Annotated in this window: 52 protein-coding genes, 1 tRNA gene and 1 other annotated feature (1 of these 54 running past the window's edge); of the genes, 14 read left to right on the top strand and 39 right to left on the bottom strand. The window is 48.0% G+C overall.

All coding sequences use genetic code 11. The features are described from left to right. Window positions 1-701 carry the 3' end of a methyl-accepting chemotaxis protein gene (locus tag BN3772_RS09380; protein WP_042199058.1) on the top strand. The gene continues 988 nt to the left of window position 1, outside the view, so the window shows 701 of its 1,689 coding nt (coding positions 989-1,689); its start codon lies beyond the left edge, outside the window; its stop codon occupies window positions 699-701. Between the two features lie 32 nt (window positions 702-733). Here the strand turns inward: BN3772_RS09380 and BN3772_RS30590 are convergent, their stop codons facing one another. The 26 genes from BN3772_RS30590 to lonB form a co-directional block, all read right to left on the bottom strand. Further along, a complete protein-coding gene (locus BN3772_RS30590; protein WP_157643571.1) occupies window positions 734-889 on the bottom strand; it encodes a hypothetical protein in 156 nt (51 codons plus the stop codon). 117 nt (window positions 890-1,006) lie between these two features. Further along, window positions 1,007-1,651 (bottom strand): YdcF family protein, encoded by a 645-nt coding sequence (locus tag BN3772_RS09375; RefSeq protein ID WP_052380439.1) that lies wholly within the window; start codon window positions 1,649-1,651, stop codon window positions 1,007-1,009. A gap of 3 nt (window positions 1,652-1,654) precedes the next feature. Beyond that, entirely contained in the window at window positions 1,655-2,650 is a 996-nt protein-coding gene (gene rfbB, locus BN3772_RS09370) for a dTDP-glucose 4,6-dehydratase (protein ID WP_042199057.1), read from the bottom strand. Between the two features lie 39 nt (window positions 2,651-2,689). Next, entirely contained in the window at window positions 2,690-3,244 is a 555-nt protein-coding gene (gene rfbC / locus BN3772_RS09365) for a dTDP-4-dehydrorhamnose 3,5-epimerase (RefSeq protein ID WP_042199056.1), read from the bottom strand. Between the two features lie 18 nt (window positions 3,245-3,262). After that, window positions 3,263-4,141, bottom strand: a complete 879-nt coding sequence (rfbA, locus tag BN3772_RS09360) for a glucose-1-phosphate thymidylyltransferase RfbA (protein WP_042199055.1) — start codon at window positions 4,139-4,141, stop codon at window positions 3,263-3,265. 43 nt (window positions 4,142-4,184) lie between these two features. Continuing rightward, entirely contained in the window at window positions 4,185-5,612 is a 1,428-nt protein-coding gene (locus BN3772_RS09355) for a lipopolysaccharide biosynthesis protein (RefSeq protein ID WP_425280430.1), read from the bottom strand. Continuing rightward, a complete protein-coding gene (locus tag BN3772_RS09350; RefSeq protein WP_042199053.1) occupies window positions 5,596-6,711 on the bottom strand; it encodes a polysaccharide pyruvyl transferase family protein in 1,116 nt (371 codons plus the stop codon). The genes BN3772_RS09355 and BN3772_RS09350 overlap by 17 nt, the downstream gene beginning before the upstream one ends. Before the next feature lie 38 nt (window positions 6,712-6,749). Further along, window positions 6,750-7,736 (bottom strand): glycosyltransferase family 2 protein, encoded by a 987-nt coding sequence (locus BN3772_RS09345; RefSeq protein WP_042199052.1) that lies wholly within the window; start codon window positions 7,734-7,736, stop codon window positions 6,750-6,752. 50 nt (window positions 7,737-7,786) lie between these two features. Next, window positions 7,787-8,866, bottom strand: coding sequence for an EpsG family protein (locus tag BN3772_RS09340; protein WP_042199051.1), 1,080 nt, complete (start codon window positions 8,864-8,866; stop codon window positions 7,787-7,789). A 63-nt stretch (window positions 8,867-8,929) separates the two neighbouring features. Next, window positions 8,930-9,919, bottom strand: coding sequence for a glycosyltransferase family 2 protein (locus tag BN3772_RS09335; protein ID WP_042199050.1), 990 nt, complete (start codon window positions 9,917-9,919; stop codon window positions 8,930-8,932). Between the two features lie 45 nt (window positions 9,920-9,964). After that, on the bottom strand, window positions 9,965-10,558 hold the full coding sequence (locus BN3772_RS09330) for a DapH/DapD/GlmU-related protein (RefSeq protein WP_052380438.1): 594 nt from the start codon (window positions 10,556-10,558) through the stop codon (window positions 9,965-9,967). Further along, window positions 10,555-11,688, bottom strand: a complete 1,134-nt coding sequence (locus BN3772_RS09325; RefSeq protein ID WP_042199048.1) for a glycosyltransferase family protein — start codon at window positions 11,686-11,688, stop codon at window positions 10,555-10,557. The genes BN3772_RS09330 and BN3772_RS09325 overlap by 4 nt, the downstream gene beginning before the upstream one ends. Beyond that, window positions 11,685-12,560 (bottom strand): NAD-dependent epimerase/dehydratase family protein, encoded by an 876-nt coding sequence (locus BN3772_RS09320; RefSeq protein WP_042199047.1) that lies wholly within the window; start codon window positions 12,558-12,560, stop codon window positions 11,685-11,687. The genes BN3772_RS09325 and BN3772_RS09320 overlap by 4 nt, the downstream gene beginning before the upstream one ends. A 1-nt stretch (window position 12,561) precedes the next feature. Continuing rightward, complete coding sequence (locus BN3772_RS09315; protein ID WP_042199046.1) at window positions 12,562-13,191, bottom strand: sugar transferase; 630 nt, start codon at window positions 13,189-13,191, stop codon at window positions 12,562-12,564. A gap of 109 nt (window positions 13,192-13,300) precedes the next feature. Beyond that, a complete protein-coding gene (locus tag BN3772_RS09310) occupies window positions 13,301-14,323 on the bottom strand; it encodes a copper amine oxidase N-terminal domain-containing protein (RefSeq protein ID WP_042199045.1) in 1,023 nt (340 codons plus the stop codon). Window position 14,324: 1 nt separating this feature from the next. Beyond that, window positions 14,325-14,996, bottom strand: a complete 672-nt coding sequence (locus BN3772_RS09305) for a hypothetical protein (RefSeq protein WP_052380437.1) — start codon at window positions 14,994-14,996, stop codon at window positions 14,325-14,327. Between the two features lie 24 nt (window positions 14,997-15,020). Continuing rightward, window positions 15,021-16,853 carry a polysaccharide biosynthesis protein gene (locus tag BN3772_RS09300; protein ID WP_042199044.1) on the bottom strand — a complete coding sequence of 611 codons (1,833 nt, stop codon included), beginning with the start codon at window positions 16,851-16,853 and terminating at the stop codon, window positions 15,021-15,023. Window positions 16,854-16,896: 43 nt separating this feature from the next. Then, a complete protein-coding gene (locus BN3772_RS09295) occupies window positions 16,897-17,583 on the bottom strand; it encodes a CpsD/CapB family tyrosine-protein kinase (RefSeq protein WP_042199043.1) in 687 nt (228 codons plus the stop codon). Beyond that, window positions 17,564-18,343 (bottom strand): YveK family protein, encoded by a 780-nt coding sequence (locus tag BN3772_RS09290; protein ID WP_086074485.1) that lies wholly within the window; start codon window positions 18,341-18,343, stop codon window positions 17,564-17,566. Before BN3772_RS09290 ends, BN3772_RS09295 begins: the two co-directional genes overlap by 20 nt. 107 nt (window positions 18,344-18,450) lie before the next feature. After that, on the bottom strand, window positions 18,451-20,436 hold the full coding sequence (locus BN3772_RS09285) for an S-layer homology domain-containing protein (protein WP_042199042.1): 1,986 nt from the start codon (window positions 20,434-20,436) through the stop codon (window positions 18,451-18,453). Between the two features lie 139 nt (window positions 20,437-20,575). After that, entirely contained in the window at window positions 20,576-21,358 is a 783-nt protein-coding gene (locus BN3772_RS09280) for a tyrosine-protein phosphatase (RefSeq protein WP_042199041.1), read from the bottom strand. A gap of 102 nt (window positions 21,359-21,460) precedes the next feature. Next, window positions 21,461-22,048 (bottom strand): hypothetical protein, encoded by a 588-nt coding sequence (locus BN3772_RS09275; protein WP_042199040.1) that lies wholly within the window; start codon window positions 22,046-22,048, stop codon window positions 21,461-21,463. 208 nt (window positions 22,049-22,256) lie between these two features. Next, a complete protein-coding gene (gene yihA / locus BN3772_RS09270) occupies window positions 22,257-22,949 on the bottom strand; it encodes a ribosome biogenesis GTP-binding protein YihA/YsxC (protein WP_042199039.1) in 693 nt (230 codons plus the stop codon). A gap of 14 nt (window positions 22,950-22,963) precedes the next feature. After that, window positions 22,964-25,327, bottom strand: coding sequence for an endopeptidase La (gene lon / locus BN3772_RS09265; RefSeq protein WP_042199038.1), 2,364 nt, complete (start codon window positions 25,325-25,327; stop codon window positions 22,964-22,966). A 180-nt stretch (window positions 25,328-25,507) separates the two neighbouring features. After that, window positions 25,508-25,663, bottom strand: a complete 156-nt coding sequence (locus tag BN3772_RS30585; RefSeq protein ID WP_156131185.1) for a hypothetical protein — start codon at window positions 25,661-25,663, stop codon at window positions 25,508-25,510. 377 nt (window positions 25,664-26,040) lie between these two features. Beyond that, a complete protein-coding gene (lonB, locus tag BN3772_RS09260; RefSeq protein WP_042179907.1) occupies window positions 26,041-27,747 on the bottom strand; it encodes an ATP-dependent protease LonB in 1,707 nt (568 codons plus the stop codon). A gap of 170 nt (window positions 27,748-27,917) precedes the next feature. Between lonB and BN3772_RS09255 the strand changes: the two genes are divergently transcribed. From BN3772_RS09255 to BN3772_RS09240, 4 genes are read left to right on the top strand one after another with little or no spacing between them, the layout of a single operon-like run. Continuing rightward, a complete protein-coding gene (locus BN3772_RS09255; protein ID WP_042199037.1) occupies window positions 27,918-29,381 on the top strand; it encodes a spore germination protein in 1,464 nt (487 codons plus the stop codon). Window positions 29,382-29,408: 27 nt separating this feature from the next. Further along, window positions 29,409-30,617 (top strand): Ger(x)C family spore germination protein, encoded by a 1,209-nt coding sequence (locus tag BN3772_RS09250; RefSeq protein WP_042199036.1) that lies wholly within the window; start codon window positions 29,409-29,411, stop codon window positions 30,615-30,617. After that, on the top strand, window positions 30,614-30,826 hold the full coding sequence (locus tag BN3772_RS09245; protein WP_042199035.1) for a hypothetical protein: 213 nt from the start codon (window positions 30,614-30,616) through the stop codon (window positions 30,824-30,826). The genes BN3772_RS09250 and BN3772_RS09245 overlap by 4 nt, the downstream gene beginning before the upstream one ends. A 30-nt stretch (window positions 30,827-30,856) precedes the next feature. Beyond that, on the top strand, window positions 30,857-32,002 hold the full coding sequence (locus BN3772_RS09240) for a GerAB/ArcD/ProY family transporter (protein WP_042199034.1): 1,146 nt from the start codon (window positions 30,857-30,859) through the stop codon (window positions 32,000-32,002). Between the two features lie 94 nt (window positions 32,003-32,096). Here the strand turns inward: BN3772_RS09240 and ispG are convergent, their stop codons facing one another. From ispG to BN3772_RS09215, 5 genes are all read right to left on the bottom strand, one after another. Further along, on the bottom strand, window positions 32,097-33,230 hold the full coding sequence (gene ispG / locus BN3772_RS09235; protein ID WP_042199033.1) for a flavodoxin-dependent (E)-4-hydroxy-3-methylbut-2-enyl-diphosphate synthase: 1,134 nt from the start codon (window positions 33,228-33,230) through the stop codon (window positions 32,097-32,099). A 115-nt stretch (window positions 33,231-33,345) separates the two neighbouring features. After that, window positions 33,346-34,602: an ATP-dependent protease ATP-binding subunit ClpX gene (gene clpX / locus BN3772_RS09230; RefSeq protein ID WP_042179926.1), complete on the bottom strand. Its 1,257-nt coding sequence runs from the start codon at window positions 34,600-34,602 to the stop codon at window positions 33,346-33,348. A gap of 13 nt (window positions 34,603-34,615) precedes the next feature. Further along, window positions 34,616-35,206, bottom strand: a complete 591-nt coding sequence (clpP, locus tag BN3772_RS09225; protein ID WP_042179928.1) for an ATP-dependent Clp endopeptidase proteolytic subunit ClpP — start codon at window positions 35,204-35,206, stop codon at window positions 34,616-34,618. Between the two features lie 390 nt (window positions 35,207-35,596). Next, window positions 35,597-36,919, bottom strand: coding sequence for a trigger factor (tig, locus tag BN3772_RS09220; protein WP_042199032.1), 1,323 nt, complete (start codon window positions 36,917-36,919; stop codon window positions 35,597-35,599). A 95-nt stretch (window positions 36,920-37,014) separates the two neighbouring features. After that, window positions 37,015-37,860, bottom strand: a complete 846-nt coding sequence (locus BN3772_RS09215; RefSeq protein ID WP_042199071.1) for a hypothetical protein — start codon at window positions 37,858-37,860, stop codon at window positions 37,015-37,017. A gap of 218 nt (window positions 37,861-38,078) precedes the next feature. Between BN3772_RS09215 and BN3772_RS09210 the strand changes: the two genes are divergently transcribed. Beyond that, window positions 38,079-38,152: transfer RNA gene (locus tag BN3772_RS09210), tRNA-Arg, on the top strand. A 196-nt stretch (window positions 38,153-38,348) separates the two neighbouring features. Here BN3772_RS09210 and BN3772_RS09205 read toward each other — a convergent pair. The 6 genes from BN3772_RS09205 to BN3772_RS09180 all read right to left on the bottom strand — a co-directional run bounded on the left by BN3772_RS09205 (window position 38,349) and on the right by BN3772_RS09180 (window position 45,418). Beyond that, window positions 38,349-40,217 carry a FapA family protein gene (locus tag BN3772_RS09205; protein WP_042199031.1) on the bottom strand — a complete coding sequence of 623 codons (1,869 nt, stop codon included), beginning with the start codon at window positions 40,215-40,217 and terminating at the stop codon, window positions 38,349-38,351. A gap of 252 nt (window positions 40,218-40,469) precedes the next feature. After that, complete coding sequence (pstA, locus tag BN3772_RS09200) at window positions 40,470-41,348, bottom strand: phosphate ABC transporter permease PstA (protein ID WP_042199030.1); 879 nt, start codon at window positions 41,346-41,348, stop codon at window positions 40,470-40,472. Then, entirely contained in the window at window positions 41,348-42,292 is a 945-nt protein-coding gene (gene pstC, locus BN3772_RS09195) for a phosphate ABC transporter permease subunit PstC (protein WP_042199029.1), read from the bottom strand. Before pstC ends, pstA begins: the two co-directional genes overlap by 1 nt. A 79-nt stretch (window positions 42,293-42,371) precedes the next feature. Continuing rightward, window positions 42,372-43,235, bottom strand: a complete 864-nt coding sequence (locus tag BN3772_RS09190) for a phosphate ABC transporter substrate-binding protein (protein ID WP_042199028.1) — start codon at window positions 43,233-43,235, stop codon at window positions 42,372-42,374. A 60-nt stretch (window positions 43,236-43,295) separates the two neighbouring features. Beyond that, window positions 43,296-44,708 (bottom strand): stalk domain-containing protein, encoded by a 1,413-nt coding sequence (locus BN3772_RS09185; protein ID WP_042199027.1) that lies wholly within the window; start codon window positions 44,706-44,708, stop codon window positions 43,296-43,298. A gap of 260 nt (window positions 44,709-44,968) precedes the next feature. Further along, complete coding sequence (locus tag BN3772_RS09180; RefSeq protein WP_042199026.1) at window positions 44,969-45,418, bottom strand: hypothetical protein; 450 nt, start codon at window positions 45,416-45,418, stop codon at window positions 44,969-44,971. A gap of 387 nt (window positions 45,419-45,805) precedes the next feature. Here BN3772_RS09180 and BN3772_RS30580 point away from each other — a divergent pair, with 387 nt between their 5' ends. From BN3772_RS30580 to BN3772_RS09150, 6 genes are all read left to right on the top strand, one after another. Further along, the gene (locus tag BN3772_RS30580; protein WP_157643570.1) at window positions 45,806-46,108 is read left to right on the top strand and encodes a hypothetical protein; all 303 of its coding nucleotides are present in this window, start codon (window positions 45,806-45,808) and stop codon (window positions 46,106-46,108) included. 44 nt (window positions 46,109-46,152) lie between these two features. Beyond that, a complete protein-coding gene (locus BN3772_RS09170) occupies window positions 46,153-46,884 on the top strand; it encodes an ABC transporter ATP-binding protein (RefSeq protein ID WP_042199022.1) in 732 nt (243 codons plus the stop codon). Next, window positions 46,881-47,918, top strand: a complete 1,038-nt coding sequence (locus BN3772_RS09165) for an ABC transporter permease (RefSeq protein ID WP_042199020.1) — start codon at window positions 46,881-46,883, stop codon at window positions 47,916-47,918. The genes BN3772_RS09170 and BN3772_RS09165 overlap by 4 nt, the downstream gene beginning before the upstream one ends. A gap of 71 nt (window positions 47,919-47,989) precedes the next feature. Further along, window positions 47,990-48,679 (top strand): TetR/AcrR family transcriptional regulator, encoded by a 690-nt coding sequence (locus tag BN3772_RS09160; RefSeq protein ID WP_042199019.1) that lies wholly within the window; start codon window positions 47,990-47,992, stop codon window positions 48,677-48,679. A 235-nt stretch (window positions 48,680-48,914) separates the two neighbouring features. Then, a complete protein-coding gene (locus BN3772_RS09155; RefSeq protein ID WP_042199017.1) occupies window positions 48,915-52,268 on the top strand; it encodes a DEAD/DEAH box helicase in 3,354 nt (1,117 codons plus the stop codon). A gap of 137 nt (window positions 52,269-52,405) precedes the next feature. After that, window positions 52,406-52,987, top strand: coding sequence for a thioredoxin family protein (locus tag BN3772_RS09150; protein ID WP_042199015.1), 582 nt, complete (start codon window positions 52,406-52,408; stop codon window positions 52,985-52,987). Between the two features lie 229 nt (window positions 52,988-53,216). Here BN3772_RS09150 and BN3772_RS09145 read toward each other — a convergent pair whose 3' ends face one another. Further along, window positions 53,217-54,476, bottom strand: a complete 1,260-nt coding sequence (locus BN3772_RS09145; protein WP_042199013.1) for an exosporium glycoprotein BclB-related protein — start codon at window positions 54,474-54,476, stop codon at window positions 53,217-53,219. Window positions 54,477-54,509: 33 nt separating this feature from the next. Further along, window positions 54,510-54,860 (bottom strand): hypothetical protein, encoded by a 351-nt coding sequence (locus tag BN3772_RS09140; protein ID WP_042199011.1) that lies wholly within the window; start codon window positions 54,858-54,860, stop codon window positions 54,510-54,512. Window positions 54,861-55,075: 215 nt separating this feature from the next. Between BN3772_RS09140 and BN3772_RS31490 the strand changes: the two genes are divergently transcribed. Together BN3772_RS31490 and BN3772_RS09135 are read left to right on the top strand one after the other, a co-directional pair. Then, a complete protein-coding gene (locus tag BN3772_RS31490; RefSeq protein WP_280114381.1) occupies window positions 55,076-55,201 on the top strand; it encodes a hypothetical protein in 126 nt (41 codons plus the stop codon). Window positions 55,202-55,270: 69 nt separating this feature from the next. After that, window positions 55,271-55,491: a binding site (T-box leader), on the top strand. Between the two features lie 95 nt (window positions 55,492-55,586). Further along, window positions 55,587-57,617: an arginine--tRNA ligase gene (locus tag BN3772_RS09135; protein ID WP_042199009.1), complete on the top strand. Its 2,031-nt coding sequence runs from the start codon at window positions 55,587-55,589 to the stop codon at window positions 57,615-57,617. The last annotated feature ends 54 nt before the right edge of the window (window positions 57,618-57,671 follow it).

Genomic DNA, 57,671 nt, shown 5'->3' with positions numbered 1-57,671 from the left:
CCGAATCTGCCCATCATTCCAAGCTGCAGGCCGAAGCCGGCGCCGGCTACGTGCACAGCACCGTCCAGCAGATGAACCAGATCAGCCGCTCTGCGCAAGAGACAGACGGAGTCATCCGCCTGCTGGACGAGCAGTCCAGAGAGATCTCGGCTATACTGACTGACATTCAGCAGATTGCCGGCCAGACGAACCTCCTTGCCCTTAACGCTTCTATAGAAGCAGCACGTGCAGGTGAGCATGGCCGGGGCTTCGGCGTCGTAGCTACGGAAGTCCGGAAGCTGGCGGAACAATCCGGACAGTCCTCAGCCCGTATTGCCGAGCTGATTCACCAGATGGAGAACGGAATGCAGCAGTCCGTACAAGTTATGGCCCAGATGATCGATGAGGTCCAGTCCGGTCTGCAGATCGCGAATGACACCGAGAACAACTTCCGGGAGATCCTCGTGACCAACGGCCAGATCACTTCCCAGATCGAAGAGATGGCCGCAGCCTCCGAGCAAATGTCCGCCGGCATCCAGCAGATCACCGCCTCCGTCACCAGTATCACCGAAATCGCCCGCACCACCAGCACCAGCTCCCACCAGGTCGCAGCCGCTACAGCGGTCCAGCTCGAAGGGATCGACGAGATCAGCCGCTCTGCGGCGGGTCTGGTGAAGACTTCGGAGGAGCTGCGGGGGGCGTTGGGGCGGTTTCGGGTTTAAACACTAATGCACAGAAACGAAAACGGAGGCCCTTAGGCCTCCGTTTTCGTTTCTGCTTCCTGCCGACTCAGCAGCTGCCGTCTCCTTGATCCGAACTTAATCCAGACCCGGTCATCATCATCCCGGAAAAACCGGATCTGCACCCATTTCAGCGGTGTCCAGATTTCCTTGAAATAATAATTTGGCATAGGACTTCGCTCCCGGATAATAATCAGATTTGAATCTAATTATAGACCGGGATAACTGATTTGTTTGTCAGAACTTGTCCATGGGAATGTGAAATGTTTTATGTTTTTTTGTCAGAGCTAGTGAAACCAGCGCTTAATCTCCTGCCAGGTTTCTTTTGCCTCCGGGCCGTTATAACCAAAAACATTGCCGATCATTTTAACGTACTCGTTCAAGGTCGTTTCCCTGCTGTAGCGGTCACGCCACCACCACTTTGCATTGTAGCCGGAATCCGCACCTACGTAAGTTAGCTTAATACCGGAATTCTTATATACATGATCAAAGATAAACTTTACTCTCCGCATGTGAAAGTCCGAAGATACGACTATGGCAGAAGTGAAGCCATGCTGCTGCATAATGGGGAGCGTTAGTTCAGCGTTCTGGTAGGTGCTGAGGGCTTCATTTTCAGTGAGAATAGCGTTTTGTGGGATGCCTAAGGATAGTGCCGTTTGCAGCATGTCACCAGCAAGACTGGCATGCTCATTTGCATTACTTAACATGAAGTAGGGGGCAAACTTCTGAGAATATAGTGCTTCTCCCTGTTCCACACGTCCCCCGCCGCCGCTTAAAACAATAATGACGTCAGATTGTTCTGGCGACTGCGATAAATCTAGAAAACGGCCAGTAAAAGACATGACGATAAGGATTAGTAAAACAGGCAAACATAAAAAGAGTAATCTCATTCCATGTTTGCCTGGCTTTACATTTACAATTCTTATACTCATAGGCTACTTCCGGTAGTCGCCGCTTAGAATAAGCTCCCACCATGCAGTGTTATCTATGTACCATTGTATAGTCTGAGCTATACCTGTCTCGAAAGTATAAGTCGGTTTCCATCCTAGCTTCTCAAGCTTAGTCGGATCAATAGCATAACGCTTATCATGACCCAGACGGTCTGTAACAAACTCAATTAGGTCTTCCGACTTCTCCAAAGTCTCAATAATCGTTTTAACTACTTCAAGATTAGTACGCTCATTATGACCGCCGACGTTATAGACTTCACCACTGACCCCTTCATGGAGTACCAGATCAATTGCAGCACAGTGATCCCATACATGCAGCCAATCACGGATATTTTTGCCGTCTCCATACACTGGAACCTTCTGATCATTCATTATCTTAGAGATGGTCAGCGGAATCAGCTTTTCGGGAAAATGATAAGGTCCATAATTGTTAGAGCAGCGTGTAATATTCATCGGTAAGCCAAACGTCTCATGGTATGCACGTACGAGCAGGTCAGAAGAAGCTTTACTTGCACTATATGGGCTATTAGGCTGTAACGGGGTTTCTTCGGTAAAGAATACAGTTGGATCGAAATCTAATTCGCCATAAACCTCATCAGTAGAGACATGAACAAACTTAGAGATTCCAATCTTTCTGGCAGCATCAAGCAATACTTGAGTTCCCATTACATTCGTACGAACAAATACAGCAGGATCTGTAATGGAACGGTCTACATGGCTCTCTGCTGCAAAATGCACCACATAATCAAACTTCTCTTGTTCAAACAGAGACATAATAGTTTCGCGATCTGCAATATCAGCCTGCACAAAATGATAATTTGATTTATCTTTAATCTCAACATGCTTTGTTACTTCACCGGCATATGTAAGTAAATCCAGGTTTGTAATATCGTAATCAGCATATTTATTAACCACGTACTGTACGAAATTACCGCCAATAAAGCCAGCTCCGCCTGTAATCAATAGTTTCTTCTTGCTCATTTCATACACCTCAGAATTATCTATTTGTTTCACACAAGCTTAATATACAAAGTTCAGTTGAGCATCCTTAAGTAAAGGCGCCTTCTCATCTTTACCAGAAAGAATTGGTGTCACATCGATAGGCCATTCTATACCAATCGCAGGGTCGTTCCAGAGAATACCGCCATCGCAATCTGGGGCATAAAGCTCATCACATTTGTATTGAACTTCAACATCCTCTGTCAGGGTCATAAATCCATGTGCGAATCCTTTGGGAATAAACAGTTGCTTCTTATTTTCTGCGCTCAGTTCTATTCCGAACCACTTACTATAAGTAGGACTACCTTTTCTAATATCCACTGCTACATCGTAAATAACTCCACGTGTACAACGTACGAGCTTAGTTTGTGCTTTAGGATTTAATTGATAATGTAGTCCTCTAAGAGTGCCTTTTGAAGCTGAGTAGGATTGGTTATCCTGTACAAAAGTAATGTCAATCCCCTGCTCTTTGAATTTGGCATCACTGAATGTCTCCATGAACCATCCGCGATGATCCCCGAATACAGCGGGTTCAGCAATATACACTCCGGGTAGCGATGTTTCTGTCAATTTCATCTCTTCACACCTCAGTACCTAGTATTTAATTTTACCAGTAGCTACTTTAATTAAGTATTGACCGTAACCCGTTTTGCTGAGCTTCTGTCCGCACTCTAACAAATGCTCGTTAGTAATCCAGCCGTTGATATAGGCAATCTCTTCAAGTGCTGCAATTTTGATGCCTTGATGATCCTCAATAGTTCTAACGAAATTAGTCGCATCAACAAGACTCTGATGAGTCCCTGTATCAAGCCAAGTAAATCCACGGCCTAACAATTCCACATCTAACTCGCCAAGGTTAAGATAAGCTTCATTAATGGAGGTAATCTCAAGCTCCCCTCTTACGGAAGGCTTAACATTCTTCGCAATTTCAACGACACGGTTGTCATAGAAATAGAGTCCGGTGATAGCATAATTAGATTTAGGTTCATTTGGCTTTTCTTCAACACTTAATACTTTACCCTCTTCATTAAATTCAACTACACCAAAACGCTCTGGATCTTGTACATGGTACCCAAATACTGTGGCACCCTGTTCCTTCTCAGAAGCCCGCTTCAGCATTTTCCGGATTCCGTTACCGTAGTAAATATTATCACCGAGAATCATGGCAACAGAGTCATTTCCGATAAAGGATTCTCCTAAAATAAAAGCCTGAGCTAAACCATCAGGGCTTGGTTGAATTACATATTGGAGGGAAATTCCGAACTGTGACCCATCACCCAAGAGACTCTCAAATCTCGGCGTGTCTTCGGGAGTAGAAATAATTAAAATCTCTCTGATTCCAGCAAGCATTAAAGTGGAAAGTGGGTAATAAATCATTGGTTTGTCGTATATGGGTAATAGCTGTTTACTCGTTACCATTGTTAGTGGGTAGAGGCGGGTTCCGCTGCCGCCTGCTAGGATTATGCCTTTCATTTATATGTCCCTCCCATATTCCACATATTCACAATCAATTTTTTTAACGTTTATTTAGTTTAACTTTCATTTTAGAAAACAATAATTGACCAGTAATTTTCAGTAAATTTTTATTTACAATTAACACAAAAATCATCAGTATAAATTCTACAATAAACTCATAAATAGGGATTAGAGTAATATATAATATAGAAGTTTGAAAAGAAATGAGCAAACAATTAATAATTAAGCTTTTTTTATTTATATCTACCTTTATATATTTTCTTGTATCATAGACTCTAATTAACCAAATGATTAAAAAACTTATTAATGTAGAAAGACCTGCCCCATTTATCCCAAGTATCGGAATAAGAATAATATTTAATATTATGTTTACTCCTCCACCAAGAACAGATGTTTTAAATACACCTTTAGTTTCCTTGGCTGCAATATAATTAGTTCCCAAAAAACCAGAAAAGCTGGAAAAAATGATGCCAGCTAAGAGAAAAGGAACATATTCCCACACAGTATAAAACTCATTTGAAACAAGCATTGATACTATAAACTTTAAAAAGACCAGAATGATTGATGTTCCAATAAATAATGTCATGGATAAGTAATTAAATGTATTTGAATAAAACTTCGATTTTTCTGTATCTCCATATTCTTCAATGGCAGACAACTGCCAAGCTTGAAAGAATACGGTATTCAATAAAGATAATAGTGTGGGTATTTTATTAGCCACTGCAAATAATCCATTGGCACTAGCTCCAATATAAAATAAGATAAAATATCTATTAGATGCATTCATTGTCCACCAAATAAAAGCATTGGGAATCAGTGGAATACTGTAGGTAAGCATCTTTACTACTAATTGTTTATTGATTTTTGTTAAATCAATATATTTCGCAATATTTGTACGAATAAGCAGATAAAGTATGGAAATGATATTAGCTACTATGATTGAAATAAAATATCCTGGTATCCCCATTTTTAATTGCACTAAAAAATATATATTTAAAACAGCTGTGATTACTGTCATCATAATGCCATTTATTGAATAAATCATTATTTTTCCAATAGCTCTAATAAATTGAGTCAGTAACATTTGAATTGCTTGTAGAAATAAAATTATGTACATATACGGCAGTAACTCAGTTAAAATATTTAAATATCTAAGAAAAGGATAAATCAGTACCCCAAATAAAATACCAATAAATGTAACTACTAACGAATTTGTAAATACACTTTCATTATCATATTCATTATCCATTACGTATCTAAGCACTGCTTCATAAATACTTAGTGAAATTATAGGAAGTAACATACTGATTGTTGTAGTAACAATATCTACTCTGCCGTATTCTGAAGCAGTTAAATAATATGTATACAAAGGCACTAAAAAAATCAGTATAAGTTTGCTCCCTAAATTCCCCAATGCGAATATTGCAGAATTATTTATTAATTTTCTATATTTATTCAAACTGCTCACCTTTTATCTGTTCATTAATATATGCATCAATTTTTAAAAAATGGTTTTCAGCATTTTCCGAGATGGTAGTGTTCAAAGTACTTTTACGATCAAAATCGATTTCTAGCTGCTCTAAATTTAACATTTGGATATCTTCTATTTTCGTCATAATATTCGCTAGTTTATAATCCATGAGAGTATCGGATGTTTTTTTACTATAAATCAAAGGATAAAATTTATTTTGAAATACGTAAGATAAAATTGCCGAATGGAATCTACAGGCAATAATTTTTTCAAAAGAAGCAAATTGATTTAAAAAATTTTCGATTTCTGTAGCATCATAAAATAGTTTCCCTATTTTATTGCTATTACTTTTTTTAATGATTTCATTTATTGCCTCTTCATCCCCTTCTTCTTTACAAAACGAAATTAGCGTTACTTGATACTCTTTTTTTTCATAAAATTCAACTATTTCCACCATTTTATCAATATAATTGTTACTATGCTCGAATAAATGCATTCTATTTTTTAAGTTTATGACCGATATTCCTATTGTCCCTCTTTTTTTCTCTATATTGATTTTCTCTAAAGCCAAAATCATGTCAGGTTCCATTCTAACGTTATCTAACTTATTAAATAGAGAATATGAGTATAAATCTCTGAAACAGACATCATCTACATAACTAAATAATTCACTATATTTCTGAACAAATTCCTTTCCATTGTAGGGACCAAAATTAGAACCTATCACAAAACTTTTTTTGTCTTTGGACTTAAATTTCCTCCATATAAAACGTCTTCTGTTATATAGTTTTTCCCAACCTTTTATCTCCATGAAAATCGAACCGCCAATATTAATCACAGCGTCTAAATTAAGCTTTTTCAAGATAAAGTGATACTGATATTTTTCAAGTAAACTAGTCCGATATAAAAACATATATAAAAAGTGTGGCAACCGCAATAATCGTACATTTTTATATTTTTTTAAAAAATTTGTGTCATAGGCCTTTTTTTGACAAAAAATATACCAAGTAACTTTAGGATATCTTTCAAGTATCATTTTCAGGAAAAGATCATCTCCTAAATTTTCAGCCAAATATATCTCAAGTAAAATTTTCATAAATGCCTTCTCCCATCTAGCCTTATCACTCTTATTCTTTAATTCATAAAATCAACAGTTTTATTTTTATAAAAATTAATAATTAATATCCTATAAATTTTTTTATTAAATAAAAATAGATAGAAGGATAATAATTTGATTTTAGATATACTCGTCTCTGATATAAGTTTTCTTGTTGTAGATTTAAGATACGACACTACTTTTCGATACTGTTGGGAGTATTTATACTCCATTTTATGGTATACAATCACATTTAAAACACTATAATATGAAAAAAATGCATAAGCATGAGCCTTATTAATATTCTCTGGACAATAGTTACTTACTTTCTTTACGATTTCATCTGAAAAAGTCAAAATTTCAAAAACTTTTTCACTAAAAGAGGTTTTAGTAGCAGAACCTATTCGTACGTAATAATGATACTTTGCTTCGTTACAACTTATTATTTTCTTCGAATTCAAACAAGATTCAAAAAGAAAGATAGCATCTTCACCTATTGCTAAACTTTCATTAAAGTCGTGATTAATAACTTTTGTACTAAACAATTTATTACATACGGAATTACCGAAAATTTTCCTTTCGAGAAAAGAATTCATACAATTTTCAACGTTATTAAATAATTCAATATACTTTTCTTGGTTTTCTATTGTGTTCTCAGAGCTATCACTATTCATATAATAGTTACAACAACTTATATCAGCATTAAATTCAATTATATTTCTAATTAATATTTCATACATATCAGCTTCAATCCAATCATCACTATCAACAAAACCGACATATTCCCCTTTTGCAATTCTTAATCCCTCGTTTCTAGCAGAAGAAACCCCAAAGTTTTCTGTACGAATCAATTTAATTCTTTGATCTGTTTTTGAATATTTTCTACAAATTTCAAAAGAGTTATCATTAGATCCATCATCAACTAATATCAGTTCAAAATCAGAATACGTTTGATTTTGTATACTTTTGATACATCTATCTATGTAGTTCTCTGCATTATATACAGGTACTATAATACTGATCACAATCTTACACCCCTTCTAAATAATTTGAGACTTTATATACTAATTTATATTTATTTTGAAAAATTATATGGCACTACTCCCTCCGATCCACTTTTTAACATATAAAAATAGTATAATGTCAAAACTAAGTACAAGGGAATATATACAAGCATACCTACCTTATTTATTTTCGCTAATATATTTGGTATAAATATAATCATAAATACACCAAAATAATATGTCATTCTACTCAAAATAAAGAGTTTAGTTCCAATCAAACCCATAGAGACTGAAAAAACCATAAAAATTGATAAATAAAACATTTCAAACTTTGTAACATCATTATATTTTTTTTGATTTTTATTCAGGATAAATATAGATATAAATGCCAAAGCTAACTGTGCCACCCAAATCAAATATGTGCCTCTAACTGAATTCCCTGTAAAAAACCTAGTGTTTTGGTACACATCATAATAAGAGAATATATTTAATATAGCATCATTTGAAAACATTAGTATTAGCGTAACAACCAAAGAAAAGGTACATATAATAATAAAATTTTTCGCGTTTGGTTTTATAAATTTCAAAATTATCACCACTAGAAATACTATGGAAGATAAATGAAATAAAGATGCCAGAAGAATCATAAAAATAAATAATTTAGTTTTTTGCCTTTTCAAGAAATAAAATGAGTTACATATTAGAACGACAGAAATAAACTGCCTTGAAGCATTCATTGATATACAAAAATAGAATGTTGTTAAAAATAAAAAGGTAGAAACGTATACGTTTTGTGAGTTATTATATACAAAAATAGCCATAAGAAGGACTATTAATCCACTTGTTACTATTGTAATTGCCTGAGGTTCCAAAGTGAAAAAAGATAGTACTTTGTTAAGTAAAATATAGCCATATTCAGATCTGTAAATATCGAAAATATCAGAATAGTTAATATGAGCAAGGGTAGAATAAATAATTTGATATTGTTTAGTATCAGTTCCAACAGTTATATCTCTAAAAGCAGCTACTATAAAAATAGAAGTATAGGCTATTGTTATATATAATTTCTCTTTAGCTTTGTTATTTCCTTTTGTTTGAAAAAGTATGCCTAGCAAAATTATAAAGCCTAAATTAATAAAATAGATACCCATTAGATAGTTACTCCTTATAAAACCTTTGTTATTAATCGATCTCCCAACTACATAAATATAAAATCATCTTTTTAAAGCTCTATATATTGAAACAGGCATCTTAACAAGATTAATATTAATACAAATTAAAGTCATAATAATCTTCCGATTAATCGGCATAGGTGATTTTAGTAACAAGAAATATTTTTTTCTTAATTGAGAGTTAAGTCTATCAACCAATTCTTTCTTATTTTCAATTTCTTCCCCAATACCAAAGAAAGATATTTTAGATAATAATGAAAAGTAAGAACGAGCTAGTTTCATTTCTGTTAGTTTATTTATTTCGTCATCTTTATATTTCAGTGCCAATTCAAGCATTTGATTTGAGACTTCTAGTATTTCAAGGTCTTGTTGCTTAAAGCCGCGCCGTGTAATACCAGCACCATCCTGGTAATAATAGTAAGAAACTTTATTGCTTTTCACATATTTCTTTGCTTTTTCAAGTAGCAGAAAATTAGTGGCACCATCCTCATATAGTTGCCCTATTGGAAATCTAATATTGTTGAACAATTGCCGATTATACAATTTATTCCATACGGGATAATCAGCTACCCTTTTTGACATTCCCTCATATAAGTAATTACGCAAGCTATCAACACCTTCATAACAGTTAATATTAATAGGTGCCTGTCTAAATGCTTCATTTCCTTTTGTTAACATATAAGAGACAGAAGAAATATCACAATCATATTTTTCAATTAAATCAAGCAAATACTCATACATATCACTAGTGATCCAATCATCGCTGTCTACAAACCCGACATATTGACCAATAGCAATATCTAATCCTGCATTTCGAGCAGAACTTAATCCACCGTTTTTTTTATGTATTACTTTTATCCTATTGTCTTTTAATGCAAACTTATCGCAAAGAATTCCACAGTTATCAGGAGAACCATCATTTACTAGAATTAATTCAAAATTCTTATAAGTTTGATTAAGTATTGAATTGATACACCGATCTAAATATTTTTCAACCTTATATACAGGGACAATTATACTTATTTTCACCACTAACCTATTACCTCCATAAATCTTTTTAAGTCAGTTAAAATACTTTTAAAGTTTCATCCATTTATTCTCATCTTTATTAAAAATTTTCACAACTTTAGCAGGGCATCCTACCGCAATTGAGTTTGCTGGTATATTCTTGTTAACTACTGCGTTAGCTCCGATCACAACTCCATCTCCAATGTTTACTCCTGGCAATATAGTTACATTTTCTCCTATCCAGACATTTTTCCCAATGCTAACTTTTGATGTTTGTAGCGGTCTTTGATCAGGAGCAATATCAGGGGTTGAATTCATATCAAAATCTGTGTAATTCCCATGACTAATATCGGTAATAAATATTTTGGAGGCCAATAGACAATTACTACCTATTGTCACTTTTTCTCCGGCTGCTATGTGAACATAATCGCCAATTTTACAATTTTCCCCTATTAATATTTTTTCCAAACTCCCTTTGCCTGTATCAAACATTTCTAATCTGCACCCATAGCCAGTAGAAAACCCTTTTCCGTAAGTTAAATACCTTTTTCCTCTAACATATATTGGTCTCCTTATAAATCGCGCACCTTTATAAAAGACTTTTGTATAAACAAGAGATATTATATTAGAGAGTATTTCTCCTAATCCATAACTATTCTTCACGATTGTAATAACTCCTCCATAATATTGTCCATTTTACTTATGAATGATTTATGTGAAAACAATTCATTATAGACCTTTTTTGCATTTCTTCGCATGGAATAATATTCACTCTTATTAACAGTATCTATTTTTTTCACAATACTACGAAAGTCTTCATCATTATAATTGATTCCAACTTTATAAGTTTCTACAATTTTCGATGTATCTGATTTAATATTATTAATTATTGGAATTCCAGCTTGAAAATAATCTATTGATTTCATTGTTAACCCCACGCAGACGGAATCTTTCATAATATTCAGTCCAAAGTGGCAAATATCAAATATATTTTGTTTTTTATAGTTATCATAAACCTTCCCATAATATTCAACACTTACTCCAGCCTTTGTAAGTTCTTTAATAAGATCATCCCTATTTTCTCCATCACCAATAATATGAAGTGTAGTAGGTCTAACTTTATTAAAACAATTAGATATTCTTTTAATTTTCAGTATATCTATAATGTTGTTAATCGAACCTAAATAACATAAATGAAATTTATCTTCCGACAAGATTGGATCTGTTTCGCTAGATAATTCTTTTTTCGCCAAATATAAAGTTTTCACTTTTGAATCTATTAATTTATCTTTTAGAATAGTTCTGTATAAGTCACACTCTGATATTACAAAATCAGCATATTTCAAGCTATTGTCTCTCATAGATTTCCACGAAGTAAAGGGTGGTAAATTTTTTATAGATCCTATCGGCATTGTTTCAGGCCAAAGATCAATTAAATCAAATATTAATTTAATTCGAGGATTATTCTTCTTATATTTCGCAGCAAATTTTGCTATGGAATTTGGCGGGATAACAGCATACAACAAGTCTGGATTTATCATTTCAATCTGTTTGAATGCCTTTTTCGCAAATTCATAATGAGACTTCATTCTGGCATAAGACATATTCTTATAATATGGCTTAGTTGGAATAAATAAAAAATCTTTTTTCTGCTCTGTACGAAATTCTTTTTTAAAATGCCTAAAGTTAGATTGAATTATTGTAACCGAGTGACCTTTGCTAACAAAGTACTCATGGAGAAGATCGATTCTTTCTTCATAAGTATCAAAACAATTTACAATCACTACATTCATTTCTTTCTCTCTCCAGTTTCAGTCACTGTAATAGATTCCCTTAAATTGAGTATTCTATAATTAGTTTTATACTCACTAATATTTTGTTCATAGTACAGATTTCCAAATACCTTATTTACTATCCCTACTTTGGTAATCAAAAATTTCAAAAGAGGGTTAAAAATCTTTATCAACTTTATCTGCTTGGAATGTGCTTCGGCAATAAATTGCACCATCTCACTTGTTCTAGCATATTCAATATTTTGAGGAAAAAAAAGTCCACTTTCCGAATTGTCCATTGTAAGTTTTATAAACTCACATAGACTCTCTATATAAAGAATGCTACGTTTATTATTGTAGTCAGGAAAAACTGGGAGCTTCTTAGCTAGTAGAGATAATTTAATATAATTTCCTTTTGAGTGTTGACCATAAATCATTGGGGGTCTCAACACAACAATTTTAAAAGTCTCGCTTTCTAAGGCCTTTATTCCTTCCTCAGCTTGTAATTTGCTTTTTCCATAAAAGTTACTGGGATGTGGTAAAGTGCTTTTATTTATAACCTTATCTTTACCACCATCACCATAAACAATTATGCTGCTCAGAAATATAAATTGTTGAACATTTTCTTTTTTTGCTTTCTTAGCAACATCAATTGTTAGATCTCGATTTACTTTGTAATAATCTTCTTCCATTTTAGGATTCGTTGAGACATGCGCAATTCCAGCTACATGTAGAACAACATCATACTCTGAAAAATCATGTTCTCTCCACAATGACCCTCTAACAGATAACTCTTTCACTTCATACTGATTTGGCCACTGCTCAAGCCATTTCATAAAACTCGTTCCAACATAACTTCCTTTTCCAGTAATAAGAACTTTTTTCTTTTTCATTCTACAAAGCTGCTCCTTTGGTGGTAGATGCTACTTCCTGGTCTTTAGCACCTTCTCTCACACCCTCAGATTTCAGCACACTTAGAACAGTCATAAAGAAAACCTTCAAATCCAACATGAAAGTAAACTTCGCAGTATACTCGCCATCAAATCTGGACTTTATCTCAATAGGTAGTTCGTCTCTCCCATTAACCTGCGCCCATCCGGTCAGGCCTGGCTTTATATCATTAGCTCTATATTTATCGCGTTCAGCAATCAAATCATACTGATTCCACAGAGCTGGACGCGGTCCGATAATGCTCATCTCACCCTTAAGAATATTAATAATCTGTGGAAGCTCATCTAGGCTGGTCTTCCTCAGGAATTTACCTACTTTGGTAATAAAGAAATCGGGATCTTGCAACATATGTGTAGGCATTTCTGCCGGTGTATCCGTGCGCATGGTTCTAAATTTAAGGATATAAAACTCTTTCTTATTTTTACCTATTCTTTTTTGCTTAAATAAGACGGGGCCTTTTGAACCCAGTTTAATAAAAATAGAAATAATCAAGAAAAAAGGCCATAACAGGAAAATTCCAATTAGAGCCAATAGAAAATCAATGATTGGTTTTACGATAGTATAAGGCTTCATAATTTCACCTGATCCTTTTAGTACTAGTATTTCGATTTATGCATAGCCTCATTCTCGTTAGTAGAAATAGAGAGTGAGGCTATGCAGTACAAACTGAATAGCGACCTTGTTAGTCCGCCATACCCTCAGCCAGTGCCATACCTTGTTGTAATTCGGCCTCAAAGGTTGCTCTATACTGATTAATAATATCTGTACTATAACCACTGGCAGTCAGTTGCTTCTCTGCATCAGCAACTATGCTATTAAATGCACCCGTAGACGAGGACAGCTGTTGTTTACCCTGGGCCAGAAGGCTGGCTTTGGTGGCTTGATCTGTTGCCTGAACATATTGAAGGGCAAGACTCATCAAAGCTGAACTGCTCTGATTACGTAAAGCAGTGAGCTTAGCTTCTGTCGCACTTGTAATTTGTTCATAGGTGACTGTACCTGTTCCAGCAGAGCCACCCCCAGCTGCTCCACTCGTCGGTGCTGGCGTAGCTGTTGCAGAAGGAGTAACTCCTCCTCCTGAAGAACTATTGTTAGTTGAGCCGCTATTCTGCTCCTGATAACCTGCAGATGTAGCAGTAATGGTCTTGGTCTTCTGATCCCATGAAATCTTGTTACCTACAGACTCAGAGAGAAAACGAAGTGGAACGTACAAAGAACCGTTCAACATATAACTAGCTTGTCCTGAAGGTACAGCTTTGGCGGCTCCGTTAAAGACATAGCTTGCTTTCGTCTTATTCAGAGTAATACTCTTTGCTGCTGTTGTAGAAGTATTCATGTTACCAGCATTCATAAGATATTCTTTAATAACAACAAGTTCGGAACTGCTTGGTTCAGCAACAGTGACTTTCAGATTTTTGGCGTCCCAGCTGACACTCTTCTGTAAGGCATAAGAGACAAATCTAATCGGCACATAGGTTGTATTGTTGTGAATGAAGACATATTGACCCGTTGGAGGCTGCATGCTGACTCCATCAAAGATCATCTTCACATTCATACTCTGCACTTTAATAGCATCTGAAACTACTGTTGCCGAAGCTGATAATGGAGCTGCTAAAGCTGATAATGGGGCTGAAGCCGTTAAAGGGGCCGCACCAGTAAGTAATATTAATAACAACGCTGCTGCCGGTAGTTTTACTTTTGACATATTACTCACTTCCTTCTTGTTGGGCTTTAAGTTGCTCTTCTTCCGCAATAATTTGTTTTTGAGTTTTGCCTTGGCTTACACCATATTTCTTGGCGACTTGAGATAACTCGTTATACTGATCCTCAGATACTTTTCCAAGAATAATGCTGCGTGCTTCACGCTTCTCTTCAATCGATAACCCGCCCTTGGCAAGTTCCTGGAGACGCTTAATATCGGATACGCTTAATTGACTAAGTACAATTGAAGCCACATCAGCCTTGTCCTTAACAGTCACGCTATCTTGAATTTCTTTCGCTTTATCTGTTGATACTTGAGCGGTGTAGCCGTCTGCAGAAGCAGTGGGTTGTGCTGCAGCAGGAGTACTTGTTGGTTTGGTCGAGTCATTTACAGCATTATCTCCAGTAGCAGGTTCATCTACACTTTCATCAGGAGCAGTAGTATTTGGAGTGACTGATGCAGTTGCTGTTGGTTCTGTCTCTGCATCCCCGGTTACTACCACGGGCTCAACAACCTCGCCCTGTGCTACATTGTCAGCAGTATCTTCTATCTCGAACCCGCCAGCCATAGAATTCATCAGCTTGTCTACCGCATAGTTCGCGGCGAACAGTCCGCCAACTCCCAGCACCACAATTACGGACAACGTCCAAATCAATACTTTCTTCCATCTCTTCACTTCAAGTACCTCCACATACAATAGTTAGCTAATTGCCACCTGGGCTACCGGCTGCATTGGCACAATCTGATTAATCACTTCACGGATCGCTTCTGGCTCTTCAGACAAGACGCGTTCCAATCTCTTGAATTCCAGTTCCATCTGATTCTGACTGATTACATTGGGTTTACCTATAAAGATACGGTCATGCTGGGTCGAGCCCAGATTCTCTTCAGCGGTCAGCAGTTCTTCATACAGCTTCTCGCCTTCGCGAATACCTGAGAAGACTATGTTGATATCCTTGTAAGGCTCATAGCCAGACAAGGTAATCAGATCTTCTGCAAGGGTAAGGATCTTGACAGGCTCTCCCATATCTAGCACGAACACTTCGCCGCCTTTGGCGAAAGCTCCGGATTGAATGACTAATTGCACAGCTTCCGGAATTGTCATGAAATAACGAATCATCTCCGGATGAGTGACCGTCACAGGGCCGCCGGCAGCAATCTGCTGCTTGAAGGCAGGAATGACGCTCCCCCGGCTGCCCAATACATTACCGAAGCGGACAGCTGAGAACTTCGTGCTGCTTGTTGTATTCAGGCTTTGTACATACATCTCTGCAATGCGTTTCGTCGCTCCCATAACACTGGTAGGATTAACAGCCTTATCAGAAGAAATCATTACAAACCGTTCGGCCCCGTACTTCTCAGAACAATCGGCTACATTACGTGTACCGAACACATTGTTCTTAATCGCCTCAGAGGGATTACGCTCCATCAATGGCACGTGCTTATGCGCTGCCGCATGAAAGACTACGTGCGGTCTGTGACTTTCGAAGACTTCCATTATCCGGGTGCGATCCTGTACATCAGCAATAACCGTTACAATATTCAACTCAGGAAAGCTCTTGCGGAGCTCCATTTCAATTGTGTAGATACTGTTCTCTCCATGCCCGAGAATCAGCAGCTTATCTGGTGAGTAGGGTGAAATCTGCCGGCACAATTCAGAACCAATTGATCCGCCTGCTCCGGTAACCAGGACCGTCTTATTGTGTACATATCCAAGGATACTGTTCATATCTTCAACGATCGGTTCACGGCCAAGTAAATCCTCGACACTGACATCCCGCAGCTTCTTCACGGACACCTTTCCGGTAATCAAGTCACTAAGTGCAGGAATGATCTTGAGCTTCACCCCGGTTGCCTTGGACAAATTAACAATCTCGGAGATCTCACTCCGTGATACAGAAGGCATTGCAATAATAATCTCGTGAATCTCGCGTTCCTTCACGATTCTTGGAATATCATAACGGTTACCCAGAACCGGAACTCCGAGAATCTTCAGATGAAGCTTGTCGTTGCTATCGTCAACGAAGCCTATGAGACGGGTGTTCGCAAAGGATACACCCATTAGCTCTCTGGCAATCAATATTCCGCAATCCCCAGCTCCGACGATCAAGGTATGAACTTCAGTATCCGCATTAGTGAATCTCCCTCTGCGGAAGACTCTCCAGAACAGACGTACGCCGCCCACCAATAATAGAATTGTCTCTACAGAACGCATCTCTATACTGAATGGAACCCGTGACGGAAGCATAACAAAAGCTACTGCGTATGAGATGACGGCCCCTACTACAATAGCTTTCATGACCGATACAATCTCGCCGATACTGGCATATTGCCATAGTCTGCGGTACAGTCCGAAGTATATCAGACTGCCGCCAAAGGACAGGGTGCAGATTAAGCCATAGAATATCATCTGCACAACGTATTCCTGCGGTATATCGCTATAGAAACGGAACAGATAAGATGTCACAATGCTGAACCATATTATCACAAGATCTATCAGGAACAACATGAACACTCTGGTTTTCGCTGTCATTTTTAGTGCCTCCAAAAATAACAATTTATTCTATAGAACAATGTCAATTTCCATAGTAGTAATAATAGTAGCCTTCGCTGGCTTTACGTTTGACATTATTCAGCACTACTCCTAGCATCTTCGCACCGACTCTATCCAGGTTCGCCTTAGCCTTCGCGGCAATCTCCCGCTTCACTTTACCGTAGCTGACAACCATAATGACACCGTCACTCTTCGAGGCGACAATCTGTGCATCTGTAACTGCCAGCAGAGGAGGTGTATCAAACATGATGACATCGAATTGTTGACGCAGCTCCTGCAGAACCATACTCATCCGGTTCGAAGCCATCATTTCTGCCGGATTAGGCGGTATTGGGCCTGAGGTCATAATAGATAAATTAGGAACACCGGATTCCTGAATGGCTTCAATCAAATCAGATTGTTGGGACAACAATGAAGACAGACCATGACGGTTACTGAGCGAGAAGGTCTTATGCGCCGTCGGCTTCCGCATGTCACCGTCGATCAGCAGTACCTTCTTATCAGCTTGAGCATATGCCGCTGCAAGATTGGCTGTCACGGTGGACTTTCCTTCTTCCGGCCCGGAGGAGGTAACCATAATAATCTGAATCCGCTCATCGATAGATGAGAAGTCAATGTTCGTGCGCAGTGCCCGGAAGGCTTCCGATACCGGAGAACGTGGGTTGGTCACGGTAATCAGGTGGCGTTGTTTATTTGGCTGCTGTGACATGTTCGAGTTCGCCCGCCTTTCTGATATGCTGCTGTGCCTGTGTCTCTGTTCCTCTTGTTTCTTCCTGGCCGAGTCTGGTAATCATTGCAATCGTCGGCAACCCCAGGTATTTCTCGATATCCTCTTCCGTCTTCAATGTATCATCCAGATACTCCAGCAGGAAGGCAATACCCAGACCAATCATTAACGATACGATAAAAGCAATGGCCAGGTTCATCACGACATTAGGTTCAACCGGTCCCGGTTCAACAGGCGGATTAAGCTTAGCCTCATTCAGAATCGATACGTTCTGTACATTGAACAAGGAAGGGATCTCCTGTTTGAACACAAGTGAAATGGCATTTACGAGTTCTGCTGCTCTCTGGTATGAATTATCTCGAACGACAAGTGTCATCACCTGCGTATTATTGACTGAGCTCACATTAACCTTCTTAAGCAACTCTTCGGCGTTGGTATTGAACTCCGGATAGTTATTGGCTACGACATCCAGAATGGCAGGGGTCTTAATGATCTCTTTGTACGTGTTAATCATTTGGATATTGGTGTTGATCTGGTTCAGATCCAGCTCCGATGCTGCCGTCTGTACTTGCTGCGTCTGATTAACGATAATCTTGGTTGAAGCTTCGTACACCGGCTTCTTGATATACAGGCTATAAATCCCGGCAAGAAGACATACAACGACCACAATACTGACAATCATCCACAGTCTCTTCTTAACAATCTGGAAATAATCGCGAAGATCCAATTCTTGTGCTGACAAGTGAATTTCCCTCCAAGCGGTTTCTATAATGATATAATCTGTGCTAAAAAAGTGCCCCCTCTCACATAGACGAGAGGAGGCTCTCCACTTGCTTCTTAGCTCACTTCTTACTTAAAGTTAATTGTACGATAGATGATTACAGCAGCTTCTGCACGGGTAGCAGTATCGTTAGGATTGAACTTCCCGCCGTTACCGATTACCAGGTTATTGCTTGCTGCAAAGGCAACGCCGTCTTTCAGGGAAGCGCTGATCTTAGCAGCATCCGAGAACTTGCTCAGTGCGGAAGCATCTGTAGCAGCGTCAGGGTTAATGGATTTAACTGCACGGGAGATCATTGTAGCCATCTCAGCACGTGTAATGGTTGCATTTGGATCAAAGGTCGAAGCGTTACGTCCAGTGATGATACCCTTCTCAGCTGCTACTGCAACATAAGGAGCGTACCATGCTGTGGAGGCTACATCGCTGAAGCTTTCAGTTGCTGTGCTGTTCTCAAGGTTCAGCGCACGAATCAGCATCTTGGAGAATTCAGCGCGGGTTACATTGCTCTTAGGAGCAAATTTGCCGGAACCGATACCTTCAATTGCGCCCTTAGCAGCTACAACTTGAATCTGTCTGCCAGCCCAAGCCTGTACGTTAGCGATATCGCTGAAGCTTACTTTGTTCTCAACTACTGCGTATGAAGAGAACGTATCACGAGGCTCAACGATGTGTTCACCGTCTACAACACCGCCATGGTATTGAAGGGCTCCGTATACAACTTTTGCTACAGACAGCAGTTCTTTATCAAGGCCGGTTGTGTTAACCAGCGGCAGCTTGATGGTCAGAGGTTGCTTGAAGACTGTTGTTGCTACTCCGCCTACTGTCAGGTCGAAGGAGTATACCTTCGAAGCCAGCTTCTGGCTTGTCAGCGAGGTTACGGTAGAATCAGCTTCAGTAGTAACAGTCAGTGTCACCGCTTCGCTGAACTGGGTTACAGGAATGGTTACTGTCAAACCATTAAATGTCACAGCGACATTGGCAATACCTTTCGCTTTGGCAGCTTCAATGATTGCTTTGGAGAGCGGCACTTCTACAGTTGCTGCACTTACAGTACCCAGGTTAAGAGTCAGTGTAAGATTAGTCTTACCAACATTAGCTGCCAGCAGAGCGTCAAATGCTTTCAGCACGTCAGCGTCAACCAGCTTCAGTGTTGCTTTACCGTTAACCACACTTACCAGAGAAGATACATCATAAATGCCTGGGGTTACTGTTGGATTGGTAATTGTCCCTCCAGTTCCACCTGGATTTGTACCTGGGTTACTGCCATTACCAAAGCCATAAGCCTTAACATATGCGACAGCAAGGGCTTGCAAAGCAGGCTTAGCTGTTGGAAGTTTAGCGTTAAGGTTCTTCAGGGAAAGCTTAACATCAGCAGAAGTAATGTTAAGGTTGTACACGGCTTGGCTTACTGTAAGAGCACCAGCACCAGTGTTGTGAGCCAATACTTTATCAATTGCTTCATTAATTAAGGCTTCTTGGCCGGAAGGATCAGTAATAATAGCGAGCAGTTGGTCATTTGTCTTACTGCTTACCAAAGTGCGAAGCTCAGCCTCTACACCGTTTGTACCCAGCAGGAATTCAATTACATCATCAAAAGTAAGATCTGCTACACCAGCTTCAGCAGCAATTTTGTTAAGCAGGTTCACGTTATCGACATCGTAACGAATAGCCTTCAGTTCAGCAAAATCATTAGCGTATACATCGTATACCACACTAGTAACACTCTTAAATGCTTCATAGGAAGTAGTTACTTCTGCCGGGCTCAGGAATGTAAGTTTATCCAGAACCGGTTTGAAGATTTCCTTAAAGGTTGCTTCACTGATATTTCCTGCTTCAGCTTCAAATGCCAATAGCTTCGCCTTATCTGGAGCGGTCAGTTGTGCATATACATTGATAACCTTTGTCTTAGCATCTGCATGTGTTACTGCTGCTGCTGATGCCACACCGCTCAGGTGTTTAGCCAATCCTTCGCTACTAAATGGAAAACCTGCAACGGATGCTGCTGCCATGCTTACTGCTAAAGTTGATACTGCTAATTTTTTCTTCAAACTCACTTGTCATCCACCTCTTCTTATGTAGTAATAACTCTTATACTGCGGTAATGCTAGAAAAGTTTCGCCCTAACGCATACTATTCTGATAATTTGTAACAATAACCCAGTAGAAACAATTCTACCATCATTCCACAGACAGGTCACCCTTTACGAGAAAAAAATCCGAACATTCTATGAAGCTTCTTGCCTGAATTGCTGTAATTAGCTCGAATTAGCTCTTCGTTGCCGATGATTTTCTGCGAATTTTGGCGGAAATTGTCGTAAGCCACAGAACCCAGTTCCTTCTCAATTACCTTGTAAGCTTCACTAAGTCCAAACGGACGATGACTGTTATCGTGTGCATCCGATGCGACAACATGAACGGCGTTTCTCCGGCACAGGTCGATAGACAGCTTCTGCAGCTTGCTTCCAAAGGTTCCGGCCAGACTCTGGGCAGTGACCTGACCCACTGCTCCCAGCTCTATCAATCTCTCAAGCTTGGAAGGATTACTGGCAACCTCAGCATTACGCTCCGGATGGGCGATGACCGGAACGAAGCCCTGGATGACCAGCTCGTGGCACGTCTCCTCCATTGTTCGGGGCACACGTGAAGAAGGCATTTCCAGCAGAATATATCTCGTATTCGCGAGCGTAAGAAGTTCACCCTGCTCCAGATCATTCAGGAGTTCCCCGTAGACACGGATCTCCTGACCGGGAAGTACAAGCAGCGGAAGTCCAGCCTGCCGGATTCTGTCATTCAGCAGCTCCACCGCTTGTCCGATAGCCGGGGCGGGGTTCATATATACTCCATTCGCGTGATGCGGTGTTGCGACTACAGTGGAAATACCGTCCTGTACAGCATCCTGAGCCATGGAGAGGGCCGCTTCCCAGTCGGCAGCACCGTCATCCATAAAAGGCAAAATGTGGCTATGAATATCTATCATATACTTTTTATCGGTCCTTTTCCAGTTCTATTGTATAGTTTCTCAAAAAAATACAACCATTTCACTAGGAAATGATTGCTAGTTATGTGATCTTATTGTAGACTATGCCTCCAGATAAAACAAACTTCGGGCTATCGACGCGAGCTCCCTATCGATATCGTGAAGCTCCTCTGCCGAGCATTCTGCGTTGCGCACATCCAGCAATTGGTCAGCCTTGCCGCGCAGCACAGCAATCTCCCGCTCAACAGCCTCCGATTTATATACAGTCATTATCTCTGACAGGGAATGCTTGTGCTGATAGATCAGCTTGCTGCCGGAAGCCGTCAATTCTGAAATCCGGCGTACCGAGCCGCGTTCATAGTAATATACCATGGTGAAACCTTCATAGATTCTGTTAATAGTACCCGAGCCTTTATAGGTAATAAACAGCTTACGGATCGCATTGTTAAGATGCGGATTAACGACACGGCAGGATAGCGTACACCAGTAAATTCCCCGTCTATTCGCTACCGTGAAGCGTACTTCCTCTCCCCCGGTTTCCTCCAGAACAATCACCTGTTCACCGCCCCCGACTACTTTGACACGGTGGCTGATATAGCAGGTGTCAGCTGTAAGCAGAAACTGGTTCATCTGAAATTCTGTCATCTGCAGAGTCGCATTTACATATTCTGTAGCCAATCGCTGAGCCATAACCATCCCTCTATTCTTTGTAACAGCCTCTACAATGATTATACATGGATGAATGCGGGTTATCTCTTGAGCGGGAACAGACTGTATGCCGATAAAACATCTTATCCTTAGAGAATTCAGGATGAGCCGGAGGTATTGTATGTATTCCTCACTATTAGGTGAGGATTGCGCACGGATGCTTGCTTTTACACACTAAATGGTCATAGATCTAGGATTCCGCTTCTCCATCAGCTAGCGGACTCTGCCCGGCGGTTACATCCTCCGGCCCATTCTGCTCCAGCGTCTCTTCTGTCTCTTCTGCCTCTTCCGCTGCTTCATGTCTGCTGTAATCCTCAATAAGTGCCCACAGCTCCTCACGGCCAAGTCCCAGCTCCGATGAGAACGGGATGAAGTTATCTCCCGGCAATACGCCGAGTTCCTGCTTCATGATCTTGATGTGCTTCGGCCAGCGTGTCTTGGGAATCTTGTCAGCCTTGGTTGCTACCACACAGAGCGGCAGATCATAATGCTTGAGCCAGTCGAACATCATTTTATCGTTGCCTGTCGGCGGATGGCGCAGATCCACTACAAGCAGGATAAGCTTCAGCGTGTCACGCTCTTCCATGTATTTCTCAACCATTTTGCCCCAAGAGGCCCGCTGTGTCTTAGATACCTTGGCATAACCGTATCCCGGGAAATCGACAAAATACATATCCTGATTCACCCGGTAATAGTTCATATGCTGTGTCTTACCCGGTGTAGAACTGGTTCGGGCAAGATTCTTGCGGTTAATCATCCGGTTGATGAGTGAAGACTTTCCGACGTTGGAGCGCCCTGCCAGAGCAATCTCCGGCAAGGCGTCCGTCGGGTACTGATCAGGACCAACGGCGCTGATAATAAATTCGGCGTTATTAACTTTCAAATCGAACTTCCTTTCTAATGCACACTACTCGGCGCTTTACTGCTGATAGCTCCCTGCCCGTCTACTAGCGCATGCTGGAGCACCTGATCCATATGGGATACCGGGATGAACTCCACATCGTTACGTACGCTCTCCGGAATATCCTTAAGATCGCGTTCGTTGTCCTTAGGGAGCAGGATTTTGGTATAGCCTGCCCGGTGGGCGGCAAGTGATTTCTCTTTGAGCCCGCCGATTGGCAGGACACGTCCGCGCAGGGTAATCTCTCCCGTCATCGCTACATCCTTGGAGACATAACGTTTGGTGAGTGCAGAGATCAGCGCGGTAGCAAGGGTAATCCCGGCAGACGGGCCATCCTTCGGTATCGCACCTTCAGGTATATGAATGTGGATATCGTTCTTCTCATGGAAGTCCGGAGCAAGACCCAGCTCCTCTGCCTTGGAACGGGTGTAGCTGAAGGCAGCCTGTGCTGATTCCTTCATAACATCTCCCAGCTTCCCGGTCAGCGTCAGCTTCCCTGTACCCTGAACAACCGTTACTTCAATCAGCAGCGTATCGCCGCCGACCTCGGTCCAGGCCAGCCCGGTTACAGTGCCGATCTGGTCCTCCAGCTCAGCCATTCCATAGCGGTACTTGGATTCACCCAGATAATCCTTAACCTCAGCAGGCAGGATAGTGACCTGCTCCTTCTCACTGGATACAATCTGCTTCGCAGCCTTACGGCATAGCGCAGCGATCTGCTGCTCCAGATTACGCACGCCGGATTCTCGGGTGTATTCACGGACAATCTTAAGCAGCGTATCGTCTTCAATCATAAGCTGTCCTTCATCAAGCCCGTGGTTCTTACGCTGCTTCGGCAGCAGGTAGCGGCTGGCAATCTGCAGCTTCTCAAGCTCCGTGTAACCGGGAATATACAGCATTTCCATCCGGTCGAGCAGCGGACGCGGGATGTTGTGCACAGCATTCGCAGTGGTCACGAACATCACGTTAGACAGATCGAACGGCAGCTCTACAAAATGGTCGCTGAACGTATTATTCTGTTCCGGGTCCAATACTTCAAGCAGGGCAGCTGACGGATCGCCGCGGAAGTCAGAAGCCATCTTGTCGATTTCGTCCAGCAGGAAGACCGGATTGATGCTTCCCGCTGTCTTCATTCCCTGGATGATCCGGCCCGGCATCGCACCGACATAGGTGCGGCGGTGGCCGCGGATCTCTGCTTCATCACGCACGCCGCCCAGCGAGATACGGACGAACTTACGGTTCAGCGAGCGGGCGATAGAGCGGGCCAGCGAGGTTTTACCGACACCCGGAGGGCCAACAAGGCATAGAATCGGCCCCTTCAGCTGTTTGACCAGCTTCTGCACAGCCAGGTATTCCAGGACGCGTTCCTTCGGCTTCTCCAGGCCATAGTGATCGGCGTCGAGCACCTGTTCCGCTTTTTGAATATCCAGGTCATCTTCGGTCTCTTCACTCCAAGGCAGACCAAGCAGCCAATCTACATAGTTGCGGATGACGCTGCCTTCAGCCGAGCTTGCCGGCATTTTCTCCAGACGGTCAATTTCCTTCTCAATCTTCTCCTGTACCCGCTCCGGCAGGTTCTTCTCCTGCATCAGCGAGCGCAGCTCTTCGGCTTCCCCGGCCCGGCCTTCCTTCTCACCGAGCTCCTTCTGGATCGCCTTCATCTGCTCACGCAGATAATATTCCTTCTGGGTCTTCTCCATCTGCTTCTTCACGCGCTGGTTGATCTTACGCTCCAGTTCCAGCACTTCACGCTCATTATTGAGAATGTCGAGCAGCTTCTCCAGGCGTTTGCTGACATCGATGGTCTCCAGAATCTCCTGCTTATCCTTGATCTTCAGCGCCAGGTGGCTTGTAATGACGTCAGCCAGACGCCCCGGCTCTTCAATATCGGATACGGCAGCCAGCGTCTCTGGCGTGACCTTCTTCGATAAGGTGATGTAATGCTCGAACTGGCTAAGCACCGTACGCATTAAGGCATCGCTCTCCTGATCGACATCCTCCTGCTCCGGCAGCTCACGCGCCATAACCTCGTAGAACTCCTCATTGTCTGTATAATGAATAATCTCGGCCCTCTCCACTCCCTCCACCAGCACACGGATGGTGCCGTTCGGAAGCTTCAGCATCTGCCGCACATTGGCGACCGTACCGACCCGAAAAATATCTTCTTGTCCAGGCTCCTCAATATTCACTTCCGATTGGGAGCAGAGGAGAATCAGGTTATCTTCAACCATAGCTTTTTCCAGTGCACGAACGGACTTCTCACGACCTACGTCAAGGTGCAGAACCATGCTAGGATACACAAGAAGACCTCTAAGCGGCAATAAAGGAAAACGACGGCCTTTGGATTTGTTGGGCATCATCGCTTTCGCACCTCCCATGGTTCTCAAGTTATGTCATATACATCATTTTAACAAATACATGTTGAAAACACCAACTGGCGGCACATAAAGCATCCGTTTCATTTCAGCAGCTGACAAACATTATTTATTATCCGTGTTTCTCTTATAGAATATGTTCGGGCAGCAAAATAAAAAGACGCCTCACGGCGTCCGGCTCAATCTATAGGATCTGTATGAATGCTCGCGGGCTTTCAACAGCAGCTCTTCTCTTTTGGCTGGGACGAGGCAATCGGCATAAAGAGTTTCATAATACCCGGCCAGAAATTCGTTCCATTTGCGTCTCCATTCGTGTAGCATGAGAATCCCCCTTTGCTGGATTGTTGTATAGCTTATTACCCAAATGTATGATGAATTAAGCGAAAGTAGTACAGCCCGCGCAAAAAGCCGGAGATGGTTCCTCCGGCATTTGGGCAGCTGTTATGTATGTATGTTCTATCCGAGAATATTGGCTTTAACGGGCAGCAGTAAGGAAAGAAGGAACAGCAGAATAATCAGGAGAGCAACAATATATTTTCTATGTACAGGCTTAATCCTCATAACGTACTCCTATTCAATAGTTTACAGCACCTTTATATAATACCTGCAATTTACCAAATATGTATGTAAAATTTGTTACTTTACTACACAAATGAGGCTGCCTCCCCGAGGCAGCCTCATCCTATGATTAACTTCTGCTACGCCTGCGCACTATCTCCGGCAGCATCCGCCTTCAACAAAGAAGGCGAGGAGAACGTCTCGCCTGACACCGCCGGCAGGCGGATGTCGGCGGTACCTGCGCCGAACAGGTGCCGGAACACCTCATCCACTGTGTCCACTGGGATGACCTGGAGCGGGGCGACATCGGCGAACAAGGACTGCCAGTTGTCCTTGGGAATGAAGACGGTAGTGGCGCCGGCCTGGAAGGCGGCTTCGACCTTGGCAATGACGCCGCCGACCGGCTTCACGCGGCCGTGGATGCCGATCTCGCCGGTGATGGCGACGGTGTTATCCACCGGCAGCCGGCGGATAGCCGAGACGATGGCGACGGCCATCGCCACTCCGGCGGACGGCCCGTCAATCGGCGTACCGCCGGGGAAGTTCACGTGCAGGTCGAAGCGGTCCGGCTCCAGGTTCATCATGCGCAGCACGGTGAGGACATTCTCGACTGAGCCCTTGGCCATGCTCTTGCGGCGGATCGTCCGCGAGCCGCCGCCAATCTCTTCTTCATCGACTACCCCCGTGATGTTCAGCCGGCCCTGGCCGTTATTCGCCGGTGCGGCGGAGACTTCAATCTCAAGCAGGGTACCCATGCCCGGCCCGTAGACCGCAAGCCCGTTGACGAGCCCGATCTGCGGCGAGGACGGGATCTTGCGTTCGGTGCGCAGCGGCAGCTGGCTGCTCCCTGCCACCCATTCCACCTCAGCCGCGCTTAGCGTATCCCGCTGCTCGGTGAGCGCAAGCCCTGCGGCCAGCTGGATCATGTTCACCGCTTCACGGCCGTTAGTGGCGTACTGCTGGACTACAGCTACTGCTTCCGGACTCGGCTTCAGGCCGATCTTCTGGATTGCATCCCTGGCGATAACCTCAATCTCTTCAGGCAGCAGCGGACGGAAATAGATCTCCATGCAGCGTGATCGCAGCGCCGGGGAGAGCTCGTCCGGTGAGCGGGTGGTGGCTCCGACCAGCCGGAAATCGGCTGGCAGGCCATTCTGAAAAATATCATGGATATAAGCAGGCGTATTGCTGTCCTCGGAGTTATAATACGCACTCTCCAGCAGCACCTTGCGGTCCTCCAGCACCTTGAGCAGCTTATTCATCTGAATCGGGTGCAGCTCCCCGATCTCATCGAGGAACAGAATGCCCCCGTGCGCCTTCGTCACCGCACCCGGCTTCGGCTGCGGCACACCGGCAATTCCCATCGCCCCGGCCCCCTGATAGATCGGGTCATGCACCGAGCCGATCAGCGGATCGGCAATCCCCCGCTCATCGAAACGTGCTGTTGTCGCGTCAATCTCCGTGAACTTCGCATCATTCTTAAACGGAGACAGCGGATTCTTCTTTGCTTCCTCCATTACGACACGGGCAGCAGCCGTCTTGCCGACTCCCGGAGGCCCGTAAATAATAACGTGCTGGGGATTGGCGCTGCATAGCGCCGCCTTGAGCGCACGCAGCCCGTCCTTCTGTCCGACGATATCTCCGATAGCGGCGGGACGCGTTTTTTCCGAGAGCGGCTTGGTCAGGGAGATCATCCGCATTTTGCGCAGCTTATCCAGCTCCTTGCGTGACTCCCGGTCCACCGCGGTTTTGTTTGTCTTTTGTCCACGCAGCAGATTCCAAAAATAAACGCCGATAACCAGCGCAAAAAAGAGCTGCACGATCATCAGCAATATCCCAAGTTGCATAGGTCATCCTCCTGTTTCCTTCAGTCTATCTGTTCGGCCCTTTTGGCTACTACTAGGTAGTATAGCCGTTTCGCACATTCGTAAACGCCGCCGGAGGGATTCGCGCTGCACTATTTTTTGCATACTACTATATTCAAGCGGAAATACTGAGCGGACAGGAGGAGATGGAAATGACTGAGAAGCATGATCCGCAGAAGCGCCGGGAGCAGCTGCCCGGTTCACTGGCGCTTTTTTTGGAGGAGATGCGCAGCCGGCTGGGGAACAGTACGGATATTATCTACCGCTTGCTGGCCCTGGGGCCTTTCTCTGCCGCCGTTGTTTTCATAGAGGGAATGGCCGAGCCCCAGGCGCTTATTGAGGCGCTGCACCGGGATCTGCCGCTGTATGCGGAGATCGGCGGCGCGGACCCCCGCGCTGGACTGCAGCTGTTACAAGAACGGACGATCACGCTCGGCAAGGTAGGGGAAGTCCGGTCTCTGGAGGAGATCGAAGCGGAAATTCTCAGCGGAAACACCGTTCTGTATATAGAAAAAGCTGCAGTAGCCCTGTCCGTCGGAACCGAAAATCTGAAGCAGCGCGCCGTAGAGGACGCCACCTCCCAGTCCGTCGTCAGAGGTCCGCGCGAGGGCTTCACGGAATCGCTGCGCGAGAATACCGCCTTAGTCCGCAGACGGGTCAAGAATCCGCAGCTGCGCATTGAGGAGCGGAGGATGGGAGCGTCCACCCGGACCTCCGTATCCGTCATGTATATGGAAGACAGGGTGGACATGACGGCGCTGGAGGAGCTAAGACGCAGGCTGAATGCCGCTAAGCTCGACAGTGTGCTGGAGAGCAATTATATCGAGGAGATGATCCAGGATAAGCGCTACAGCCCATTCCCCACGGTCTACAATACCGAACGGCCGGATGTCATCGCTTCTGCCCTGCTGGAGGGGCGGATCGCCATTCTCGTGGACGGGACGCCGTTTGTACTGATCGTGCCGGCTCTGCTCGTCCAGTTTTTCCAGTCGAGTGAGGACTATTACCAGCGCAGTGATTTCGCCAGTCTGGTCCGGATGCTCCGTTATCTCTGCTTCCTGCTCGCCCTGCTGACACCGTCATTCTACATCGCGATTACCACCTTCCATCAGGAGATGATCCCCACCAGCCTGCTGATCAGCCTGATCGGCCAGCGTGAGGGCATTCCGTTTCCGGCTTTTCTGGAGGCCTTCATTATGGAGGTTACCTTCGAAATCCTGCGCGAAGCAGGCATCCGGCTGCCAAAGTCAATCGGCCAATCCGTATCTATTGTCGGAACGCTGGTTATCGGCCAGGCGGCCGTGGATGCCGGTCTGGTCTCTGCGGCCATGGTCATCGTTGTCGCAATTACGGCGATTGCGAACTTTGCGCTGCCGGCGTTCAATGTCGGGATTTCTGTACGGATGCTGCGGTTTGTGCTGATGGCGATCGCCGCTTCGTTCGGCCTGTACGGTATGGTGATTGCGCTGATTATCCTGGCACTGCATCTCTGCACCCTGGAGTCGCTGGGCGTTCCTTACATGAGCTCTTTCGCCCCGCTGCGCCGGGGAGCACAGAAGGACACTCTGCTCAGGCTGTCACAGCGGATGATGAAGCGGTATTTTGGCCAGAGCTGATTACTGCCGGAAGGGGGGAACTGTCTTTTGTATACAAAATCACTTCGCTGCATCCTGCTGCTCATCAGCTTAACTCTAATCAGCGGCTGCTGGAGCCGTAAGGAGCTCAATGATCTGGCTATCGTTATGGCACTCGGCGTGGATCTCGACAAGGACGGCTACGCGGTCTCTGCACAGGTAATGAACCCCGGCCAGGCCGGCAGCCTGTCCGGCGGCTCTAACGGAAGTCTGCCGGTTGTTACCTATAAGGCTAAAGGGACCACCATACCAGAAGCCCTGCAGCGCATGCTCAGCACAACTCCGCGCAACCTCTATCTGGCCCATGTCCGCGTGCTGGTCTTCGGTGAAGCATTCGCGAGACAGGGGGTGGGCGATGCCGTCGATTACATTACCCGCAATCATGAGCTGCGCACGGATTTCTTCCTGCTGGTAGCCAAGCATTCCGATGCGTCAACGATACTGGATGTCATCACACCCTTTGAGCAGATCCCGGCCAACTCCCTCTATTCTTCGATCCTGGTCGCTCACAAAAACTGGGCAGGCACGGGAAAAGTAACCCTTCAGCAGTTCATCGTCGAGCTGGAGCGCGGCGGCTCCAATCCGATCATGTCCGGCATACAGCTTCAGGGCGACACTTCCGAGCATGGCTCGGTCAAAAACGTGCAGAGCGTCATCCCCAAATCGCTGATTAAGCAGGCCGGCATCGCCGTGTTCAAAAAAGACAAGCTGATCGGCTGGCTGGGCGAAGCCCCGAGTAAAACCGTCAATTACGTGCTGAATGAGGTGGAATCGACGCAGGGCAGTATCACCTGTCCGGACGGCGGAGTGGCCGGGTTCATCATCACCAATGCCAAGAGCAGGATTAAGATTTCCCTTAACGAAAAGGACGAGCCTGAATTCACTATTCATCTAAAAGCGGAAGCCAATCTCACCGCGCTGAACAGCAGTCTTGATCTTAGTCAGACGGCCAGCATCCGGGAGCTGGAACAGCGGCTCGAAGCAAAGTTCAATAATCTGATGGCTGCCAATATCAGGCAGGTTCAGGAGAAGTATGACTCTGATATTTATGGACTCGGCGAGGAGCTGCACAGGCAATATCCGAAGCTATGGCGCAGCTACCGTAAGCACTGGGATGAAATCTTTCGGACTGTCAAAGTAAGCGTCCAATCGGACGTAGCCATCCGGCGGATCGGCTCGGTCGTGCAGCCGCAGCAAAAGGAGATGGAGCAGAAATGAGCTGGGGCCTCTTTTTATTAATTTCCCTGATTCTGGTGCCGGTGTTCGAAACACCGCAATTAATCAAGCTTCGTTCACCGCGGGATCTGCTGGTTTTTTTCGGGATATGGGCTGTTGCATTGGCGTCTACTATCGGGGTTATGGCCGGACTGCCGCAATGGAGGGTACTGGACTGGGCCCGCAGCTTCATCCAGCTCTTTCCGGGCTGATTGATTAACAGTAGAGGGGAGGCGATCCAGATGAAGCGGACAACCGGTATCAGCGCACTTCAGTTCTTCATTTTGACTTTTGGCCTGACCATTGGCACGTCCATCCTGGTCACCCCCAGCGGTATGGCCCATATCGCCAGGGAGGATGCCTGGATTGCCTCTTTAATCAGCATGCTGATTAATCTGCTGATGGTTATACTGTATATCGCCCTTGCCAGGCTCTACCCCGGACAGACCTTGTATGAGATTCTGGAGTCTGTCACCGGAAAATGGCCCGGCAAGCTGCTGACGCTGGCTTATCTGTTCTACTTCATTTCACTGATTGGCACTCTGCTCGGTAATCTCGGCTTCTTCGTCTCCGGTGAGGTCATGCCGGAAACGCCGCCGGAGGTAGTGCAGATTATTTTCCTGATCGCTGCTATCATCAGCGCCCGCAAAGGCATCATTATTCTAGCCCGGGTCGGGGAGCTGTTCTTCCCGTGGGTAGTGGTACTGCTGCTCGTCCTGGTACTGGCTCTGATTCCGCAGATTGAATGGAACTACATCAAACCGGTGCTTGAGGATGGCTGGATGCCGGTGCTGCATGCCGGACTGCAGTCCTCTATTTTTCAGGAGGTAATCGTGCTGATGGTCTTTCTTCCGCTGGTCAGGCAGAATAAGCCCCGTGAGCGTGCCTATCTCCTCGGAATCGCTGCAGGGGATCTGGTCCTCAGTGCCATTGTACTGCTTAGTGTACTCGTGCTTGGCATTGAACAGACGGAGAACAGCACATTTCCCGCGTATGCCCTGGCTAAGACCATCAACATCGGCAACACTCTGCAGCGTGTAGAAGGAATGCTGATTACGATCTGGATACTAACCTATTTCATTAAAATCTCTGTCCTGTTCCTGTCCATGCTCCAGGGGCTGCGCAGCATATTCGGGCTGAAGCGGCAGAATCATCTGATCTATCCGTTATCCGCACTGTTCATTATCATTGCCTGGAATACATATATCAACACCGTTTACGTCAATGACATCATCGCGACGGTGTGGATGAAATTCGCGTCTCTTTTCCTGCTTGTAATACCGGCTATCCTCTATGTCACTGCCCTGGTGCGGGTGAAGCTGCTGAAGCAGAAGAGGCCGGAACCTTCATCAGGAAGCAGGCAGCAGGAAAGCCACAAAACCCCTTAATTTCCGGAGCTGCCGGAATCTAAGGGGTTTTGTTAGATTAGCGTATTGTTAGATGAGTACATTATCGCGGGAACGGGTTCCCGGTCCTGCCAGCTTAGGCATTACCCGGCTGCACAGCCGGAGCCAGATTGGCATGCTTACGGCCCGGAATTTCGCCCGTGCGTTCGAAATGCTCCACGATGACATCGATTTCCTTCTTCAGCTCAGACACCAGCTCCGCTTCCGGAACCTTACGGATCATCTGGCCGTAGCGGAACAGCAATCCTTCACCGCGGGCGCCGGCAATCCCGATGTCCGCTTCACGTGCTTCTCCGGGACCGTTAACGGCACAGCCTAATACAGATACCTTGATAGGCACCTTAAGTTTGGAGATGTACTCTTCCACTTCGTTGGCAATGGAGAAGAGATCGATATCCAGACGTCCGCAGGTCGGGCAGGAGATCAGTGTAGCCGCATTGGAGATCAGGCCGAAGGTCTTGAGCAGCTCACGCGCTACCTTAACCTCTTCAACCGGGTCTGCACTAAGCGAGATACGCACAGTACTGCCGATCCCCATGGAGAGCAGCGCACCGATACCCGCTGAGCTCTTCACCGTTCCGGCGAACAGCGTGCCGGATTCAGTTATTCCAAGATGGAGCGGATAAGGAATGACTTCTGCCGCCTTGCGGTAAGCCTCAATTGCCATCGGCACATCCGAAGCCTTCAGCGAGACGATGATATCATGGAAATCCAGTTCTTCGAGAATCCCGATATGGTACAGGGCACTTTCGACCATCGCTTCCGGTGTCGGATAACCGTATTTCTCCAGAAGATGAGTCTCCAGGGAACCGGCGTTAACCCCGATGCGAATCGGAATGCCTTTATCCTTACAGGCTTTGACTACCGCTTCTACCTTGTCACGGCGGCCGATATTGCCGGGATTGATCCGCACCTTGTCGATGCCGTTCTCAATTGCCAGCAGCGCCAGCTTATGGTTGAAATGAATATCAGCCACGAGCGGAATATGAATCTGCTTCTTGATCTCTTTGATCGCCGCAGCCGCTTCTTCATTGTTGACAGTTACGCGTACGATCTGGCAGCCCGCTTCTTCCAGACGCAGAATTTCAGCCACTGTAGCTTCTACGTCAGCGGTTTTGGTCGTACACATGCTTTGAATCGCAACCTCGTTACTACCCCCGATGATAACTCCGCCGACATTAACGGGCCGGGTCTGGTGTCTCAAATACATGGTTTCTCTCTCCCCCATAACGATCAAAGCTCCACCCCTCCCGCTCCGCGGTGAAGCGGGATAAGCGGAAAACGGTGGAGGCTGTGATTGTGATTATTTGTAAGGACAACGCGGCTTAGGCGCTTTCCTCTTTCTTTTTGTCTTTCTTAATGCCCAGCTCAGGCAGCGCCTTCTCCTGGACTACCTGCTCCGTTATCACGCAGTCTTTGATATCATCGCGTGACGGAACCTCGTACATCACATCAAGCATAATGCTCTCAATGATGGCACGCAGACCGCGGGCACCGGTGTTGCGTTTGATCGCTTCCTTGGCAATCGCTTCAAGGGCCTGCGGCTCAAACTTCAGCGCCACGTTATCCATCTCCAGCAGCTTAATGTACTGCTTGGTCAGTGCATTCTTCGGTTCGGACAGAATGCGTACCAAGGTCGTTTCATCAAGCGGCTCCAGTGTAGAGATAACCGGCAGGCGGCCGACAAACTCAGGGATGAGACCGAATTTCAGCAGATCCTCAGGCAATACCATGGACAGGTATTCACCGGCTTTCAGATCCTTCTGGCCTTCAGCACCTGCATTAAAGCCGATAACCTTCTTACCGATACGGCGTTTGATCATCTGCTCCAGTCCGTCAAAAGCACCGCCTACGATGAACAGAATGTTCGTCGTGTCGATCTGAATAAATTCCTGATGAGGGTGCTTACGTCCGCCTTGCGGAGGAACCGAAGCGACTGTACCTTCCAGAATTTTCAGCAGCGCCTGCTGTACACCTTCACCGGAAACGTCGCGTGTAATCGACGGGTTCTCGGATTTACGGGCTACCTTATCAATTTCGTCAATATAGATAATGCCGCGTTCAGCCTTCTCAACATCATAATCTGCAGCCTGGATCAGCTTAAGCAGAATATTCTCAACATCCTCGCCCACATAGCCCGCTTCCGTCAGTGAAGTGGCATCTGCAATGGCAAATGGCACGTTGATGATCTTCGCCATCGTCTGGGCCAGCAGGGTCTTACCGGAACCGGTCGGACCGAGAAGCAGGATGTTACTCTTGGTCAGCTCAACATCCTCAATCTTGCTCTGGCTGTTAACACGCTTGTAGTGGTTGTATACGGCAACGGAGAGCGATTTCTTCGCCTGCTCCTGGCCGATTACATACTGGTCAAGAATGTCGCGGATCTCCTTCGGCTTCGGAATATCCTTCAGATCCAGCTCTTCCTCATGGCCGAGCTCTTCCTCCACGATCTCCGTGCACAGCTCGATGCATTCATCGCATATATAAACGCCAGGTCCTGCTACAAGCTTACGGACCTGCTCCTGTGATTTACCGCAAAAGGAGCATTTCAGCTGCCCTTTTTCATCATTGAACTTAAACATCTTACCACCCCTTTTAAGATATGATCGGTGAAGAGAGTACCTGGTCAATAAGCCCGTATTCCTTCGCTTCTTCCGCGCTCATGAAGTTATCGCGGTCCGTATCCCGTTCGATTTTATCAAGGGGTTGACCTGTGCGATCCACATAAATCTGATTCAGCTTCTGTTTCGTCTTAAGAATCCAGTCTGTATGAATCCAGATATCGGATGCCTGCCCCTGAACACCGCCGAGCGGCTGATGAATCATAACCTCGCTGTTGGTCAGTGCATATCTCTTGCCCGGCGCTCCGGCTGTAAGCAGCAGGGAACCCATACTGGCTGCCATCCCGACGCAAATGGTTGAAACATCCGGTTTGATATATTGCATCGTATCATATATACCCATGCCGGCTGTTACAGAACCACCGGGAGAGTTGATGTACAGGTGTATGTCTTTTTCCGGGTCATCCGCAGCCAGAAACAGCAGCTGGGCAATGACCAGATTGGCAACATCATCGTCAATCGCATTGCTCAGGAAGATAATGCGGTCCTTAAGCAACCGGGAATAAATATCGTATGAGCGTTCACCACGACTTGTTGATTCCACAACCATAGGTACCAGACTCATGCCACCAACCTCTTTTCTCTATACAGATTATTCTTTCCGTTTCAGAAATAGTTTAACACGTTCGCAGCGGGATGTCATTTTTTCACTTTTCTATCAGAAGCGGCTTAGCCGTCCGCTCAGAAACATCAACTTGTGCTGTGTAAAAGAGACGGTTTATTTAATATGCACAGCATATAAATGCTTCTCATTTGTAAAAAAGGAATATCCCGCGTGCCTGCCATTATAGCGCACTTCCTGGCAGAATGCCAATTGCACCTTCCGGTTATGTACACACAAACGTACGGCTCCCGATAAAAAATAAGGCACGTAACAAAACCTACGTGCCTTATTGACTGCTATTATGGAGGCCGTCTTGCCTGGCCGCTCTAAGTAAAGATAGTTACAGAAGGATTACTCAGCGCTTGCTTCCTCAGCAGCAGGTGCTTCAACTTCAACACTGCTCGATACAAGCAGTTCGATGGTTTTGCGCAGGGAAATTTCTTCATTAAGGCTGCTCAGGGAACCGTTGGCTGCCAGAATGCTGCGGATCTCTTCAGGCGAACGCTTGAAGGATTCAGCCATATTAGCAAGCTCCTGGGTTACTTCTTCTTCAGAAACCTCGATGTTCTCTTCCTTGGCAATGACTTCAAGCACCAGGTTGTTGCGGACGCGCTTCTCGGCATCGCCCTTCATCTGGCCTTCAAGATCATCACGGGTCTGGCCGGAGAAGCTGAGGAACATGTCCATGTTCATGCCCTGCTGACGAAGACGGTTGTCGAAATCACGAACCATGTTCGCTACTTCGCTCTTAATCATCGCTTCAGGAATTTCAACTTCTGCGTTAGCAGCCGCTGCATCAACTACTGCGTTCTCACGGGTACCTTTCAGCTCTTCCTGCTTACGGGATTCCAGCTGTGCCTTCAGGTCTGCTGTATACTCTTCAAGCGTGTCGAATTCACTAACATCCTTAGCGAACTCGTCATCCAGCTCAGGAAGCTGTTTGCGTTTGATTTCGTGCAGCTTCACTTTGAATACTGCAGCCTTGCCTGCAAGGTTCTCTGCATGGTAGCTGTCAGGGAAAGTAACTTCGACATCCTTGAAGTCGCCAGTAGCCATACCAACAACCTGCTCTTCAAAGCCAGGGATGAAGGAGTTGCTTCCAAGCTCCAGGGAATGACGCTCAGCCGAACCGCCTTCAAAAGGAACACCGTCAACAGAACCGTCGAAGTCGATAACTGCGATATCGCCGTTAACTGCCGCTTCTTCTTCAACAACAACCAGCTCAGCATGACGCTCCTGTAGGCGTGTCAGTTCAGCGTTCAGCTCATCTTCTGTAACTTCTGCCTTCTGGGCAGGAACTTCCAGGCCTTTGTACTGGCCCAGCTTCACTTCCGGCTTAACAGTAACCTTCGCTTTGAAGATGAATGCTTGGCCTTTAGCGAATTGCTCGATGTCCACTTCAGGACGGTCAACAGGGAAGATGTCAGCCTGCTCAACAGCTTCGCCGTATACTTCAGGAAGAAGGATGTCAATTGCATCCTGATAGAGGCTCTCTACGCCAAAACGGGATTCAAAGATCGGCCGCGGCACTTTACCTTTACGGAAGCCAGGTACGTTTGCTTTCTTAACCACTTTATTAAAAGCTTTGTCGAGGGCAGCAGCTACGCGCTCTGCTTCTACTTCGACTTCAAGAACTCCAAGGTTCTTCTCTATTTTTTCCCAGGTTGCTTTCATAATATACTTTTCCCTCCAAAAATAGGTTGCATGTTAATTTAAATAATCACGATTTTCACGCACAGAATAACCATTATATTATATACAACATCGCTTTATTTATCAAGTATGGAACTCTTAACAAATCCTCTCAGAGACCGGTACGCCCCTTCAAATTGAAAGCGCATGCTGTCAGTGATGCCGTACATGACCCGAGTCTCTTCCTCCTGCCGGGTTCCGTTCAGGCTCTCGGATACCAGCTGATGCAGCGCGCCAGCCCAGATATCGAGCTGTTCATCACTGCCCTCCAGCAGCTTGCGGTAATCGCCCGACCCGTAAATCGACATCATAAACTGTCCCCAGAGCTCCTGGGCAAAATAGTACAGTGTAGGCTCGTGCACCTCGGCCTGCTCCGCCACCCGCTCCATTACCTGGGCCACCTGCGGCGGAAAGTCCTCATTCTGCAGCGGCACCGCTTCAATCTCAATCTGTGCCAGCTCGCTGCCGCGGGCCAGCCTGATCACGCCCTGCACCCCGCGCTTCTTCAGCGTCTGCAGCGTGCGGAACTGCAGCAGCGGATGCACCGGCGTCTTCTGCAGCCACTGGCTCAGCGTCTCATCCACCTGGCTGCCCTCCAGATAAGAGAGCTGCTCCAGCGCCAGTATCGTCCCCTCCGACAGCGGCTCATTCATTACCTTGCGCAGCAGCTTGTCCGGATAACCGGCATCCTCCTCCAGCTTCGACTTAGCCAGGATCCGGGCCATATCCTCTTCCTTCAGATCCTGCTCTTCGCCGGAATCGGCACGGTCTGCCCCGGTACTCCCGGCTTCGTAAGGAAAAGCCGCCTCGAGCCAGTCAAGCAGCGACTGCCATTCCTCGTAGTGCCGCTCTTCCTGTCCCTGGCACTGCAGCAGAAACCGCAGCAATTCCATCGCTTCCCCGTAACGTTCACTCTCCAGCATGACCGTAAGCTGAATCTGGTAATAATCCAGCGTCTTCGGAAACAGCACGATATTCTCTTTGGCGGGGGAATTGAATTGATTAATGAGGGCACCTCCTTTTTGTCCGATCCATGATCAATTGTAGATTATAGCATATCCTGTTACGCATTCAAAAAAAACAAGTTGATAAAGTTATTCATATGTGATAACATAATTTTTGCTTGCTTTTGAGTCATCATGTCCCGGTAGCTCAGTTGGATAGAGCATGCGCCTTCTAAGCGCACGGTCGGGGGTTCGAATCCCTTCCGGGACGTAATAAGCATGGACAGCCTTCCTCCGGGGAGGCTGTTTTTGCGTTCCGGCGGGATGAGAACCCCTGTCTGGGGGACGTTGGAGCATACGCTTCGTTAGCACCGCTTCGCAATCAGCCTGCAGGGCTGCATCCCTTCCGGGACGTAATAAGTACTGACAGCCTTCCTTCGGGGAGGCTGTTTTTGCGTTTCCGCCCGTTACTCCGTCTCCATCCGCAGCTTGATCGTGCGGATAGTATCCGTATCGAACGTAATGTTCTCCAGCGGCGTGGTGATATCGGCGGCGTAGCGGTCGATGGTGATGCGGCCCAGGTAGATTTTGCGCACGGTGATGCTGTGCTTGGCCTTGAGATAGGACTGCGCGCCGCTCTCGCCGCCGACATAATATGCGCTGATGCTGCCGCCTGCCTCCAGCCTGGAGCCCCGGCATACTGCGAACACCTTGCGGAACACAATATTGCCCGAAGAGAACAGCTCGCTCTGTACAATACCGTCGCGGTGGATAATAATGTCGCCGTTAGACTTAAGCGTGCTGTTCTGGCATTTGCCGATGTTGACCTCCACCTTGTCCTCTTGCATCCGGGCCACCCCTGTGTGCAGCTCCTCAATCATGTTGATTACCCCGCCCAGCGAAGCCTCGTTCATGAAATCAATGAGCTGTACCGGCTTCAGCATCAGCTTCAGAAAGTGCAGCGTCTGCTCCAGATCCTGATGATACGAAGCCTGCACCGTCGCCAGCACTGACAGCAGCTCTTTGATCCGCTCGGGAATTTTCTGAAACTTGCTCTCAAGCAGCAGTACAACGGCCTGTCCGTATTTTACACTCTGCTTGCGGGCCTGGACGGCCTGGATGAGCATGCGGACCGCTTTTTTCAGTTGCATAGCTTCTTCAATTAACAGCTTGGAGCAGTTATAAATCCGGTTGTACATCACACCGAAATAGCCGGAATACAGCTTGCTGTTAACGACGTTCCCTTTTACCACAATACTTCCGGTCGCGGTAATGGTTGAATTATACACGCTGCCTTCCACGTAGACATTGCCGAGCGATTCAATAATCATATTGTCTTCGACGTTGCCTCGCACGATCACATCACCGGAGAACAGGATATTGCCTGTCTGGATGCTGACATTGCCCGGAACCGTATAGGTCGTTGTAATATCAAAAGATTTGACCTTCTCCCCGGTCACCCGTGGCCGGCCTTCACGCAGCGCACGAATCTCGTTGTTAATCAGCAGCACCGTGTTATTGTGGGCGGTTATTGTAATATCGCAAGGACGCGGAGGATACAGAATCTCCCCGTACACATCACAGCCCGGAATACCTTCCACAAAAGGAATTTTGCGGGCAATTACCTGGCCTCTGATTACAGACGGGATGCGGAGATGGCTGCGGAAGTCCACCTGGCCTTCTATTTCGCTGTAGTCATTCTCAATCGTCTCCGAAAAAAACAGTTCAAGCTGCGCATTCTCACCCGGAACCGCCGCCCGCCCTTTAGCCGCCGTAATCGGCTGGTAAGTCGGGTTCTGCAGCTCGGCATGAATACCGGAAATATTCAAATTCCGTACGATTCCCCGCTGCTCGAAATCAGCCAAAATCTGATTGAGGCCCAGCAGCTCTATTAGAGTGTCCGTATCCATTGATGCCTCCACTTTAATCATGCTGGAGGAATAACAGTCATTCAGCTTCCACATATAGCGCCGCGTTGAATAGAGTGTAAAAAAAGCCTGAAGATAATCCTCAGACACATGAATCTTATACAGCGGCGGCTCCACTATAGACCATTCAATCGTATCCAGCGAGGTTACCTCGGCCGGCTCCATTACCGGCTGCCCGTTAACGCTGACTACAACCGGGGCAGCAGCCGAAATGACTGCCGGACTGCCGCCGGGCAGCGGGTCCTGGACAAAAATTTTACCTGCCCGGACCAGCACGCGGCCTCCGAGATCATTATCAAAGTCAGGTTCAGCAAAGGACGCATCCTGAGCCTCATCATCCACATTCTCCGAGAGCTCCAGCATATTAATCAGTTTGTTCAGCTCCTGCTCATTCATCCGGTCCGGCATCCGCTTTGCACCTCCAAGTACGTGCATAATTGTCGAAATACGGCATTATATGCCTGTTGCTTCATTGTATTATTATTAATATTTTTAAGCAATTGATAAACAGCCGCAGGCTGCGGAACGCAAAATAACCCCGCAAAGCGGGGTCTTTACAAGCATACTGAATCAGGAACTTTGCGGGGACCCCATTCATTAATACCCAAAAAAGCTGTCCGGTGTACAAATAACCACCCCGGACAGCCGGCTAGTCTCAATCTAGTGCCCCTTCTTACGGTTGCCCAGCCACAGCGGGAACCGGAACATGAAATTGATCAGCAGCACGACGAAGACCAGCACCGCCGCCGATTTGTCGGCAATCTGCCTTGCATCTTCGACAATAGCCTCAGACTGCACATACCAGAGATGCACTGCGAGCGTCTCACCCGGGGAGAACAGGTTGAAGTCCCACATTTCACCGGAGGTGCTTAAGCCCGCGGTGAGAATTATAACCGCAGATTCCCCGAAGGCGCGTCCGGCTACGAGACAGATGCCGGTAACAATGGCCGGCAGGGCCACCGGCAGTACAACCTTGCGGATGACGTGGAATTTGGTCATCCCCAGCGCATAGCCGGCTTCACGGATATCGCCGGGAACGGCGCGCACCGCTTCTTCGGTTACGCGGGCCAGCATCGGCAGGTTAAGCAGAGCCAGGGATACGCCGCCGCCGAGTATGGTCAAGCCGATGCCGAAATATTCGGCGAAGATTGCAAGCCCCAGCAGACCGAATACAATCGAAGGCACGGAGGACAGCGACTCTACACAGATACGCAGCGCGCCGGTAAAACGGTTGTCCGGCGCATATTCCGCCATATAGATCCCTGCGCCTACCCCGACCGGAATTGAAATCAGCAGGGAGATGAACAGGATATAGAAGGAGTTGAACAGGACCGGTCCGATCCCGCCGCCCGGATCAATCTCTTCCGGGAGCCTGACCAGAAACTCCGGTCTGAGCTGCGGCAGCCCTTTGCTGAGAATGGTGAAGAGCAGCCAGAAGATCAGCAGCATAACCAGTGCACCCAGTGCATAGAAGCCGAATGTTGCTATCTTATTGTTACGCCGGGAGCGCGCAGTATGACGGTTACGTGTTAAGTTCATTACGCGTCCCCCCTTTTCCGGCCGAGCACACGGATAATAAGAATCAGGACGAAGGAGATCAGCAGCAGCAGGAATGCCATCATATGCAGCGCGTAGTTCCAGGTCGATTCAAATTCGACGTTTGAAATCTGCATCACAATGTTGCTGGTCAGAACGGAGGACGGGGTGAACAGGCTTTTAGCCAGCTGCGGCGTATTGCCGATGACCATAACCACCGCCATTGTCTCACCGACTGCACGGGTCATGCCAAGGATAACCGCCGAGATAATCCCCCGCTTGGCCGCCGGCAATACAACCCGCATAATGACCTGCAGGCGGGTGGAGCCGAGGGCATAGGCCGCATCACGGAACTTGCGCGGAACCGCCACAATCGCATCATCACTGATCCGGCAGATCGTCGGCAGGACCATCAGAGCCAGAACCAGCGCAGCCGCAAGTACCCCGTCGCCAAGCCCTTCACCGCTGATTCTGCGCAGGAAAGGCAGCAGTACGGTGAGGCCAAGATAGCCGTATACTATAGAAGGAATACCGACAAGCAGGTCGAGCACGGGACGGATAAAGCTTTTCATCCACTTGGGGGCGATCTCCGCACAGAGCACAGCCATCCCGACAGAGACAGGCACTGCAATCAGCAGGGTAAGCGCAGTCAGTATCAATGTATTTACTATAAAGGCCGCTGCACCAAAAACCTCCTCCTCCGGTGTCCAGTTAAAGGACAGGAAGAACTCGGCCGGAGAGACATCCCCGAATAGCAGCAGCGCTGTTTTTCCGATGAATACAATGACAAGTCCAAGCACGAGACAGAGCGCCAGGATGCTAAAAAAGAAATAATATCGCGATAACCGGTTGCCAAGCAGATGTCTTCTGTGGCGTTTCTCATTAATGATGCTGTGCTCAGCCTTATTTGGCGTTTGGGATGCCAGGCTTTGGACGGGTGCCCCCATACTTTCCCTCCTGTAAGCGGCCAACCCCGAATATTCCGGAGCTGGCCGCTGTTACCGTTCAATATAATGAAGCGTTTGATTAGCCTTTCATTGCTGCAATCGGGATGAATTTAAGCTTTTTGAGTGAGCCGTTCTGGAACTTCTTGCTCTGTACATATTCGATGAATTCCTTGGTCGCGCCGGTCGGCTGGCCCTTGGTCATGTAGTAGCCGTATGCCCAGATCTTATAAGAGCCGTTGATTACGTTATCCGTAGTGGCTGCAATACCATTGTGCTTAACAGCCTTGATATCGCTGCCGGTCACGTAGACAAGGTCGATATAGCCGATAGCGTTCGGAGTAGTGGCAACTGCAGTCTTCATGTCACCGCTGGAGCCGGTTTCCTTGTAGTTCTTTTCTTTCTTCACGATGTCGCCGCCGCCAAGCGCTTTAGCCTGGTAGTTAACGCGAGTTCCGGAACCGAAAGAACGGGTGATTACGACGATGTTGGCGTCCGAACCGCCGACTTCCTTCCAGTTCGTGATTTTACCGGAGAAAATTCCCGCCAGCTGCTCAGTAGTCAGGTTATCTACGCCGACATTCTTATTCACGATAGTGGCAAAAGGAATAACGGCTACCTTGTTCGCTACCTGTCCGTCAAAGGCCTTGAAGCCCGGTACGTCGATGCTGGCATCCCAGTCACAGGCGCCGATGTCGGCGATGCCTTTTTTAACAGCCTGCGGTCCCGTTACGGAGCCTTTGCCGGATGCAGCGATTTTTACCTTAGGGTGCATCTTCTGGAATTCCTTAGCCGCCTGTAAGGTGAGCGGAAGCAGTGCAGTGGAGCCGTTGATGGTGATTTTACCCTTGAGGGTGTCGGCTGCAGATGCAATCCCCGCGAATGTTGCTGTCACAGCAATTACTGCTGTCAGAGCGGTTACCGTAAATTTTTTGAAAAGCTTCATGATCTGAATTCTCCTCCCGGCGCTATGCCGTTATATTGTGTGGGCTATGAGGGACGTGTCTTATTTAGTCAGCTGCAGCGCTTTACCGCCCTGGATCAGCAGGACTTTACCGTCCGATACTACTGCCAGCTTACTGCCGTCATGGGACACCGCAACCTCGGATACATCTTCAGCTGTCTGGAACAGCACGGTTTTATTACCGCTTGCGTCAATGGAATAGATAGTAGTGCTTCCGTCAGCTGCCACTCCGGATACAACCAGACCTGTAGCTACGCCGGCAGACCAGGTTGCTTCCGTATCAAGGGTGATGTTAGTAATCGCTCCGTCTGCGCTGATGGATTTCAGGGTGTTAGCCGCATTTCCTTCAGCGTCTGCACTCAGATAGACTACGCCGCCGTTCGCAAGAATTTCAGGGTACAGCTTGTTGTCGAGCTCTGTAGTCAATGCTTTTGGCTTAGCATCCTTAGTTGCGAGATCCAGCTTGTAGAGCTGCTCTCCGGCTTTGCTGTAATCTACGGTCAGGGAATCTTCGGTGCTGTCGGCATCATTTTTGGCAACGCCGGTTACATTGACAATGTAGACTACGCTTTTTGCATCGGAAGCAAGGCGGAGTTCGGATTTGTTCTCCACTTTATCTTCGAGCACAGCTTTTACTGTTCCGGTTTCAACTGAGATCTGGGCAATCTTCTCCTGCTTGTCGCCTTGGATGAAGTAGATTGTTTTGTTGTCCTGCGACCAGACCAGGTCTGTCTTCACGCTTGTATCGGTACCAAGTGAGGAGATCGCGCCGCTCGACAGGTTGATCAGCTTCAGCTGGCCTGTCTCATCAGTGAATGCGCCCCACTGCTGATCAGCGGAAACGGCGAAATCCAGTGCACTCTCATTGGAAGAAAACACTTCATAATCGCCCGGATATGCGCTGAACTTGAGCAGCTGCGCTGTTTCGGAATCACTCTTGTTCGCAATGATGCTGCCGTCTGCTGTCCAGTGCAAAGTATCAAACTGGCCTTCCGGACGGGCAAAGCTCATAATTTCAAGGCCTTCAGCCGAAAGCTCACCGCCAAGCGCGGTTACGAGCTTAGTCAGCTCTACATATACTTTTCCGTTATATACAACAGGCGCTACCGTAAACTGCTGGGCTGCACCATCTACTACATAGCTTTTGGAGCCTGTTTGAAGCTGCACCGTATGTAATCCTTTGCTGTCGTTCAGTTCAAAGCCGCCGTTTGTAAGAATCAGCTTGGCCCCAAGCTCGCCGGCAACCTGGCTTAAGGAATACAGCTTATAACCGCTGCTGTCGATTGTGCTGAACTGGGCCGGATTGCTGTTCACAGTCCAAGTAGCTGTTCCTGTCTTGACTGTACTGGCGACGGCTGCGGCACTAGCGCTGCCCGCTCCTGAAATACTGCCCGCCACACCTGTTACAAGAAGTGCAGAAGCCAAAGCCGCGCTGAACCATTTACTATTTCTCAATTAGATTCACCCTTTTCCTATAGGTAACTGCTACTGTTATTTTCTTCTATCAGTGTGAATTCTGTTCAAGAGGATTGTTCGGCGATTATTAACTAACGCAAAAAAACCAGCCCCGAATGGGCTGGGGATAGCTCTTTGGTAAACGCTATGTAAAAACTCCCGCAATAAATTCAATAGAGAGACATGCAGGCCTCTTCCAGCCTTGCACAGCTGCTATATTTCCATATAAAAGCCTGCAGTCAGGCGCCTCCTGAGAGCGGTCAGTTTTCAATCCAGGTTACGATAATTTCGGCCCCTCCGGGGTTCGCTGCTGAGCTGCTGCCGATAATGGAGTAGGAGTAGCTGCCCGCCGCTTTACCGCTGATAAGGAGGTTATTCTTGTCCATAATCTGCGTTCCGCTCTCCAGTGACTTCCCCGCAACATATTTCATATAGGTGGTTCCCAGCGCTGCTATCGTCTGCTCGGTTTCGTAGATCAGCATCGAAGACTTCTTGCCGTCCACCTGTGCTCCTTCCGTATACGTAATGCCTGCACCCTCGGGAATTGGCAGATCGCCCGGAAAATACTGCGGATCAGGGAGCTGCTCCTCGGCCAGTGTATGAAAATGCCGGTTCTCTGCATCCCCGCCCTCCATCCGGCTGCAAGCACTCAGGCTTAAGCTGGCGGCCAGCACTACAAGCAAAGGAAATACTGGTTTCTTGATAACCATCGGCGGAATCCTCCTGTCGGCAATGGGAGTGAGGGAAATAAGGTGCGATTGGTGGTGTGGTTAGGGAATGTGTTGTGGACCATATGTAGAGATATATAGAATGTAGAGATATATAGAATGTAGAGATATATAGAATGTTGAGATATATAGAATAGAGTATATAGTGATATATAGAGTATATAGAGATATATAGAGTATAGAGTATATAGTGATATATAGAGTATATAGAGATATATAGTGATATAGTGATACATAGAGTATATAGAAATGTTTAACCTTTTTGGCAGCAGGGTAAACCAAATACTGCAAATTTTAATTAAAACACATACGTAAGTGTAAATCCAAAGGGCAATGTGCTTAAACAAACTGGAGGCTTATACTGGACAATTGCTTAAACCAACCAGAGGCACTTTTGCCTTTGATTTGCCTGTTCCGCCTGTCTGCGGCGGAATCAAAGGCACTTTTGCCTTTGATTTGCCTGTTCCGGCCGTCTGCGGCGGAATTAGAGGCACTTTTGCCTTGGATTTGCCTGTTCCGGCCGTCTGCGGCGGAATCAAAGGCACTTTTGCCTTTGATTTGCCCATTCCGCCTGTCTGCGGCGGAATCAGAGGCATTTTTGCCTTGGATTTGTTCGCATTCCACTCTCCATCAAATAATGATTTACCTTTTACACATTACGCAATACAATAATGAGTGAGTACTCACTCATTATATAATGAATCGAGGAGATCAATATGAATCAGGAACAGCCGGTTATTTCTGTTACCCGTGTCAGCAGGGCATTTGGCAGCAAAACTGTGCTTAAGGATATCAGCCTTCAGGTGAACCGCGCAGAGACGTTCGGGCTGCTGGGCCCGTCCGGTTCGGGCAAGACTACATTGGTTAAGCTGCTGACCGGTATCGACGAGGTCAGCTCGGGTGAGGTGCAGGTTATGGGCGTCAGGATGCCCAAGCTAACGATGCTGCAGCAGATCGGCTATATGGCCCAGTCGGATGCTTTATACACGGAGCTGAGCGCGAAGGAGAATCTGGAGTTCTTCGCCGCCCTCTACGGGCTGCGAGGCGGAAACCGCACGCGGAGGATCGGCGATGTAATGGAGCTGGTCAACCTGCAGGAGCACCTGCGCAAGCGGGTGGACCAGTATTCCGGCGGGATGAAGCGCAGGCTGTCGCTGGCGATTGCACTGCTGCATGAGCCTCCGCTGCTTATTCTTGATGAGCCAACCGTAGGGATTGACCCGCTGCTGCGCCAGTCGATCTGGAAGGAGCTGCGCTCGCTGAACAACCAGGGAACCACGATCGTCCTGACTACTCACGTCATGGATGAGGCTGAAAAATGCGACCGGCTCGGCATGATCCGGGACGGCAAGCTGCTGGCGGCAGATACTCCGGCAGGATTAATGCAGGCGACCGGCTCGGCAACGATTGAGGAAGCCTTTGTAACCTATGGAGGTGGCCGCAAATGAGAATCCGGGCCATAACTCTGCGTATTCTGCGGCAGTTCATTCATGATAAACGGACGATGGCACTGATGTTCATCGCCCCTCTGCTCGTGCTCAGCCTGATGAGCCTTGTCTTTAACAGTAATGCCTACAAACCGAATATCGGCGTGAGCGGAGCCGCAGCTGTCTTCAGCCCCGCGCTGGAGGCACAGGACGCTGCTGTAACAAGCTTCACCACAACTGAGCAAGGCGAAGCTGCGCTGCGTGACAGCAGTATTGATGCCTTCGTCACCGTTGAAGGAAACGCGCCCTCCGTAATCCTGGAAGGCAGTAACCCGGCCGCTACCCGTGCAGCCATGCAGGTCCTGCGGGAAGCGGTTCTGCAGTTGCAGCCGGCCGCCTCCGTTACAGGACTGATCCAGCCGTCAGTCAGCTATATGTATGGTGCTGAGGATATGACGACGATCGACCGGTTTGGGCCGATTATGATCGGCGTGTTTGTGTTCTTTTTCGTCTTCCTGATCGCCGGTGTCTCCTTCCTGCGGGAGCGGACGACCGGTACGCTGGAACGCCTGCTCTCCACTCCGCTGAAGCGCTGGGAGATTGTGCTTGGGTATGTCGGCGGCTTCGGGATTTTCACAGTTGTCCAGGCGCTGCTGATCTCCTGGTTCTCGGTCCATATGCTTGGCATTATGATGGCCGGCAGCTTCGGCTACGTCCTGCTCATTACGCTGCTACTGGCCATCACGGCGCTCACGCTTGGCACGCTGCTCTCGGCATTCGCCGGCAATGAGCTGCAGATGATCCAGTTCATTCCGCTGGTCATTGTACCGCAGATATTTTTGAGCGGGCTGTTTCCGCTGGATACACTGCCGCTGTGGCTGCAGCGGACCGGTCTGGCGACACCTATCTATTACGGTGCCCAGGCGCTGATGGATATCATGATCCGCGGCAAAGGCTGGAGCTCTATCGCTCTGGATGCCTATGTACTGGTCGGCTTCTCCCTGCTGTTCATGGTGCTTAACGTGCTGGCCCTGCGCAAGCACCGCAGAATGTAGCTCCTATGTCCCTTAAATAAGCGGGCGTGTTACTATAGACGGAAGAGCAACCATTTTTGGAGGACCAGACGATGAAGAAAGAGAATGCGGAGCAGCGTGAAAAAGAGCAATGGATTGAAGAGTTTATGGCCCTCAAGGATGAGGGGCAGATGACGCCGAAGCAGATCTCCATTCTGGAAGCGGCTGTTGAGATTTTTTCCGATAAAGGATTTTCGGCGGCATCCACCAGTGAAATCGCCCAAAAGGCCGGTGTAGCTGAGGGGACAATTTTCCGCTATTACAAAACCAAAAAAGACCTGCTCCTGTCCATAGTCGGCCCGGCAATGAGCCAGATGATCGCCCCGTTCGTAATGCGTAATTTCAAAGGGGTGCTGGATATGCCGTTTGAGAGCTATGAAGCTTTTTTGCGGGCTTTTATTGTGAACCGGCTGGATTTCGCCCGTAAGAACTTTAAGATTATCCGGATTCTCGTCCAGGAAATCCCCTTTCAGCCTGCACTGCGGGAGCAGTTCGCCGAGAATGTCCTGGGCCAGGTGCTGGAGCGTGTCACTTCAATTACGGAGCATTTCAAGGCTAAAGGTGAGATTATGGATGCCCCTACCCCCGCTATTATCCGGTTCACGATTTCCTCGGTGATCGGTTACCTGCTGGCCCGCCTGCTGCTGATGCCGGAGAAGGACTGGGATGATGAGGAAGAGATCAGTCTGCTGATCAGCTTCATGCTGCACGGGATCGGCGGTCCGGCGCTGCGTGAGCAGTAAGGTCTGCCGTTAATACGGTATTAAAATTACATCTGAAATGCGCGAGCCCTTTAAGCCATTGCGGAGGCAAGTCTTCCATAATGGCTTTTTGCCTGCAGATTAAAGTCTGCCTCTTCCGCTGCGGCCTGCCGCAATCCGCATTGCCCTTTCACCGCGTACACCTGTTCTGGTAAGATGAGTACTATGGACATTCATGATGCGTGATCCAGAACGAAGTAAGGAAGTGAACTTAATTATGGGATATTATGTGCCGGAGCGGGTAATACGGCTGCTGTGCGGCAATGAGGCGCTGGATAAGGGCCGTGCTTATTACGATGCCGGCAGAGTCCGGCTGACTTATATAGAGAACAATAACAAGCTTGAATACTCCATTTACCGTGCAGAGATTCAAGGACTGGAGAGCTATGAGGCAGCGCTGACCATTGATGCCGACGGGGATGTGAATGCGGAATGTACATGCCCTGCCTATTATCACGGCGGTGCCTTCTGCCGGCATATCGCAGCAGGGCTGGTAGGCATTCTCCGGCTGGAGGAAGATGAGTTGGGCGCTGAAGATGAAGACCCGGCTTCGCATGAGCCTGACCGGCCTTCTGTGGAACCCGGCATGCTTACCCCGCGCAACACTCCAGCCGGCAGCTCCGGTATTGCTGAACGCACCGGGGACCGCCAGCTGGTAAGCGGTATGCTGGAGGTGTTCGCAGACGGCAGCGGCAACAGCAGCCGCCACCGCCCCAGCGTTACGGGAAGCTACTCGGATCTCCGCACCCCGCTTCAGGTGGAGTTCATCTGCAAGCCGGTGACGATCAGCCACCGCACTCAAATGCTTGGCATTGAGCTCAAGGTCGGGCCTAAGCGCCTTTACATTGTGCAAAAGATCAGAACCTTCCTGGACCGCGTGCAGCGCCGAGAGCCCTTTGAGTTCTCCAGCCATTTCAGCTATGATCCCGCCCTGCATTCGTTTGACAAAGAGGACAACGCGGTGCTGCTGAAGCTGATTGAAGTATCAGCCAATGAACAGCTGTACCGGGCCGGCGTGAATCCCTATGCTCCGCAATCCGGCGGAATGGGCGGAGACCGTGTGCTGGCAGTTCCGCCGGTATTCTGGGAAGCGCTGCTTCCGTCATTGCTCGCAGCCCCCTCCGCCTATCTGCAGCAGGGGGATCTGATTATGGAGAAGCTGCAGCTGTCCACTGAGGCACCTCCGCTCGAGTTCGCGTTTGACCAGGCGCCCGGGGAAGGCTACCGGCTGGATATCCAGGGTATAGCAGAGATTACGGTGCTTGAGGATTACGGTCTGGTATTGTCCGGCGGCAGGCTGCTGAAGCTGGGACCAGAGGAATGCCGCCGGCTGTCTGAGCTGAAGCGGATGCTGGCAGCCGCACGCAAGGATGGACTTGCCATTGCCCCTGAGCAGATGGAGCCTTTCATGGAGCAGGTTATTCCCGGGCTCAAGAAGCTGGGCCGCGTGCAGATTGCCGAAGCTATTGCCGGCCGGATAGTCCAGACTCAGCTCCAGGCACGGCTGTATCTCGACCGGGTAAGGGACCGGCTGCTTGCCGGCCTGGAGTTCCAGTATGGAGGCATTGTGATTAATCCGCTGGAGGAGGACAGCCGCAGCCGGGGCAGCGAGGTGATCCTGATGCGTGACGGGGAGGCTGAGCGGCGGATTCTCGGGCTGATGGAGCATGAATCCTTTGTCCGGACAGAAGGCGGCTATATTATGAGCAATGAAGAAGGGGAATATGACTTTCTCTATCACACGATTCCGCTTCTGGAGCCGCTGCTTCAGGTATATGCCACCACTGCCGTCAAAGCCAGAATTGCCGCCGACACCTACATTCCCAAGGCTGTATTGACGTGGAACGAAAAAACCGACTGGCTGGAATTCAAGTTTGCAATGCAGGGCATACCGGAGAGCGAGGTTGTACAGATTCTGGAGGCGCTGCGTGAAAAGCGCAGATATTACCGGCTTCCGGACGGTGCGCTGCTGCCGCTGGAGAGTGCAGAGCTGCTGCAGATTATCGAGTTCATGAACGAGCTCGGGGTCAATAGTGTGCCTTTTACAAAGCCCCAGTTCTCACTGCCATTAATTCAAGGCCTGCAGCTCAATCCTGATGCTAAGCATGGCGATGCCGTTACCATCGGGCGCTCCTTCCGGCGGCTGATGGCTAATATGGCCAGTCCTGAGAATCTCGATTTCCCGCTGCCGGACAGCCTTGCCCCCGTGCTACGTGACTATCAGCAGTTCGGGTTCCAGTGGATGAAGACGCTGGCCCACTACCGGTTCGGCGGCATTCTGGCTGACGATATGGGACTCGGCAAAACACTGCAGAGCATCGCCTTCCTGCTCTCTGAGCTGCCGGATATCCGCAAGGGGGGCAAGCCGGCCCTGATCGTCGCGCCTGCTTCACTGCTGTACAACTGGCGGAATGAGCTGCAGCGGTTCGCACCCGAGATCCAGGCGGTCATTGCTGACGGTAATCGGAGTGAGCGCAGCAAAGCGGTACGCAGCGGTTCTGACACTGACGTCATTATTACCTCGTATCCGCTGCTGCGGCGGGATGTTGAGCGTTATGCGCGGCTGTCGTTCCACACGCTGATTCTCGACGAGGCGCAAATGATCAAGAACCACGCTACCCAGACCGCGCAGGCGGTAAAAATATTGCAGGCCCGCTACCGGTTCGCCCTTACCGGAACGCCGGTAGAGAATGCGCTGGAGGATCTGTGGTCCATTTACAGTGTGGTCTTCCCCGGGCTGTTCCCCGGCAAAAAGGCGTTCCATGATCTGCCGCACGAAACGGTCGCCAAGCGGACCCGCCCGTTCCTGCTGCGCCGTCTAAAGAGCGATGTACTCAAGGAGCTGCCGGATAAAATCGAATCGCTGCATGCCTCCGAGCTGCTGCCAGAGCAGAAAAAGCTGTACGTCGCTTATCTCGCCAGACTGCGGAAGGAGGCGCTGAAGCATCTCGACAACGAGGGCTTCGGCCACGGCCGGATCAAGGTGCTCGCCGGGATTACCCGGCTGCGCCAGCTCTGCTGCCATCCCGCCCTGTTCGTCGAGGACTATGCCGGCGGCTCGGCCAAATTCGACCAGCTGCTGGAAATTATTGAGGAATGCCGCAGCTCCGGCAAGCGGATGCTGATCTTCTCCCAGTTCACGGAGATGCTCGGCATGATTGGACGGGAGCTTGCGCTGCAGGGCGTCCGGCATTTTTATCTGGACGGCAAGACGCCGGCGGCTCAGCGTGTGGAGCTGTGCAGCCGGTTCAACGAAGGTGAAGGCGACCTGTTTCTTGTGTCCTTAAAAGCCGGCGGCACCGGCCTCAACCTGACTGGAGCAGACACCGTGATCCTCTACGATCTGTGGTGGAATCCGGCCGTTGAGCAGCAGGCAGCCGACCGGGCCCACCGGATCGGGCAGAAAAAGGTCGTGCAGGTCATCCGGCTGGTCGCCCAAGGAACGGTGGAGGACAAGATGTACGAGCTGCAGCAGAAGAAAAAAAATCTGATCGAGGAGGTTATCCAGCCCGGGGCAGAGGCTCTGTCCGCCCTGACCGAGCAGGACATCCGCGACATTCTGATGCTCTAGCTCTATTACAGGTTTGGTAGTCGAGTGGAAAATAAAGTATAATAACAGGGATTGTTACTGCTTAAGCAGCAGGCCGTCCGGCCTTCTGCCGCTTCTCTCTTAATGGTTTTATACTATTCTACCGGAGGTGCATTAACATGAGCTTTACCCTGGAACTTGGATCTTCCGCTCCTGACTTCAGCCTGAAGGCAACAGACGGCCAGACCTATTCACTGGACAGCTTCGCCACGGCAAAAGCACTGGTTATCTTCTTCACCTGCAATCATTGTCCGTTCGTCGTCGGATCAGATGAAGTCACACGCCAGACAGCGGAAAAATACCGCGAGCACGGCGTAGCTTTTGCCGGCATTAATGCCAACAGTGAAGCTACCCATCCCAACGATTCCTTTGAGCATATGGTGGTCCGGATGGAAGACCAGAAATTCCCGTGGCTCTATCTCCGAGACGGGACGCAGGACACTGCACGGGCTTACGGTGCGCTGCGCACGCCGCATTTCTTTGTTTTTGATCAGGACCGCAAGCTGGTCTACACCGGCCGCGGCGTCGATAATCCGCGTGAGACGGACAAAATGACCGTTAACGACCTGGATAATGCGCTGTCGGAGCTGCTCGCCGGACAAGCGGTAAGCACGCCGCTGACCAATCCGATTGGCTGCAACGTGAAATGGGACGGCCAGGATGCGCATTGGATGCCTGCTGAGGCTTGTGATTTGGTATAAATCTTTGAGTTAACCGGGTCCGCGTGCGGCCCGGTTTTTGTGTGTTAATGGGATTTTTCCCTCTAATCCAGAGGTTCAGCCCCGGTTTTGCTGTGATTAGTGGGATTTTTCCCTCTAATCGAAATTTTACCGGCATGGCTCCGCCGGCATCATTAACAAAAGAGGGACTTCTTCAGCCTGCGGCTGTGAAGTCCCTCTTTTGTATTAGTTAGTCGGCCAAACCCGTTGTTTAGACGATAGTCAGACCGCCGCTTGCGTATCCAGCGACAGTAGAAGCTATATCAAGACCGGCTGTAACTGACGACGAGAAGACCATTAGCAGACGGTCACCTGCAGCAACCGGAATGCTGAGCCCGGAGGTAAGGCCGCTGCTGATGGTACCCAGTGAGAGGACACCGGTTAATGGCGGAGCAAGCGTAACCAGCGCACCCGGTATAGCAGTAAAGGTATTATCCGGCGTTGCCGAACGGAATAACTGAGCCGTTATTGTAACTGTAGAGCCTACCAGTGACAATGCAGCTGTTGTGCTAAAATAACCCGCCAGGGAAGTAATTGTACCCGCACGAGGTGCAGAGAAGGCAAAGTTTAGCAGTGTGCCTGCTGCACCTGTGAGGTCAATAACCCCGCCGGTAATGGTTACACCGGTCGTACTGTTGCCAAAGCCGACCAAGCTGGAAGTATTCAGCAGACCGCCAATTACAGTAGTCAATGCAGCCGGAAGTCCGGATGCGTAAGGGATAATAGCGCCGGATCCGCTTGGCCCGGTAGCACCAGTCGCTCCCGCCGTGCCCGTTGCTCCCGTAACCCCAGTCGCTCCTGCTGTGCCTGTCGCACCTGTAACCCCAGTCGCTCCTGCCGTGCCTGTAGCTCCCGTAACCCCAGTCGCTCCTGCTATGCCCGTTGCTCCCGTAACCCCAGTCGCGCCCGCTGTGCCTGTCGCACCCGTTACCCCAGTCGCTCCTGCCGTGCCTGTCGCTCCCGTAACCCCAGTCGCTCCTGCTGTGCCTGTCGCTCCCGTAACCCCAGTCGCTCCCGCTGCACCCGTTGCGCCAGTTTCGCCAGTTGCACCGCCGCCTGTACCGGTCGGTCCTGTTGCCCCTGCCGGCCCGGTGGCACCTGTAACGCCGACGACTTCGCCCATAAGCTCAGCTGATACGAGACGGTGGGCAGTTACCAGTGCACCTGTGCTGCTTTTGCCCCACAAAGAGATCTGAATCGGATCATCCGGCGGGCTGGTAGGCGTAACGAACAAAAATTCAAACCCATCCAGATCCGCATAATAGTTGTTCGTAATCACCTGGTTCGGGTCCACAGTGAGCGTCTCGCTGACATACAGGTTTCTAACACCGCCTAGCAGATAGTAACCCTGTACAAGCACGTTAGAAGCCACACTGCTGCTGCGGTTATCTACGCGGAGCGTTACCTGAGTCGTAGGTCTGACGCCTGCAACCATATTATTCTCTATCGGTCCGGTTGATAAAAAGCTCATCTGTATAACACTCCTTTACCCTTTGATTATTGATTAGTCCAGTATTTCGTGACTCACCACACGGTGGGCTTCAACCAGTTGCCCGTCTGTCTGCTTGCCCCACACCGAGATCCCCAGATCATTCTCCATAATCTCGCCGGTTGTGAAGATAAACTCGTAACCGTCCAAATCTGCAAAATAATTCCGGGTCACCGCTTCATTTGGAGCAACATTAATAACCTCACTCACATACAGATTTCTGATTGTGGTGAAATAATAGCCTTCAATTACAACACTGGCAGCTGTCAGGGAAGAACGGTTGACGATCCGTATAGTTACAAGCTGGGTGGGTCTGACTCCGGACACAGGAGTGTTATCGATCGGTCCTGTTGATAATATTGCCATCCTGTTTCATTCCTCCTTTCCATTCTCCCATCTATGAACTTTGAGCTCTAACTCTAGCGGCGCTTCTAATCAACCGCACAATATAATACTATTCCGGTGCAACACCGGCGGTGTGGACATCAGACAGGCTGCAATCACCGTTATCCCCAAATCCGCATAAGCTGTTCAGAAGGGAAACACATAGACGGCATCTTCAATACAGCGGGATAGCGCTAATGGGAAAAGAGGATTTTGACGGAGAACATTTCGCCGGCGGGCTTTTGCTGGTCATTGTAATTGCACTGCTCATATACGGCTCTACAGATATAAAAGATCTGACGGCAGCACCGGCCTCAGACTAATTTTTTTAACAATCCTCTCTCCCGGCCCTTGCTTTCTTCCGGAAATTCGCTATACTGATAAAAATCCATATGCAATCGATGAACGGGATAGTAGTGTGCCTGATCTAGTCCTCAGCGAGCCGGGAATGGTGGAAACCGGTACAGATCAGCCCATGAAGCGCACCCGGGAGATGGACTTCTGAATGTACAGTAGGAAGCCCCGGCTGAAGACCGTTATCTTATGAGCGGCTAAACAGAGGTTTAGCAACTAGAGTGGTACCGCGAGCGCTAATCAAGCCTTCGTCTCTTTTGAGAGATGAGGGCTTTTTCTTATGCTCAGAGGTTCCGTTTCATGGCTAATGCAGAATTGCGTACGGATGCTTTACCCATTTAGGAGGTCATATTTATGTTAAGCCAGCTTATCAAGAACGTTCTTGAACAAAGTGTACAGCAGGTATTTTCGAAGCACGGGACCGCAGCTGCGGATCAACCCGCCGTTGTGCTTGAGCAGCCGGCCAATTCCGATTTTGGTGACTACTCGACTAACATCGCCATGCAGCTAGCCAGAGTACTGCGTAAAGCACTTATGGCTATTGCGGAGCTGATAACAACAGAAATCAGACATTCAGGAGATTTGGACGGGCTGTTCGCCAAAATCGACATCGCCGCTCCCGGCTTCATTAATCTGTATATCAACTGGCAGGAATGGGCCGGACGAAGCTTTGAACTGCCTGCGGCAGCAGGGGAAAAAGTAATCATTGAGCACACTTCTGTGAACCCGAACAAATCCATGCATGTCGGTCACCTTAGAAACGCCTGTATCGGGGATGCGCTGGTGCGGATTTTGCGGAAAACCGGGTATAACGTCGAGGTCCATAACTATGTGGATGATCTCGGCAACCAGCTGGCGGATACGGTGGTCGGGCTGCTGCATGTACCGCTGGCGGGGGAGCATGTCCGTTTTGGCGATTACTGCTGGGATCTTTATGCCGGTGTGAACAGAGAATACGCCCGGCAGCCGGAGAGTGTGCACAAGCGGACAGAGATTCTGCATGCGCTGGAGGAGGGCAGCGGCAATACAGCCTGGCTGGGCAACCTGGTCGCTGAGCGGATTGTCCGCGAGCATGTCGCAGAGATGAAGGGCTTCGGCATCCGCTATGATCTGCTGGTTTGGGAGAGCAGCATTCTGAGGGAGGGCTTTTGGGCTTCGGCCTTTGCTCTCTTGGAGCAGACGGAGGTATTCGTGCAGGAAACAGAAGGCAAGCTGGCGGGCTGCTGGATTCTCAAGCAGGCTGCGGGAGAGCATACGGACGGGTCTGATGCAGAGGAGCATCATAAGGATAAGGTGCTGGTGCGCTCCAACGGGATTTTGACCTATACAGCCAAGGATATCGCTTATCATCTCTGGAAATTCGGGCTGCTGGATAAAGACTTCATCTACAGTGAGTTTAACAGCGGGGTATGGACTACGGGCTTAACCGGGGACAAGCGGGCTTTTGGCTCGGCGGACCGGGTCGTCAATGTTATCGACTACAGACAGGAGTATCCGCAGGCGATGGTCAAACAGGCACTGGAGGTGCTGGGATTCACGAAGCAGGCCGAGAACCTGCATCATGTGAGCTATGGCGTCGTTTCCCTCAGTCCGGCTTCAGCAGCGGAGCTTGGCATTGACATTTCAGAAGGCAAAGCCTCCTACGCCATGTCCGGCCGCCAGGGTATCGGCATCAGGGTGACCGAGCTGGTGCAGCTGATGGAGAATACAATTGAAGCCACCCGTTCTGACAAAAGCGGCCTGTCCAGCCGGCTCATCGCCACCGCTGCCATCCGTTATTATCTGCTGCGTTTTAATCTGGGGACGGAGATTATCTTCGACTTCAAGCAGGCGACCGAGATTTCCGGCAACACAGGCGTGTACCTGATGTACACCTATGCGCGTGCAGGCAGTGTGCTTAGTAAAGGTTCGGCGGCTGCGGGAGACCCAATGGATTCGGGGATAAAAGCTAAGCTGAGTGTGGTGAATGCAAACGCCTCTGCCGACAAGGCTGAGCTAAGTGCAGCTACCCATCCGTCTGCAGAAAATCCTAATCCCAATGCGGATGCCTACCTTTCTGCGGGAAAATCCAATCCCAATGCGGATGCAGCACCCGTCCTCCCCGCCTTCCCGGCAGAGCTGCAAAAAGCCGAGCTCGCCCTCCTGAGGCATCTCAGTAATTGGCAGGACACACTCTACAGTGCAAGTGTTCAGCTGACGCCGAATACGGTCTGTACTTATGCGCATACGCTGGCTTCGCTGTTCAACAATTTTTATTCTGCCTGCCCGATTCTAAAAGGCGAGACACAGTCCGTCGCCTTCCGTCTCTGGCTTACGCAAAGATTCCAGACAACGCTCGGCGAGGTGCTGGAGGTGCTCGGCCTGCCGCAGCCGGAGCGGATGTAGAGACGGCGGCAGTTAATTATGGCCTGGCTGCCATTGCTCAGCTGACAGCGGCTT

The organism is Paenibacillus camerounensis (assembly GCF_000723885.1).
Lineage (GTDB): Bacteria > Bacillota > Bacilli > Paenibacillales > Paenibacillaceae > Paenibacillus_AQ > Paenibacillus_AQ camerounensis.
The sequence above is the reverse complement of the archived record's forward strand: the minus strand, read 5'-3'. Positions and strand labels throughout refer to the sequence as shown.

What these genes read in the sequence shown, in the direction of transcription:
- BN3772_RS30590 (WP_157643571.1), bottom strand. Translation starts at nt 889, where the DNA reads ATGCCAAATTATTATTTCAAGGAAATCTGGACACCGCTGAAATGGGTG.
- BN3772_RS09375 (WP_052380439.1), bottom strand. Translation starts at nt 1,651, where the DNA reads ATGAGTATAAGAATTGTAAATGTAAAGCCAGGCAAACATGGAATGAGA.
- rfbB (WP_042199057.1), bottom strand. Translation starts at nt 2,650, where the DNA reads ATGAGCAAGAAGAAACTATTGATTACAGGCGGAGCTGGCTTTATTGGC.
- rfbC (WP_042199056.1), bottom strand. Translation starts at nt 3,244, where the DNA reads ATGAAATTGACAGAAACATCGCTACCCGGAGTGTATATTGCTGAACCC.
- rfbA (WP_042199055.1), bottom strand. Translation starts at nt 4,141, where the DNA reads ATGAAAGGCATAATCCTAGCAGGCGGCAGCGGAACCCGCCTCTACCCA.
- BN3772_RS09350 (WP_042199053.1), bottom strand. Translation starts at nt 6,711, where the DNA reads ATGAAAATTTTACTTGAGATATATTTGGCTGAAAATTTAGGAGATGAT.
- BN3772_RS09340 (WP_042199051.1), bottom strand. Translation starts at nt 8,866, where the DNA reads ATGGGTATCTATTTTATTAATTTAGGCTTTATAATTTTGCTAGGCATA.
- BN3772_RS09325 (WP_042199048.1), bottom strand. Translation starts at nt 11,688, where the DNA reads ATGAATGTAGTGATTGTAAATTGTTTTGATACTTATGAAGAAAGAATC.
- BN3772_RS09320 (WP_042199047.1), bottom strand. Translation starts at nt 12,560, where the DNA reads ATGAAAAAGAAAAAAGTTCTTATTACTGGAAAAGGAAGTTATGTTGGA.
- BN3772_RS09315 (WP_042199046.1), bottom strand. Translation starts at nt 13,191, where the DNA reads ATGAAGCCTTATACTATCGTAAAACCAATCATTGATTTTCTATTGGCT.
- BN3772_RS09310 (WP_042199045.1), bottom strand. Translation starts at nt 14,323, where the DNA reads ATGTCAAAAGTAAAACTACCGGCAGCAGCGTTGTTATTAATATTACTT.
- BN3772_RS09300 (WP_042199044.1), bottom strand. Translation starts at nt 16,853, where the DNA reads ATGACAGCGAAAACCAGAGTGTTCATGTTGTTCCTGATAGATCTTGTG.
- BN3772_RS09295 (WP_042199043.1), bottom strand. Translation starts at nt 17,583, where the DNA reads ATGTCACAGCAGCCAAATAAACAACGCCACCTGATTACCGTGACCAAC.
- BN3772_RS09280 (WP_042199041.1), bottom strand. Translation starts at nt 21,358, where the DNA reads ATGATAGATATTCATAGCCACATTTTGCCTTTTATGGATGACGGTGCT.
- BN3772_RS09275 (WP_042199040.1), bottom strand. Translation starts at nt 22,048, where the DNA reads ATGGCTCAGCGATTGGCTACAGAATATGTAAATGCGACTCTGCAGATG.
- lon (WP_042199038.1), bottom strand. Translation starts at nt 25,327, where the DNA reads ATGATGCCCAACAAATCCAAAGGCCGTCGTTTTCCTTTATTGCCGCTT.
- BN3772_RS30585 (WP_156131185.1), bottom strand. Translation starts at nt 25,663, where the DNA reads ATGCTACACGAATGGAGACGCAAATGGAACGAATTTCTGGCCGGGTAT.
- lonB (WP_042179907.1), bottom strand. Translation starts at nt 27,747, where the DNA reads ATGCAACTTGGGATATTGCTGATGATCGTGCAGCTCTTTTTTGCGCTG.
- BN3772_RS09255 (WP_042199037.1), top strand. Translation starts at nt 27,918, where the DNA reads ATGACTGAGAAGCATGATCCGCAGAAGCGCCGGGAGCAGCTGCCCGGT.
- BN3772_RS09245 (WP_042199035.1), top strand. Translation starts at nt 30,614, where the DNA reads ATGAGCTGGGGCCTCTTTTTATTAATTTCCCTGATTCTGGTGCCGGTG.
- BN3772_RS09240 (WP_042199034.1), top strand. Translation starts at nt 30,857, where the DNA reads ATGAAGCGGACAACCGGTATCAGCGCACTTCAGTTCTTCATTTTGACT.
- ispG (WP_042199033.1), bottom strand. Translation starts at nt 33,230, where the DNA reads ATGTATTTGAGACACCAGACCCGGCCCGTTAATGTCGGCGGAGTTATC.
- clpX (WP_042179926.1), bottom strand. Translation starts at nt 34,602, where the DNA reads ATGTTTAAGTTCAATGATGAAAAAGGGCAGCTGAAATGCTCCTTTTGC.
- clpP (WP_042179928.1), bottom strand. Translation starts at nt 35,206, where the DNA reads ATGAGTCTGGTACCTATGGTTGTGGAATCAACAAGTCGTGGTGAACGC.
- tig (WP_042199032.1), bottom strand. Translation starts at nt 36,919, where the DNA reads ATGAAAGCAACCTGGGAAAAAATAGAGAAGAACCTTGGAGTTCTTGAA.
- BN3772_RS09215 (WP_042199071.1), bottom strand. Translation starts at nt 37,860, where the DNA reads ATGCTGGAGAGTGAACGTTACGGGGAAGCGATGGAATTGCTGCGGTTT.
- BN3772_RS09205 (WP_042199031.1), bottom strand. Translation starts at nt 40,217, where the DNA reads ATGCCGGACCGGATGAATGAGCAGGAGCTGAACAAACTGATTAATATG.
- pstA (WP_042199030.1), bottom strand. Translation starts at nt 41,348, where the DNA reads ATGAACTTAACACGTAACCGTCATACTGCGCGCTCCCGGCGTAACAAT.
- pstC (WP_042199029.1), bottom strand. Translation starts at nt 42,292, where the DNA reads ATGGGGGCACCCGTCCAAAGCCTGGCATCCCAAACGCCAAATAAGGCT.
- BN3772_RS09190 (WP_042199028.1), bottom strand. Translation starts at nt 43,235, where the DNA reads ATGAAGCTTTTCAAAAAATTTACGGTAACCGCTCTGACAGCAGTAATT.
- BN3772_RS09180 (WP_042199026.1), bottom strand. Translation starts at nt 45,418, where the DNA reads ATGGTTATCAAGAAACCAGTATTTCCTTTGCTTGTAGTGCTGGCCGCC.
- BN3772_RS09170 (WP_042199022.1), top strand. Translation starts at nt 46,153, where the DNA reads ATGAATCAGGAACAGCCGGTTATTTCTGTTACCCGTGTCAGCAGGGCA.
- BN3772_RS09165 (WP_042199020.1), top strand. Translation starts at nt 46,881, where the DNA reads ATGAGAATCCGGGCCATAACTCTGCGTATTCTGCGGCAGTTCATTCAT.
- BN3772_RS09160 (WP_042199019.1), top strand. Translation starts at nt 47,990, where the DNA reads ATGAAGAAAGAGAATGCGGAGCAGCGTGAAAAAGAGCAATGGATTGAA.
- BN3772_RS09155 (WP_042199017.1), top strand. Translation starts at nt 48,915, where the DNA reads ATGGGATATTATGTGCCGGAGCGGGTAATACGGCTGCTGTGCGGCAAT.
- BN3772_RS09150 (WP_042199015.1), top strand. Translation starts at nt 52,406, where the DNA reads ATGAGCTTTACCCTGGAACTTGGATCTTCCGCTCCTGACTTCAGCCTG.
- BN3772_RS09145 (WP_042199013.1), bottom strand. Translation starts at nt 54,476, where the DNA reads ATGAGCTTTTTATCAACCGGACCGATAGAGAATAATATGGTTGCAGGC.
- BN3772_RS09140 (WP_042199011.1), bottom strand. Translation starts at nt 54,860, where the DNA reads ATGGCAATATTATCAACAGGACCGATCGATAACACTCCTGTGTCCGGA.
- BN3772_RS31490 (WP_280114381.1), top strand. Translation starts at nt 55,076, where the DNA reads ATGGGAAAAGAGGATTTTGACGGAGAACATTTCGCCGGCGGGCTTTTG.
- BN3772_RS09135 (WP_042199009.1), top strand. Translation starts at nt 55,587, where the DNA reads ATGTTAAGCCAGCTTATCAAGAACGTTCTTGAACAAAGTGTACAGCAG.